Source organism: Vibrio sp. R15-SG3-ISO1B, from assembly GCF_059833835.1.
On record NZ_JCBDGG010000042.1, the window covers coordinates 1 to 50,527 of the forward strand.

The 50,527-nt window shown below is 49.9% G+C and carries 43 protein-coding genes, 1 tRNA gene, 2 pseudogenes and 1 riboswitch; of the genes and pseudogenes, 40 read left to right on the forward strand and 6 right to left on the reverse strand.

Annotation, left to right across the window (positions count from 1 at the left end):
- The 22 genes and pseudogenes from AC6R0S_RS12290 to flhB form a co-directional block, all read left to right on the forward strand.
- Positions 1-93: pseudogene (locus AC6R0S_RS12290) on the forward strand (flagellar protein FlaG); the annotation flags it as partial.
- A gap of 20 nt (positions 94-113) precedes the next feature.
- Positions 114-2,138: a flagellar filament capping protein FliD gene (gene fliD, locus AC6R0S_RS12295; RefSeq protein WP_500638015.1), complete on the forward strand. Its 2,025-nt coding sequence runs from the start codon at positions 114-116 to the stop codon at positions 2,136-2,138.
- Positions 2,122-2,445, forward strand: coding sequence for a flagellar protein FliT (fliT, locus tag AC6R0S_RS12300; RefSeq protein WP_500625991.1), 324 nt, complete (start codon positions 2,122-2,124; stop codon positions 2,443-2,445). Before fliD ends, fliT begins: the two co-directional genes overlap by 17 nt.
- Before the next feature lie 12 nt (positions 2,446-2,457).
- Positions 2,458-2,868 (forward strand): flagellar export chaperone FliS, encoded by a 411-nt coding sequence (gene fliS, locus AC6R0S_RS12305; protein WP_500629280.1) that lies wholly within the window; start codon positions 2,458-2,460, stop codon positions 2,866-2,868.
- Between the two features lie 255 nt (positions 2,869-3,123).
- The gene (locus tag AC6R0S_RS12310; RefSeq protein WP_334555243.1) at positions 3,124-4,590 is read left to right on the forward strand and encodes a sigma-54 dependent transcriptional regulator; all 1,467 of its coding nucleotides are present in this window, start codon (positions 3,124-3,126) and stop codon (positions 4,588-4,590) included.
- Positions 4,591-4,710: 120 nt separating this feature from the next.
- Positions 4,711-5,769: a sensor histidine kinase gene (locus AC6R0S_RS12315; RefSeq protein WP_334555244.1), complete on the forward strand. Its 1,059-nt coding sequence runs from the start codon at positions 4,711-4,713 to the stop codon at positions 5,767-5,769.
- Between the two features lie 2 nt (positions 5,770-5,771).
- Complete coding sequence (locus AC6R0S_RS12320) at positions 5,772-7,178, forward strand: sigma-54-dependent transcriptional regulator (protein ID WP_500638016.1); 1,407 nt, start codon at positions 5,772-5,774, stop codon at positions 7,176-7,178.
- A gap of 96 nt (positions 7,179-7,274) precedes the next feature.
- Complete coding sequence (fliE, locus tag AC6R0S_RS12325; RefSeq protein ID WP_334555246.1) at positions 7,275-7,586, forward strand: flagellar hook-basal body complex protein FliE; 312 nt, start codon at positions 7,275-7,277, stop codon at positions 7,584-7,586.
- Between the two features lie 15 nt (positions 7,587-7,601).
- On the forward strand, positions 7,602-9,344 hold the full coding sequence (fliF, locus tag AC6R0S_RS12330) for a flagellar basal-body MS-ring/collar protein FliF (RefSeq protein WP_500632292.1): 1,743 nt from the start codon (positions 7,602-7,604) through the stop codon (positions 9,342-9,344).
- A complete protein-coding gene (fliG, locus tag AC6R0S_RS12335; RefSeq protein WP_487902636.1) occupies positions 9,337-10,389 on the forward strand; it encodes a flagellar motor switch protein FliG in 1,053 nt (350 codons plus the stop codon). Before fliF ends, fliG begins: the two co-directional genes overlap by 8 nt.
- Before the next feature lie 127 nt (positions 10,390-10,516).
- The gene (fliH, locus tag AC6R0S_RS12340) at positions 10,517-11,320 is read left to right on the forward strand and encodes a flagellar assembly protein FliH (protein WP_500638017.1); all 804 of its coding nucleotides are present in this window, start codon (positions 10,517-10,519) and stop codon (positions 11,318-11,320) included.
- Complete coding sequence (gene fliI / locus AC6R0S_RS12345; protein WP_500625996.1) at positions 11,320-12,642, forward strand: flagellar protein export ATPase FliI; 1,323 nt, start codon at positions 11,320-11,322, stop codon at positions 12,640-12,642. The genes fliH and fliI overlap by 1 nt, the downstream gene beginning before the upstream one ends.
- Positions 12,643-12,648: 6 nt before the next feature.
- The gene (fliJ, locus tag AC6R0S_RS12350; protein ID WP_334555250.1) at positions 12,649-13,089 is read left to right on the forward strand and encodes a flagellar export protein FliJ; all 441 of its coding nucleotides are present in this window, start codon (positions 12,649-12,651) and stop codon (positions 13,087-13,089) included.
- Between the two features lie 127 nt (positions 13,090-13,216).
- Entirely contained in the window at positions 13,217-15,313 is a 2,097-nt protein-coding gene (locus AC6R0S_RS12355; RefSeq protein ID WP_500638018.1) for a flagellar hook-length control protein FliK, read from the forward strand.
- A gap of 37 nt (positions 15,314-15,350) precedes the next feature.
- On the forward strand, positions 15,351-15,848 hold the full coding sequence (gene fliL / locus AC6R0S_RS12360; protein ID WP_500638019.1) for a flagellar basal body-associated protein FliL: 498 nt from the start codon (positions 15,351-15,353) through the stop codon (positions 15,846-15,848).
- A 7-nt stretch (positions 15,849-15,855) separates the two neighbouring features.
- Entirely contained in the window at positions 15,856-16,905 is a 1,050-nt protein-coding gene (fliM, locus tag AC6R0S_RS12365) for a flagellar motor switch protein FliM (RefSeq protein ID WP_334555253.1), read from the forward strand.
- Positions 16,906-16,925: 20 nt separating this feature from the next.
- Positions 16,926-17,336, forward strand: a complete 411-nt coding sequence (gene fliN / locus AC6R0S_RS12370) for a flagellar motor switch protein FliN (protein ID WP_334555254.1) — start codon at positions 16,926-16,928, stop codon at positions 17,334-17,336.
- Positions 17,337-17,339: 3 nt separating this feature from the next.
- Positions 17,340-17,681: a flagellar biosynthetic protein FliO gene (gene fliO, locus AC6R0S_RS12375; RefSeq protein ID WP_500638020.1), complete on the forward strand. Its 342-nt coding sequence runs from the start codon at positions 17,340-17,342 to the stop codon at positions 17,679-17,681.
- A 19-nt stretch (positions 17,682-17,700) separates the two neighbouring features.
- The gene (gene fliP, locus AC6R0S_RS12380) at positions 17,701-18,555 is read left to right on the forward strand and encodes a flagellar type III secretion system pore protein FliP (RefSeq protein ID WP_334555277.1); all 855 of its coding nucleotides are present in this window, start codon (positions 17,701-17,703) and stop codon (positions 18,553-18,555) included.
- A 12-nt stretch (positions 18,556-18,567) separates the two neighbouring features.
- Positions 18,568-18,837 carry a flagellar biosynthesis protein FliQ gene (gene fliQ / locus AC6R0S_RS12385; RefSeq protein WP_500638021.1) on the forward strand — a complete coding sequence of 90 codons (270 nt, stop codon included), beginning with the start codon at positions 18,568-18,570 and terminating at the stop codon, positions 18,835-18,837.
- A gap of 8 nt (positions 18,838-18,845) precedes the next feature.
- Positions 18,846-19,628 carry a flagellar biosynthetic protein FliR gene (gene fliR, locus AC6R0S_RS12390; RefSeq protein ID WP_500638022.1) on the forward strand — a complete coding sequence of 261 codons (783 nt, stop codon included), beginning with the start codon at positions 18,846-18,848 and terminating at the stop codon, positions 19,626-19,628.
- Between the two features lie 9 nt (positions 19,629-19,637).
- On the forward strand, positions 19,638-20,768 hold the full coding sequence (flhB, locus tag AC6R0S_RS12395) for a flagellar biosynthesis protein FlhB (protein ID WP_500638023.1): 1,131 nt from the start codon (positions 19,638-19,640) through the stop codon (positions 20,766-20,768).
- A gap of 3 nt (positions 20,769-20,771) precedes the next feature.
- Here the strand turns inward: flhB and smrB are convergent, their stop codons facing one another.
- Entirely contained in the window at positions 20,772-21,302 is a 531-nt protein-coding gene (gene smrB / locus AC6R0S_RS12400; protein WP_334555259.1) for an endonuclease SmrB, read from the reverse strand.
- Between the two features lie 63 nt (positions 21,303-21,365).
- Between smrB and prmB the strand changes: the two genes are divergently transcribed.
- The 3 genes from prmB (at position 21,366) to AC6R0S_RS12415 (ending at position 24,220) form a co-directional block, all read left to right on the forward strand.
- Entirely contained in the window at positions 21,366-22,298 is a 933-nt protein-coding gene (gene prmB, locus AC6R0S_RS12405; RefSeq protein WP_334555260.1) for a 50S ribosomal protein L3 N(5)-glutamine methyltransferase, read from the forward strand.
- 193 nt (positions 22,299-22,491) lie between these two features.
- Positions 22,492-23,577 carry a chorismate synthase gene (gene aroC, locus AC6R0S_RS12410; RefSeq protein WP_500626000.1) on the forward strand — a complete coding sequence of 362 codons (1,086 nt, stop codon included), beginning with the start codon at positions 22,492-22,494 and terminating at the stop codon, positions 23,575-23,577.
- Between the two features lie 112 nt (positions 23,578-23,689).
- Entirely contained in the window at positions 23,690-24,220 is a 531-nt protein-coding gene (locus AC6R0S_RS12415; protein ID WP_500626001.1) for an elongation factor P hydroxylase, read from the forward strand.
- 122 nt (positions 24,221-24,342) lie between these two features.
- Here the strand turns inward: AC6R0S_RS12415 and AC6R0S_RS12420 are convergent, their stop codons facing one another.
- Positions 24,343-24,897 (reverse strand): LruC domain-containing protein, encoded by a 555-nt coding sequence (locus AC6R0S_RS12420; protein ID WP_500638024.1) that lies wholly within the window; start codon positions 24,895-24,897, stop codon positions 24,343-24,345.
- Between the two features lie 157 nt (positions 24,898-25,054).
- On the opposite strand from AC6R0S_RS12420, the gene AC6R0S_RS12425 reads away from it, so the two are divergent.
- A complete protein-coding gene (locus AC6R0S_RS12425; protein WP_500632283.1) occupies positions 25,055-25,327 on the forward strand; it encodes a YfcL family protein in 273 nt (90 codons plus the stop codon).
- Between the two features lie 62 nt (positions 25,328-25,389).
- Here the strand turns inward: AC6R0S_RS12425 and mnmC are convergent, their stop codons facing one another.
- Positions 25,390-27,405: a bifunctional tRNA (5-methylaminomethyl-2-thiouridine)(34)-methyltransferase MnmC2/FAD-dependent 5-carboxymethylaminomethyl-2-thiouridine(34) oxidoreductase MnmC1 gene (gene mnmC, locus AC6R0S_RS12430; RefSeq protein ID WP_500638025.1), complete on the reverse strand. Its 2,016-nt coding sequence runs from the start codon at positions 27,403-27,405 to the stop codon at positions 25,390-25,392.
- 130 nt (positions 27,406-27,535) lie between these two features.
- Here mnmC and fabB point away from each other — a divergent pair, with 130 nt between their 5' ends.
- The 10 genes from fabB (at position 27,536) to purF (ending at position 41,894) form a co-directional block, all read left to right on the forward strand.
- Positions 27,536-28,747, forward strand: coding sequence for a beta-ketoacyl-ACP synthase I (fabB, locus tag AC6R0S_RS12435; RefSeq protein WP_487902647.1), 1,212 nt, complete (start codon positions 27,536-27,538; stop codon positions 28,745-28,747).
- A 234-nt stretch (positions 28,748-28,981) separates the two neighbouring features.
- Positions 28,982-30,115, forward strand: coding sequence for a 4-phosphoerythronate dehydrogenase (locus tag AC6R0S_RS12440; RefSeq protein ID WP_500638026.1), 1,134 nt, complete (start codon positions 28,982-28,984; stop codon positions 30,113-30,115).
- The gene (locus AC6R0S_RS12445; protein ID WP_334555269.1) at positions 30,112-31,125 is read left to right on the forward strand and encodes an aspartate-semialdehyde dehydrogenase; all 1,014 of its coding nucleotides are present in this window, start codon (positions 30,112-30,114) and stop codon (positions 31,123-31,125) included. The genes AC6R0S_RS12440 and AC6R0S_RS12445 overlap by 4 nt, the downstream gene beginning before the upstream one ends.
- A 203-nt stretch (positions 31,126-31,328) precedes the next feature.
- Positions 31,329-35,957 carry a FimV/HubP family polar landmark protein gene (locus tag AC6R0S_RS12450; protein ID WP_500638027.1) on the forward strand — a complete coding sequence of 1,543 codons (4,629 nt, stop codon included), beginning with the start codon at positions 31,329-31,331 and terminating at the stop codon, positions 35,955-35,957.
- Positions 35,958-36,051: 94 nt separating this feature from the next.
- Positions 36,052-36,846, forward strand: coding sequence for a tRNA pseudouridine(38-40) synthase TruA (gene truA / locus AC6R0S_RS12455; RefSeq protein ID WP_500632278.1), 795 nt, complete (start codon positions 36,052-36,054; stop codon positions 36,844-36,846).
- A 174-nt stretch (positions 36,847-37,020) separates the two neighbouring features.
- A complete protein-coding gene (gene accD, locus AC6R0S_RS12460; protein WP_500638028.1) occupies positions 37,021-37,947 on the forward strand; it encodes an acetyl-CoA carboxylase, carboxyltransferase subunit beta in 927 nt (308 codons plus the stop codon).
- 43 nt (positions 37,948-37,990) lie between these two features.
- Positions 37,991-39,256 carry a bifunctional tetrahydrofolate synthase/dihydrofolate synthase gene (folC, locus tag AC6R0S_RS12465; RefSeq protein ID WP_500638029.1) on the forward strand — a complete coding sequence of 422 codons (1,266 nt, stop codon included), beginning with the start codon at positions 37,991-37,993 and terminating at the stop codon, positions 39,254-39,256.
- On the forward strand, positions 39,257-39,790 hold the full coding sequence (locus AC6R0S_RS12470) for an SPOR domain-containing protein (RefSeq protein ID WP_500632928.1): 534 nt from the start codon (positions 39,257-39,259) through the stop codon (positions 39,788-39,790). It begins immediately after the preceding gene.
- A 62-nt stretch (positions 39,791-39,852) separates the two neighbouring features.
- The gene (locus AC6R0S_RS12475) at positions 39,853-40,344 is read left to right on the forward strand and encodes a CvpA family protein (protein WP_334552740.1); all 492 of its coding nucleotides are present in this window, start codon (positions 39,853-39,855) and stop codon (positions 40,342-40,344) included.
- A 35-nt stretch (positions 40,345-40,379) separates the two neighbouring features.
- Positions 40,380-41,894, forward strand: a complete 1,515-nt coding sequence (gene purF / locus AC6R0S_RS12480; RefSeq protein WP_500626012.1) for an amidophosphoribosyltransferase — start codon at positions 40,380-40,382, stop codon at positions 41,892-41,894.
- Between the two features lie 507 nt (positions 41,895-42,401).
- Here purF and AC6R0S_RS12485 read toward each other — a convergent pair.
- Entirely contained in the window at positions 42,402-43,034 is a 633-nt protein-coding gene (locus tag AC6R0S_RS12485; RefSeq protein ID WP_263837520.1) for a LysE family translocator, read from the reverse strand.
- An 87-nt stretch (positions 43,035-43,121) separates the two neighbouring features.
- Positions 43,122-43,318, reverse strand: a riboswitch (Lysine riboswitch).
- A 702-nt stretch (positions 43,319-44,020) separates the two neighbouring features.
- Between AC6R0S_RS12485 and AC6R0S_RS12490 the strand changes: the two genes are divergently transcribed.
- Entirely contained in the window at positions 44,021-45,589 is a 1,569-nt protein-coding gene (locus AC6R0S_RS12490) for a polysaccharide lyase 6 family protein (protein ID WP_500638030.1), read from the forward strand.
- Positions 45,590-45,730: 141 nt separating this feature from the next.
- Here the strand turns inward: AC6R0S_RS12490 and AC6R0S_RS12495 are convergent.
- A tRNA-Asn gene (locus tag AC6R0S_RS12495) sits at positions 45,731-45,806 on the reverse strand.
- Between the two features lie 544 nt (positions 45,807-46,350).
- On the opposite strand from AC6R0S_RS12495, the gene uvrB reads away from it, so the two are divergent.
- The 3 genes from uvrB (at position 46,351) to luxU (ending at position 50,356) form a co-directional block, all read left to right on the forward strand.
- Complete coding sequence (uvrB, locus tag AC6R0S_RS12500; RefSeq protein ID WP_487903397.1) at positions 46,351-48,381, forward strand: excinuclease ABC subunit UvrB; 2,031 nt, start codon at positions 46,351-46,353, stop codon at positions 48,379-48,381.
- A 251-nt stretch (positions 48,382-48,632) separates the two neighbouring features.
- Positions 48,633-50,012 (forward strand): quorum-sensing sigma-54 dependent transcriptional regulator LuxO, encoded by a 1,380-nt coding sequence (gene luxO, locus AC6R0S_RS12505; RefSeq protein ID WP_334552735.1) that lies wholly within the window; start codon positions 48,633-48,635, stop codon positions 50,010-50,012.
- A complete protein-coding gene (gene luxU, locus AC6R0S_RS12510; protein WP_500632941.1) occupies positions 50,012-50,356 on the forward strand; it encodes a quorum-sensing phosphorelay protein LuxU in 345 nt (114 codons plus the stop codon). The genes luxO and luxU overlap by 1 nt, the downstream gene beginning before the upstream one ends.
- Here luxU and AC6R0S_RS12515 read toward each other — a convergent pair.
- Positions 50,342-50,527, reverse strand: a pseudogene (locus tag AC6R0S_RS12515) (hypothetical protein); the annotation flags it as partial. The gene luxU and the pseudogene AC6R0S_RS12515 sit on opposite strands and share 15 nt — an antisense overlap.

Consider the following 50,527-nt stretch of genomic DNA (forward strand, 5'->3'; position numbering starts at 1 on the left):
CAGATACCCGACGAAGAGATGCTGGTAATATTGCGGCGCCTAAGGGAACAAACGGCTCGATACTCATCGGGCTTAGTAAACCAAACGGTGTGATCGTACTTCGAGGTGATTGAATGAGTTTTGGCCCTATTGGGATGAACACTGGCATGGACATCAATTCCATGGTCAGCAAAATTGTTGATTCGGAGCGTGTGCCTAAGCAGCAACGTATCGACAATGAGCGAGCCGAAATTGAGTCTAGTATCAGTGCCTATGGGCGACTCAGAGAGTCGCTGGATACGATGAGAAGCTTGATGCAAAACTTTCGTACAGAGAAAGCGTTTGCAGCAAGAAAGGTCGATACGACCGATGACTCTGTTGTCTCCGCGACGGCAACCACAGAAGCTATCGCTGGTCGATACGCTATCGATGTGTTGCAGCTTGCCCAAAGTCATAAAATTGCGTCTGATGTTTTGCCAGCAGATGGCAAATTTGGACCGGGCAAGCTGCAGATTTCGATGGGCAACCGAAGTTTTGAGGTCGATGTTCAATCCGGCTCGAAACTGGTCGATATTGTACGTGGTATCAACAACGATAAAGCCAATCCAGGCGTTCGCGCCTCAATCATTAACGACGTAGACGGCCCTCGCCTTATCGTCGCCTCCAATAAATCCGGTGAAGAGAACAGCGTATCGCTGCTTGCAGACGCACAGCCGGGTGATCTACTTAAAAATCTAGAATACAAAACGCTAGAGCAGCGCGTGAAAGATCTCGAACGTGCACGTGCTCAGGCGCAAGAGCTGCTTGTCCCTCTCACTCCAGAAGAGCAAGCGGTTGCCGACAACATCGCGCAAAGAAACATCGAAGCGGCAAAACTTGTCGATCAGGAAATTGCCGATGCCTCAAAGCAAGCGGCCATTCAAGCCGACCCTAACGCCGCCAAAGATGCGTCAGCAGGGAATGAGCTGTCCGATAGTGCAGCAGCAGCGGCGGCCGGCGCGGGTGTTGAGGCGAACAAGTACATCAAACCAGAAGATCGCATTCCAGGTTGGACGGAAACCGCTTCAGGGACTTTGCTCGACTCTTATTGGGAACCAGAGCCTGAGCTCGATGCCAAAGCGCGCGAGAAAGCCGGTGATGTCCCAGGGTGGAGTAACACCGCGTCAGGCACACTGACAGACTCCTACGTGACGCCGAAAGAGGCGCAAGCCAAGCTCGAAGCAGAACAAGCCCGTATTGAGCAGAAGGTGGCCGACGAAAAAGCCGCGCTTCAGCAGCGCGTTGATTCTGGCGAATTGACGGCGGAACAAGCCAAAGAGTTGGAGCGAGCAAAATTACCAAAAGAAGAGCGCGAATATCTAGAGCGTGTCGATGCCGCGCAAAAAGCCCTTGAGGACGCACAACGCTCTTTTGAGTCTTATCGCGGGATGACGCAGGTCCAAGCAGCCCAAGACTCCAAAGTGATGCTTGATGGTGTCGCCCAGTTGTCGAGTGACAACAACATTATCGAAAATGCCATTGAAGGGGTCGATTTAACCTTAAAAGGTCGTACGACGCCCGGAAAACCCGCATCGGAAATCGATATTGAGTATGACCGAGAAGGTGTACGCCAAGATATTGAGCAGTTTGTTGCTGCTTACAATCAGTTCTATCAAGTCTCAAAAGAACTGTCTGGAGTCGATCCCCGTACAGGCATGGCGGGCCCACTATCAGGCGACAGTATCGTCCGCAATGCCGATGCTAGGTTGAAATCTGTCTTCTCATCCGCTATTGAGCCTGCGCCCGATGACCTCAAAACATTAACCGAGTTTGGTATCACCACCACACGTCAGGGTAGTCTTGAGATTAATTACGAGATGCTCGACAGGCAAATCAACAATAACTTCAATAAGCTTGAAGCCTTTTTTGGTGGCACTCAAGGGTTTGCCAAGAAAGTGGAAGATGCCATTCAAGGGTTAACTGGCGCGACAGGCTCGATTCGAACTCGTGAACAGAGCATGATTGAACGCAACTATGGTCTTCGAGATGATCAGGCGGCACTGGATCGCCGCATGGAGAGTTTGGAGCAGCGAACTCACGCCAAATTTTCGGCGATGCAGGACGCGACCGGTAAAATGCAATCACAGTTAGCAGGGATGATGAATGCACTTGGCGGATGATTTTTCGGCGCAACTGGCCACTTTGTGTGATATTGATCAAGCTATTGGCCATCTGCTTTCAATAGATGACATAAATACTGAAGAAATCACCGCACAAGTCGATACAAGGGAACAGATATTGCAGAAGTTACTCTGCATGATCGAACAGTGCCCTGAGTTAGCGCAATTGCCGGCTTGGCAACGCGCCATAGATGACACTGCAGCCATGGTGCAGTTGATGCAACAGAAAACGGCCCTCGCAGGCCAAGCGCTAAAACAGTATCGTCATGGTCAACGTTCGGTTCAGCAGTACAAAAAGTTTTTATAAAAGAGGATAGTTATGCGTGGTTCTTTACAGGCTTACAAGAAGGTATCGGTTGATAGCCAGCTCAGTGCGGCCTCCCCGCATAAGATAGTGCAAATGCTGATGGCTGGAGCTATCGAGCGTCTTATTCAAGGGAAAGCAGCAATGCAAGCTGGCAATGTTCCAGTGAAGGGAGAGCGTTTGGGTAAAGCGTTAGACATCATCATCAGCTTACGCAGCTGCTTATCGATGGATGATGGCGGTGACATTGCACAGAATCTCGATCAACTCTATGAGTTTATGATCACTCAGATCACGGAAGCGAATCATAAAAATGAACCGCAGCCTATTGACGATGTGATTGAGATTATCCGTGAAATCAAATCAGCATGGGATCAAATACCCACTGAGTTTCATAACCTTACCGCAGCAGAAGTGGGCATTTAACCCGCACTTCGGTCAAGAAATGTTAAGTCGAAAGCCTTTCATTAACGCGCTTTTGGCTTAACATCACACCGAGTTATTGCTCGGTTGCCTTTTGCTATTTATCACATAGAATATAAGTCACTACGTAGCCTAGTGGCTTATTTTTGTTGTAGAAGTTTATACATTCTCTGTCGTTACACCTACACTGTAATTGAAAGACGTTAGAACAGATAAAACAGCCACAACGTTTCTGATAAAAGGCAAATATTCTCACCTATGCAAGGTTTAGCAAAAATTCTCGTGATTGAGGATGACGCGCAGGCGCGAATCAATCTGAGTAACATATTGGAGTTTGTAGGAGAACAGTGTGAGGCCATCTCTTCTCGCCAATTAGAAGAGCCCAATTGGTCTGGTTTGTGGGGCGGCTGTATCGTCGGTTCCCTGATTGGAGACTCACTGCCTGCAAGCCTGAGTGAAAAACTGGCCTCTGCCAACCATATCCCTTTACTGATAGCCGGTACGCATTCTTATCCCGTCGATGAGCTGACCAATTATGTTGGCGATCTCGAATACCCATTAAATTACCCGCAACTCAGTGAAGCCTTACGTCACTGCAAAGACTTTCTAGGCCGCAAAGGTGTGAATGTCTCTGCATCGACTCGAAAAAACACCTTGTTCCGAAGTCTGGTTGGCCAGAGCATGGGCATTAAGGAAGTGCGTCACCTAATCGAGCAAGTGTCTGGCACGGAAGCGAATGTGTTGATTCTGGGTGAGTCCGGTACAGGTAAAGAAGTGGTGGCACGCAATATTCATTACCACTCAGCGCGACGCAATGGGCCTTTTGTGCCGATCAACTGCGGCGCTATTCCACCGGACCTGCTGGAAAGCGAACTGTTTGGTCATGAAAAGGGCGCGTTTACCGGCGCGATCACTTCAAGAAAAGGGCGCTTTGAACTGGCAGAAGGCGGTACACTCTTTTTGGATGAAATCGGCGATATGCCGATGCCGATGCAGGTTAAACTGTTGCGGGTTTTGCAAGAGCGCACATTTGAACGTGTTGGTGGCAACACCACGATTCGTGTCAACGTACGAGTGATTGCCGCTACTCACCGGAACCTTGATAATATGATTGTGGATCAATCTTTCCGCGAAGACCTCTACTATCGTCTCAACGTTTTTCCAATCGAAATGCCCGCTCTGCGTGATCGTAAAGAAGACATTCCGTTGCTATTGCAAGAGTTGATGACGCGAATGGAATCGGAAGGATCGCAGCCTATTTGCTTCACGCCTCGTTCTATCAATTCATTGATGGAACATGAGTGGCCTGGCAATGTCCGCGAGCTCGCGAACTTGGTAGAGCGTATGATTATCCTCTATCCCAACAGTTTGGTTGACGTTAACCACTTACCCACCAAGTATCGTTATAGTGACATTCCTGAGTTTCAACCAGAGTACCACTCCACGGAGTCGGTTGAAGAGCAGGAGCGTGATGCCTTGCATGATATTTTCTCTGAAGACTTTAGCTTCGAAGGGAGCGACCCATTTCAAGAGTTTGATAACGCGCCGCAAGATCTGCCGCCCGAAGGCGTCAATCTTAAAGAGATGCTCGCAGAGCTTGAGGTCAACATGATCAATCAAGCCCTTGAAGCGCAAAGTGGTGTTGTGGCACGCGCAGCGGATATGCTAGGCATGCGACGCACCACCTTAGTTGAGAAAATGCGCAAATATAATTTGCAGCGCTAAAGCGACAAAAACTCAACTGTCAAATAATCGACTTTTGTAAGCCTTTGAAAAACATATAAAATAGCCTGGTATGTAATTTGCATTTCAGGCTATTGTTGTATTTACGATAAGAATGTCGACATGACCTCAAACCCACCGACAGAACCCGCGATGCCATTGGGCACGCTCGAAGAGCAAGTAGCACGTTATCAGCAAGTGTTGGATGTGATGCCCGCAGGTGTCATTTTGCTCGATACACAAGGTGTTGTACGAGAAGCCAACCCTGAAGCGCAAAAATTACTTGAAGTCCCGCTGGTGGGGTCGCGTTGGTTTGAAGTGATTCAGCACGCGTTTGCGCCGCGTGAAGACGATGGCCATGAAATTTCTTTGCGCAATGGGCGCAAAGTCCGACTGGCGATTTCCGCCTCGGCGACGGGGCAATTGATTCTCATCACTGACCTTACCGAGACGCGTTTGCTGCAGTCGCGTATCAGTGATTTACAGAGACTCTCTTCGCTCGGACGTATGGTGGCGTCGCTGGCCCATCAGGTGAGAACACCTTTATCGAGTGCCATGTTGTACGCCTCTAATTTGGCGGCGCCGAACCTGCCTCCTGCAACGAAAGACCGCTTTCAATCCAAATTAATGGATCGATTGCATGACTTGGAAAAGCAGGTCAACGACATGTTGCTGTTTGCCAAAGGCGGCGACAACAAAGTCGTTAAACCTTTTTGCATTGGCGAGTTAGTGGATGAGTTCTCCCCCATGGTGGAGACCGCGTTAAAGAACAATCAGATAGACTATCATCTAGAAGTAGAGCAAGAAGAGACCTTACTGCTCGGCAATGCCAATGCGTTAGCGTCAGCCTTGAGTAACTTGGTGATGAATGCGATCCAAATTGCAGGCAAAGAGTCTCAACTCGACGTCTTTTTTAGGCCCGTGAAGGGTGAACTGAAAATCTCGGTTCAAGACAGTGGCCCAGGGGTACCCCCTGAGCTGCAAAGCAAAATCATGGAGCCCTTTTTCACCACACGCTCCCAAGGTACTGGGCTTGGCCTTGCGGTGGTACAGATGGTGTGTCGAGCGCACGATGGGCGTTTAGAGCTCATATCAGAACCGGGTGATGGCGCATGCTTCACCATGTGTATTCCGTTGCAGCGCAACGTGGAACCCAATCAAGATCTAAGCACTGGAGAATAACAATGGCTCAAAGCAAAGTACTGATCGTTGAAGACGATGAAGGTCTACGCGAAGCGTTGGTCGATACGTTAGCGCTGGCGGGGTACGAATGGCTTGAAGCGGACAGCGCCGAAGACGCGTTGGTTAAGCTAAAAAGCCAAGAGGTGGATATCGTTGTTTCTGATGTGCAAATGGCAGGCATGGGCGGTCTCGCCTTGCTAAGAAACATCAAGCAGCACTGGCCTAACTTGCCGGTGCTATTGATGACGGCCTACGCCAATATCGAAGATGCCGTGTCAGCGATGAAAGAGGGCGCCATTGACTACATGGCAAAACCTTTTGCTCCAGAAGTCCTACTTAATATGGTCAGCCGATACGCGCCGATCAAATCGGATGACAATGGCGACGCTGTAGTCGCAGACCAAAAAAGCCTTAAGCTGCTGGCGTTGGCCGATAAAGTGGCGAAAACCGATGCGAGCGTGATGGTGCTTGGCCCAAGCGGTTCGGGCAAAGAGGTGATGTCTCGCTACATACACAATGCGTCATTGCGCAAAGAGGGCCCTTTTGTCGCGATTAACTGCGCCGCGATCCCAGATAATATGCTTGAAGCTACCTTATTTGGTTATGAGAAAGGGGCCTTTACGGGCGCCGTTCAAGCGTGTCCGGGTAAGTTTGAGCAAGCGCAAGGCGGTACGATTTTACTCGACGAAATCAGTGAGATGGACTTGAGCCTACAAGCCAAACTGCTGCGTGTTTTGCAAGAGCGAGAAGTGGAACGTTTGGGGAGTCGCAAAAGCATCAAACTGGACGTGCGCGTACTGGCGACCAGTAACCGCGATCTTAAGCAATACGTCCAAGAAGGGCATTTTCGCGAAGATTTGTACTACCGCCTCAATGTCTTTCCGATTACTTGGCCAGCACTGTGTGACCGACCGGGGGATATTGAACCGCTCGCTAATCACTTGATGCAGCGTCACTGTTCAAAACTTGGGATGCCGGTTCCGCAGTTGGAGCAAAGTGCGATTCATAAATTGCTGACTTACCGTTGGCCTGGCAACGTACGTGAATTGGATAACGTGGTGCAACGTGCCCTGATTCTTAGCGATCAAGGGCAGATTCACGCTGAGCACATTCTGTTAGAAGGGCACGATTGGCATGACGCGTCAGGCTTACAACAAGTCGTTCAAGAGAGTCATGTGATGGCGCCGGAGGTCAAGCCGATTGCTGAAGCGGAGGCATCGCGTCAGCTCTCAGGGGGAAGTGGCTTGGGAGGCGAGCTTCGTGACCAAGAATACGCAATCATTTTGGAGACCATGGCCGAGTGCAAAGGGCGCCGCAAAGAGATGGCCGAGAAGCTGGGTATCAGTCCACGTACCTTGCGCTACAAGTTAGCGAAAATGCGTGATGCGGGGATTGATATTCCTAACTAACGTGCTATTTTTCGTCTCATTCAAACGTGGCATACAGTTTGCAGCGTCAGAGAAACAGCAGAACAAAATGTCAAAGAGTTGACAATCGAGGTACGGATGAAAATTGACGGTTTTCAGGGCGAAATGCAAGCCATGATGTTTGAAGCAAGTAACACCAGACCTGCCGCCACCGGTCATACGGTCGGGGCGGATTTTGGCGACTTACTCAACAATGCCATCAATAACGTCAATCAACTTTCGAAAACCTCGAGCAACTTACAAATGCGCTTTGACCGCGGAGATGAAGATGTCTCTTTGTCAGATGTCATGATTGCCCGCAACAAATCGAGCGTGGCCTTTGATGCGACAATCCAAGTACGAAACAAGTTTGTTGAAGCGTACAAAGAATTGATGAATATGCCAGTTTAATAGTAGGTATCGACGGTGGCAGAACCAACTCAATCCACAGACCTAACCGTAGCGGATGACCATGTCGATAGCACCATGCTATCGACGGATATCGATAGCGGTGGTCAAAACCCCGATCTTGATGAAAAAAGCAGCTCCAAGTTTGATATGGCGGTGGGCGATCTCGACCTGCTGCGTCAAGTGGTGCTGGTTCTGTCGATCTCAATCTGTGTCGCATTGATTGTGATGCTGTTTTTTTGGGTCAAAGAGCCCGATATGCGCCCACTCGGAGCGTACGATACCGAGGAATTGATTCCTGTCTTAGATTACCTTGATCAGCAAAAGCTAGACTACAAACTCGACGGCAACACTATTTTGGTGCCTGCGAGCGATTACAACTCACTCAAACTCAACATGGTCCGCGCGGGGCTCAACACCGAGAAACAGGCGGGTGACGAGATCTTGTTGCAAGACATGGGATTTGGGGTTTCTCAACGTCTCGAGCAAGAGCGCCTTAAGCTCAGCCGTGAACGCCAGCTCTCTAAAGCGATAGAAGAGATGACCCAAATACGCAAAGCGCGTGTGCTGCTTGCGCTGCCTAAGCAAAGTGTGTTTGTGCGTCACAATCAAGAGGCCTCAGCGTCGGTATTTTTGACTTTGCGTACCGGCACCAGCCTTAAGCAAGAAGAGGTCGACTCGATTGTGGATATGGTCGCGAGCGCAGTTCCGGGCATGAAGCCGACCCGCATTACCGTGACGGATCAGCATGGTCGCTTACTGAGCTCTGGCTCGCAAGATCCAGCCTCTGCGGCAAGACGCAAAGAGCATGAGCTAGAGCGTAAACAAGAACAAGCCTTGCGGGACAAAATTGATTCGGTATTGATCCCGATATTAGGCTTTGGTAACTACACCGCTCAGGTCGATATCCAACTTGATTTTAGTGCGGTCGAACAGACGCGTAAGAGCTTTGACCCTAATACACCCGCAACGCGCAGTGAATACACCCTTGAAGATTACAACAATGGTAATGTGGTCGCTGGCGTTCCAGGCGCACTGAGCAACCAACCGCCTGCCGATGCTTCCATTCCTCAAGATGTGGCCCAAATGAAAGATGGGTCGCTACTTGGCCAAGGTTCTGTGCATAAAGAGGCGACGCGCAACTTCGAACTCGATACCACCATCAGTCATGAGCGTCGTCAAACAGGTGTCGTGAATCGCCAAACGGTCGCCGTCGCGATAAAAAATCGTGCTGTGGTCAATCCTGAAACCGGTGAGACGACCTACCAGCCGCTCTCGGATGCTGACTTAAATTCGATTCGACAAGTATTGGTCGGCGCTGTTGGCTTTAACGAAAATCGCGGTGATTTGTTGAATGTGCTGAGTATGCAATTTGCCGAGCCAGAGATGGACATCGTCCAAGATGTGCCACTATGGGAACACCCGAATTTCAACGACTGGGTACGTTGGTTTGCTAGTGCGCTCGTGATTATTGTGGTGGTACTGGTGCTTGTGCGCCCAGCCATGAAGAAACTGCTCAACCCAGCATCGGATGACGATGAACAACTGTATGGCCCAGATGGCTTACCGATTGGCGCCGATGGTGAAACAAGCTTAATTGGGAGTGATTTAGAAGGTGGCGAGCTGTTTGAGTTTGGCTCAAGTATTGACCTTCCAAATCTACACAAAGATGAAGACGTGCTGAAAGCGGTTCGTGCATTGGTTGCGAATGAGCCGGAACTCGCGGCACAAGTTGTGAAGAACTGGATGCAAAATGCCTAACGAAATGGTCCCACAGGGGGGCGGTGAAGAATCAGAAAACACCGTGGATATTGAATCAATACCGGGTGAGGAGCGCGCGGCGATTCTATTGTTGAGTCTCAATGAAGAGGACGCAGCAGGCATTATTCGCCACTTAGAGCCCAAACAAGTACAACGCGTGGGTAGCGCTATGGCGCGCGCGTCGGATTTAAGCCAAGACAAAGTTGGGGCGGTGCACCGCGCTTTTCTTGAAGATATCCAAAAATACACCAACATTGGTATGGGTAGCGAAGACTTCATGCGTAATGCCCTAGTGGCGGCGCTCGGTGAAGACAAAGCGAATAACTTGGTTGACCAAATCCTGCTGGGTACGGGCTCGAAAGGCCTTGATTCCCTCAAGTGGATGGACCCACGTCAAGTGGCCAGCATCATCGTCAACGAACACCCACAGATTCAAACGATTGTCTTGTCTTACCTAGAGCCCGATCAATCGGCGGAGATTTTGTCTCAATTTGCCGAGCGCGATCGTCTCGACCTGATGATGCGTATTGCTAACCTCGAGGAAGTTCAGCCTTCAGCATTGGCCGAGCTAAACGAAATCATGGAGAAGCAGTTTGCGGGTCAAGCAGGGGCGCAAGCCGCCAAGATTGGTGGCCTGAAAGCCGCAGCCGAAATCATGAACTACATGGACAACAACATCGAAGGCGTCTTGATGGAGCAGATGCGCGATCAAGACGAAGATATGGCGACACAAATCCAAGATTTGATGTTCGTGTTCGAGAATTTGATCGAGGTCGACGACCAAGGTATCCAAAAATTGCTGCGTGATGTTCCGCAAGATGCGTTGCAGCGTGCACTCAAAGGTGCCGATGACGCACTGCGCGAGAAGATCTTCAAGAACATGTCCAAGCGTGCAGCTGAGATGATGCGTGATGATCTTGAAGCTATGCCTCCGATCAAGGTGTCGGACGTGGAAACCGCTCAAAAAGAAGTCTTGGCGATCGCTCGTCGCATGGCCGATGCGGGCGAAATTATGCTTGGCGGCGGCGCAGACGAGTTCTTGTAATGGTTTGGGTCATCACCGCTCAACCGAGTGATGACCGCAACGCAAATCAACGCGAAGAGCGATCAGTAATTCAGTGAACGATCAGTAATCCAGTGAACGATCAGTAACTCAGTGAGTAAAAAGTGTTATGGCCGGAGAAAGAAAGCGCGGTTTTTTACGATTGGATGATGAAGAAGTGGTGGTCCAAAAAGCGGAGCGCTGGGGCATGCCTGACTACACGTCACACACTCACAAGCAAGCCAAAGAAACGGCGCTGAATTACGATCCGAGCTGGATGCCTTTGCCCACCGAACCTGAAGAAGAGGCGCCCGTTGAGCTGACCGATGAGCAAATTGAGCACATCAAGCAGCAGGCGTATCAAGATGGATTGCTGCAAGGTCAAGAAGCCGGTTTCAAGCAAGGCTATGAGAAAGGCAAAGAGCAAGGCTTAGCGGAAGGCCATCAAGAAGGGCTCGAAGCGGGCCGTCAAGAAGGTGTCACGGCAGGCGAAGCCTTTATCAAACAACAAGTTGATACCTTCATCAACTTAGCCAACCAATTCGCTCAGCCGCTTGAACTGATGAACGCCCAAGTGGAAAAACAGTTGGTCGATATGGTCCTCATCTTGGTGAAAGAGGTGGTGCATGTCGAAGTTCAAACCAATCCTCAAGTCATTCTAGACACCATCAAACAGTCGGTGGAATCTCTGCCTATTTCCGGTCACGCGATTACCTTAAAACTTCACCCCGACGATGTCGCTATTATCCGTTCTGCCTATGGCGAAGACGAATTGAACCTGCGTAATTGGAACTTGATGAGTGAGCCTGCTCTCAATCGGGGCGATGTTCAAATTGAAGCGGGGGAGTCGAGTGTCAACTATCGCCTTGAAGATAGGATTCGCAGCGTGATCCAAAGCTTTTGTGGTGTCAATCGCCATCAAGGTGGTGAGTGATGCTCGAGCTCGCTCAGCGTCTTGGCCAGTACAAAACCCACGGGTTAACGTGTCGCCCAGTGGCGTCCGGTAAGTTGATTCGCGTGGTGGGATTAACGCTCGAAGCGACCGGGTGCCGGGCTCCGATTGGCAGTTTGTGTACCGTGGAAACCATGCACGGTGAAATGGAAGCCGAAGTGGTCGGCTTTTCTGGCGACAACCTTTTTTTGATGCCGAGTGAGCAGATCACCGGCGTGCTGCCCGGGGCGAAAGTGACGCCGCTGACCAGTGATGCAGGCCTGCCTGTTGGTATGGAGCTTCTTGGTCGAGTGATTGACGGCGTAGGCAACCCACTCGATGGTCTTGGCCCGATTTATACCGAGAAAAAAGCCTCGTTTAATGTGGAACCGATTAATCCGCTGGCACGTAAACCGATCACGGAGCCGCTGGATGTCGGCATTAAAGCGATCAATGGCTTATTGACAGTGGGCAAAGGCCAACGTATTGGTCTGTTCGCCGGTTCTGGTGTCGGTAAATCGGTGACACTCGGTATGATGACTCGAGGCACAACTGCGCAAGTGGTGGTGGTCGGCTTGATCGGTGAACGTGGCCGAGAAGTGAAAGAGTTTATCGAAGAAATTTTGGGTGTGGATGGTCGCCAGCGCTCTGTGGTGGTCGCAGCGCCCGCCGATGCCTCGCCGTTGATGCGTTTGAAAGGGTGCCAGACCGCCCTGACCATTGCGGAATATTTTCGCGATCAAGGGCTCGATGTGCTGCTTTTAATGGACTCCTTAACTCGTTTTGCTCAAGCGCAACGTGAAATTGCGCTATCGGTTGGCGAACCGCCGGCAACCAAAGGTTACCCGCCTTCGGTCTTTGCCAAATTACCCGCTTTGGTAGAGCGAGCCGGTAACGGTGGCCCCGATCAGGGCTCCATTACCGCATTTTTTACCGTACTGACCGAAGGGGATGACCTGCAGGACCCGATAGCAGACGCATCGCGAGCCATTCTCGATGGTCACGTTGTGCTCTCGCGAGAAATGGCCGATGCGGGTCATTATCCAGCGATTGATGTCGAAAAATCGGTCAGTCGTGTCATGCCACAGATCACCACCGATGAGCATATTTTGATGTCCAAAGCAGTGAGACAAATCCTTTCGATTTGTCGCAAGAATCAAGATCTGGTCTCTATTGGTGCTTACAAACCGGGTACCGATGCAGCGATTGATGGCGCGTTTACTATCAAGCCGAAACTCGATGGTTATCTACAGCAAGGAATGAAAGAGAGCGTGCCGTACGATATGTGCGTAAATATGCTCAAGAACTTGCTGCAAGGAGAGTGATAGTCGATGGATAACGCGTTGGCATTCTTGCTAGAGCAGGCGAAAGAACAGGAAAATCAGGCGGTCATGGCGCTTACACAGGCTCGCGGTGAGCTAGAAGGCTATTACCGACAGCTCAAACAGATTGAACAATACCGCCTAGATTACTGCCAGCAACTGGTTGAACGAGGTCAGCAAGGGTTAACGGCTAGCCAATATACCCACTTAAACCGCTTTTTAACCACGCTCGATGAGACCCTCGCCAAACAGCAGAAAGCCGAGCACCATTTTAAGAGTCAGGTAGAAAGCTGTGAGCAGCACTGGCTGGAGCGTCGCAAACAGCGACGTTCGTATGAATGGCTGATGGAGAAAAAACGCAGTGAAAAAGCGCGTGAACAAGAGCATCGCGAGCAAAAGCTGATGGATGAGTTTGCCACCTTGCAATATTCACGGCGGAAGCCGAACTGATCGCTCATTATCATCGTAAAAACGTCGTATTAGCTTCCAACTATGGCGTGATTTTTGCTGATATCCTAGCTAACCCCTGTTCCGTCTCTGCGCTGTTTCGAGATGATTAACTGTGAGTAGCTCAACTATGAATATCAATTTATCGTCTGTTTCTGACAGCGGAAAAGCCGCTAAGGTCGCGCCAAGCACGGGTGAGGCCAGCACTGAGAAAAACAGTGGAGAAGGCTTTTTTTCTAAACTCGCTGCGCTGATTAAAGGTGAAGGTGGAAAAGGCGACGGCTCCGGTGATGGGGTAAAAGCGCAAGGCAAAGTCCCTGTAGAGAAAGCACCCGCAGAAAAAGCCCCCACAGAGCAAGCAAGCGCGAGTGAGGCGTCTAAGTCAACGTCTAACGGCGATAAGTCGACATCGACCGCCAATCAATCTACCGACGAGTTACTCGAGGCCGAATCGGTAGGTTCGAAAGCCGACGGTGCAAAAGGCGAAAGCGATCGCGCAGCCTCAGCTAAGGTGTTGGCTGCGACGGATGATAGCGAGGCCTCCCTACCGAAAGACCAAGCGGCGAAAATTGTGTCCGACAATGACCAAGTATTGCAGCGTCTGGATGAATCTAATCGTGCCCTCAAGGCAAAAGACGGCAAGAACTTGCCTCATGAAGCCAATGCCGCCAAGCTCGATCCTGCAACGGATACGCCTAAAGTGTCTGTTGAAGGGCAAGTGTCTGTTCAAGCCGCCGCCATCTCCGCTCAAGGCGATGAAAAGACCCAACCAGAATCCTTTGTGCGCTCAAATGAGAGTGAAGTGGTGAGAGTGCACGGCGAAACCCTGCACGCAAATAGCCAGGCTAGAGATGAAGGTCAAGATGCAAATGCAGTGCAAGCCGCCGCGGGCTCGGCCACTGTCAGCGATGGCGAATCGCTTGCTGTAAGCGAGGTATCTGAGCAGGCGAAAGCGGAATCGGCGAAAAAGTACCTTAATGTGGAGTCTCCACTTGTGGATAGCGAACAAGATGGTGCTTCGCCGCAGGTTGCCGCTGCAGTGACCGCGAGTGTGGCGGCAAAAGCGGGACAAGAACCCACATCAACCGATGCACTGCCTGTAGATAAGGCGACTCAACACCGTTTCAACACCGGGCAACATCAAGCCGATGCGACCGCAGCCCAAAACGCACTGAATGCCAGCGCCATGACGGTAGGCACCGAATTTAGCGAAGCTGACGTTGATACGAACAGAGCAGAGCAAGCGGCCAATGTCTCTGCTGCCTCCTTGACTGCAGAGCCCCAAACCGTATCGGCCGATACTGTTACGGATACCGAAACGCCAACGCAAGCAACAGCCATCCCATGGGCCGTACAAGGTGAGGCGGTGGTCAAAGAGGAGGTCAATCTGGCCCGAGATCCGCAAGTGAAATCTCAGCAAGCGGTGCTCGCGCACTCAGTACAACAAGCGATGCATCAAACGCAGTCAGTGACACCTACGCCGCTGCAACAGGCTGCCACTTCGCCTATTCCTAACGCTGCCGCGCAAGCGATCCCCACATCGCCTATACCCACCGACCTAAGCGCCAGCGCGATGCCGAATGTGGCGGCGAACCCGCCACTGCAAGAGCAGGCACTGTTAAAATCGGCGTTGGGAGCGAAAGTCGCGGTGGGCGCCGCCCAAAGTGGGGAGAGCAAAGAGGCGGCATCGGGAGAGCATTTTGCTCAGCAGTTGGCCGCCGCGAGTGGGCAGCAGCTTGGCACTCAACCTAATGGCATGCGTGCAGAGCAAGCCAATCCTGCGCAAGTTCCTTTGCAGCTCAGCCGTGATGTGGCTGCGGATCAAGTGGCAGAGCGCGTACAGATGATGATGTCGAAAAACTTGAAAAACATCGACATTCGCCTTGATCCCCCTGAGCTAGGCCGCTTACAAATTCGCATGAACATGAATGGTGACGGCGCCACTGTCCACTTTACCGTCGCCAACCAAGGTGCGCGCGATATTATCGAGCAATCGATGCCAAGACTGCGTGAAATGCTCGCTCAGCAAGGGGTTCAGCTGGGAGACACCTCCGTTCAGCAACAGGCCTCTGGCCAGCAGCAAGGACGCTATGCAACAGGCAGTGGGCAAGGAAATGGTCAAGGGAGCAGCAATCACGCCTTTGGCGGTGAAGAAAACCTTGAACCAGACACCAATCTTGATTTGAATGTAGCAACAAAGCGTGATGGAATCAGTTATTACGCTTAAACTGTTAGAAAAACTAGGATTTAGAGACCGTTAAGTTATGGCAGACGAAGATATCACCGCAGAAGCTCCCAAAGGGAAAGGCAAATTACTGATCATAGTGGCCGTTGTTGTTGTCTTGCTGCTTGGCGGTGGTGGTGCCGCGTTCTTTTTGATGGGTTCAGATGAGCCTTCCGGTGAACAGGCTGCAACGCAACAGCAAGTGGTGACGCCCGCCGAGCCTGTCTCTTATGTCAATATTCCTCAGCCGTTTTTGTTTAACGTGACGGGCGATAAACGTGACCGCATGGTGCAGATCAAAGTGCAGTTGATGGTGCGTGGCAGCGACAATGAAAACCTGGCCCGCTATCACTCGCCACTGATCGAGAGTTCCCTGCTGAGCACGTTTGCTTCGGCAACGGTGGACCAACTACGCAGCGTCAACGGACGCGTGGAGTTGCGCGACAAAGCGACGGATGACATCAAGGCCAGTTTGACCAGAGCTGTAGGTCAGCCTGTGATTGAACGAGTGCTATTTACTGATTTTGTAATGCAATAGGTGACGCGTGACTGATCTATTAAGCCAAGATGAGATCGATGCGCTGCTTCACGGCGTCGATGACGTCGATGAGATAGAAGAAGAGAGTAACGAGCAAGACGCGAGTGCCGTCGATTTTGACTTTTCCTCTCAAGACCGCATTGTTCGTGGTCGGATGCCAACCCTCGAGCTGATTAACGAACGCTTTGCTCGTCATATGCGTATCAGCCTGTTCAACATGCTGCGTAAAACCGCTGAAGTCTCGATCAACGGCGTGCAGATGATGAAGTTCGGCGAGTATCAAAATACACTTTACGTACCGACCAGTCTAAATATGGTGCGCTTTCGACCTCTAAAAGGTACGGCGCTGATCACCATGGAAGCACGCTTAGTGTTCATTTTGGTGGAGAACTTCTTTGGCGGTGATGGCCGTTTTCACGCGCGGATTGAAGGGCGTGAATTTACCCCGACCGAGCGTCGAATTGTTCAATTGTTGCTCAAAATCGTCTTTGAAGATTACAAAGAAGCATGGTCGCCTGTGATGGGGGTCGAGTTTGAGTATCTCGATTCCGAAGTGAACCCGAGCATGGCGAACATTGTCAGCCCGACAGAAGTGATCGTTGTGAGCTCGTTTCATATCGAAGTGGATGGCGGGGGCGGCGATTTCCATGTCGTGATGCCATACTCAATGGTAGAGCCGATCCGTGAGCTGCTCGATGCCGGTGTTCAATCGGATAAGATGGAAACTGACGTGCGTTGGAGCACGGCGCTACGCGAAGAGATCATGGATGTCCCAGTGAACTTTCGCGTTAACTTGCTCGAGCAAGATATTTCCCTGCGCGACCTGATGGAGCTGCGCCCTGGCGATATTATCCCGATCCATATGCCAGAGCACGCCACCATGTTTGTGGAAGAGTTACCGACCTATCGGGTCAAAATGGGCCGCTCAGGGGAAAACCTTGCGGTGCAAATATCGGAAAAAATTAAGCGTCCCGATGTAGTGAAAACCGATATTGCCTTCTTGGGCAAGGATGTCATCTCCGAGTTAGAAGATGACGAAGGCGACATTGAAGATTAATTGAAGAGTAGGAATTAGGTATGGAACCAAGTGACGATCAGAAACTGGCGGATGAATGGGCGGCAGCCCTAGGAGAAGATCCCAACGCGCCAGAGATCGATGTGGATGAAGTGATGTCAGCGCAACTGGATGAGTTAGAAGATACCTCCTCACCCATTTCCGATGACGAGCGCCGTAAGCTCGATACCATCTTGGATATTCCGGTCACCATCTCTATGGAAGTGGGCCGCTCGCAGATCAGCATTCGTAACCTACTGCAACTCAACCAAGGTTCAGTGGTCGAACTTGAGCGCTTGGCCGGGGAGTCACTCGATGTATTGGTCAACGGCACCTTGATTGCCCACGGTGAAGTGGTGGTGGTCAATGACAAGTTTGGTATCCGTTTGACTGACGTTATCAGCCAAACTGAGCGTATTAAGAAGCTTCGTTAAGCCATGGGGCCTGCAACCGATAGCCAGTTAGACATAGCGACCACCTTTGGGTCGCTTTTGTTCGTTGTCGCTTTTATTTTGTTTTTGGCTTGGCTACTCAAGCGAATGCGCGTTCCCGCTATTGGCAATCAGCCGGGGTTGAACGTAGTACGCCAAATCGCGGTGGGTACCAAAGAGCGTATCGTGATTGTTCAAGCCGGAGAAGAGCAGTTCTTAGTCGGCGTGACGGCTCAGTCTATCCAGTTGATTGCGAAGTTGGATAAGCCACTTTCTCAGGAGGAGTTAGCCACCAGTCCGTTTGCAAGCCAACTGACTCAGCTATTGAAAAAGAATGATAAATCGTAGTCGAACTTTTTGGGTCTGGATGACCTTGCTATGGTCTCTTCTCTCTACGGCGGTGGTCGCACAGGAGGAGTTAGCGACATCGGTACCGAGTAATGCGGCGGGCGCATCGTCTGTGACTGTCTCGGCGATGGAGCGTGAACAAGGCGCTTCCGGTAGCAGCGCACAAACGTTGTCGACCGGTAGCTTGACCGGCGGTGGCGGCGGTATCCCTGCCTTTACCATGACCACCAACCCTGACGGCACAGAAGACTATTCCGTCAATCTACAGATTCTCGCTTTGATGACCATGCTGGGCTTTTTGCCCGCCATGGTCATTTTGATGACCTCATTTACCCGCATCGTTGTCGTGATGTCTATTTTGCGTCAAGCGATGGGTTTGCAGCAGACGCCGTCGAATCAAGTGATCATTGGCATCGCTATCTTTCTGACCTTTTTCATCATGTCGCCAGTACTGAGTAAAATTAACGACGACGCGATTCAACCCTACATCAATGAACAAATCACGGCACGTGACGCCTTCGATTTGGCGCAAGTGCCAATGAAAGATTTCATGCTCAAACAGACGCGTGTTAAAGATCTGGAAACCTTTGTCAACATTTCGGGCTCCGACGCAACCGCTCCAGAAGAGGTGTCGATGGCGGTGCTGATCCCGGCGTTCATTACTTCTGAGCTCAAGACGGCGTTTCAAATCGGCTTTATGCTCTTTTTGCCTTTCCTCATCATTGACCTAGTGGTCGCTTCTGTCTTGATGGCCATGGGTATGATGATGCTCTCGCCCATGATCGTCTCGCTGCCATTCAAACTGATGCTGTTTGTGCTGGTGGATGGTTGGAACCTGATTTTGTCGACCTTGGCCGGCAGTTTTGCGTTGTAGCGGGAGGAGACCATGACGCCAGAAGTTTTTGTCGAAATGTTTCGCGGCGCACTGTGGATGGTGCTGGTCATGGTATGCGCCATCATCATCCCAAGCTTGCTGATTGGTCTTGTGGTGGCGATTTTCCAAGCCGCAACGTCGATTAACGAACAAACGTTGAGTTTCTTGCCACGTTTGATTGTCACATTGCTAGCGTTAATGCTGTTTGCTCACTGGATGACACAAATGCTCATGGAGTATTTCTTTGCCATGGTTGAGCGGCTGCCTCAGGTTCTCTACTAGGAGCGGGTATGGAATATCCCGCCAGCGTCGTCCTCGACTGGATTGCCAACTACTTTTGGCCCTACACGCGCATTGCCGCTATGTTGATGGTGATGTCGGTGACCGGCGCGCGGTTTGTCTCCACTCGTGTGCGACTCTATTTGGGTTTGGCCATCACCTTTGCCGTTATGCCCGCTATTCCCGCCGTCCCCGATAACATAGAGTTGCTCTCATTCGCCGGTTTTATGACGTTACTTGAGCAGGTCATCATCGGCGTGGCGATGGGTACCGTCACCCAATTTATGATTCAAACCTTCGTCATTCTCGGCCAAATCTTAGGTATGCAGTCGAGCTTGGGTTTTGCGTCTATGGTAGACCCTGCCAATGGACAGAATACGCCGCTGCTTGGTCAACTGTTCATGTTTTTAGCAACGCTTTTCTTTCTGGCGACGGATGGCCACTTAAAGATGATCATGCTGGTGGTGATGAGTTTTCAATCTCTACCCATAGGCTCAGGGTCGCTGACGAATGCCGATTTTCAAGAGTTGGCGAGCTGGCTGGGGATCATGTTTAACGTTGCACTGAGTATGTCGCTATCTGGCATTATTGCGCTACTGACCATCAACCTGTCGTTTGGTGTTATGACGCGTGCGGCGCCGCAGTTGAATATCTTCTCGCTCGGTTTTGCTTTTGCGCTGATGGTGGGTTTGCTGCTCTGTTGGTACATTATCGCCGGCCTGTATAGCCACTATGAGCTATTCTGGTTACAAGGTGAAGCGCAAGTGTGCCGCTTCATCCGGTTGGATTGTTAAGGGAGCGCGATGGCAGAATCCGACGGTCAAGAACGCACCGAAGACGCCACGCCCAGGCGCTTGCAACAGGCTCGAGAGAAAGGGCAGGTTGCAAGGTCTAAAGAACTGGCGTCGGTCTCCGTCCTTGTGGTGGGCGCGATTGCTTTAATGTGGTTTGGTGAAGGGTTGGCACGTGGCTTGTTTAAAGTAATGCGCCGCTTGTTCACTTTGTCGCGTGAGGAAGTGTTTGATCAAGTCAAACTGTTCGACATCGCCCTCGGGTCGTTAGGCAGTTTGATATTGCCATTATTGCTGATTCTGGTGACGCTGTTTGTTGCCGCGCTGATTGGCGCAGCGGGTGTTGGTGGTATCAGCTTTTCAGCAGAAGCCGCGACGCCCAAATGGTCAAAAATGAACCCGCTGAGTGGTTTTAAGCGCATGTTCGGTCTGCAAAGCTGGGTCGAGCTGCTGAAATCCATTCTTAAAGTGGCGCTGGTGACCGGTGTGGCGATCTTTCTTATCAACTCAGCGCAGCAGGATTTGTTTCAGCTGAGTATGGACGTTTACCCGCAAAACATCTTCCATGCGCTCGATATCTTACTCAACTTTGTGCTCTTGATTAGCTGCTCACTGTTGGTGGTGGTCGCCATCGATATTCCGTTCCAAATCTGGCAGCACGCCAACCAATTGAAAATGACCAAGCAAGAGGTCAAAGACGAGTACAAAGAGACTGAAGGTAAACCTGAGGTAAAAGGCCGTATTCGTATGCTACAACGGGAAGCGGCTCAGCGGAGAATGATGGCAGAAGTGCCGCAAGCGGATGTGATTGTTACCAACCCAGAGCACTTTTCCGTGGCGCTCAGGTACAAGCAAGATAAAGATCGCGCGCCGATTGTGGTTGCGAAAGGGACCGATCACATGGCGCTTAAAATTCGAGAAGTGGCGCGAGAGCATGATATCTACGTGATCCCCGCTCCGCCATTGGCACGGGCGCTGTATCATTCAACAGAGTTGGAGCAAGAGATCCCAGATGGGCTGTTTACCGCAGTGGCTCAAGTGTTGGCGTATGTGTTTCAGCTCAAGCAGTATCGCAAACGTGGCGGTCAAAGGCCGCAGCTCAAGGCATCCGAACTCCCGATCCCGCCAGATTTGCGCCAGTAACGATTACTTTTCCGGGATCGAGAGTAAAACCAGCAACGCGCCATCGCCACCAAACTCAAGTGGTGCTTGGTGAAACGCCATCACATCAGGGTGCTGGGCCAGCCATAGCGGCGTTTTTTGCTTCAGGATGTGTTTGCCGATGCCATGCTGAACACAGGCACAGGCAATTTCATTTTTGATGCAATAGGCAATCATCGCGCCGAGTTCACGCTTGGCCTCCAGTTGCGTCATGCCGTGCATATCCAAAAAGACATCAGGCACATACACGCCACGGCGTAATCGCTTGACCTCATACTGTGACACGTCGTCGCGGGCGTAGCGCGTTGGTCCTTCTTCATTGAGGAGCGGTACAAACTCGTCAGAGAAGTAAAACTCCGAGTCGCTCGCTTCACGTGCGCTGCGTGTGATTTCTTTCTGCTTAGTGTTTCTTTTTGGCTGTTGGACTATGGTATCCTGTCGCAACTTTTTTACGCCTTGTACTGCATCCCTGAAGAGGGCGAAATCGTCATCAATATCGGTGTCTTTTTTGTTCATGGGTGATTTCAATAGGTATGATTAATGCTATTGGCAGTATTGTAGCGCTTTTCGGAGGCAATTTTGGATAAGATTTTTGTAGAAGAAGCGGTATCGGAACTGCATACCCTTCAAGATATGATTCGCTGGACGGTCAGCCGTTTCAACGCCGCTCACCTATTTTACGGTCACGGCACTGACAATGCTTGGGATGAAGCCGTTCAGTTGATCCTACCCACACTCTATCTTCCGATTGATGTGCCTCCCCATGTTCTCAACTCTCGTTTGACCAGCAGTGAGCGCCTGCGCGTCGTCGAGCGTGTGGTGAAACGCATCAATGAGCGCACGCCTACCGCCTATCTGACGAATCGTGCCTGGTTCTGTGGTTTGGAATTCTTTGTCGATGAACGTGTCTTGGTGCCACGCTCTCCGATTGGTGAGCTGATTCAAGCTCAGTTCGAACCTTGGCTAATCGAAGAGCCGACGCGCATTATGGATATGTGTACCGGCAGTGGTTGTATCGCTATTGCTTGTGCGTACGCCTTCCCAGAGGCGGAAGTGGACGCTATTGATATTTCATCCGACGCGCTGCAAGTGGCGGAACAGAACGTTCAAGATCACGGCATGGAGCAACAAGTCTTCCCAATTCGCTCGGATCTGTTCCGCGATTTACCGAAAGAGCGTTACAACTTAATTGTCACGAATCCACCGTATGTGGATCAAGAAGACATGGACAGCTTGCCGCAAGAGTTCACCCATGAACCTGAACTCGGCTTAGCGGCGGGCAGTGATGGTCTCAAGCTGGTGCGTCGTATTCTTGCCAATGCCCCCGATTACCTGACCGATAAGGGTATTTTGATTTGTGAAGTGGGCAACTCCATGGTGCACATGATGGAGCAATATCCAGACATCCCATTCACTTGGCTAGAGTTCGAAAATGGCGGGCATGGTGTCTTCTTGTTGACTCGTGACCAACTGGTCGCTTGCGCCGATGAATTCAAGTTGTACAAAGACTGATTTGTTGCCAACTGTGCACGCCTAAACGCCGAGCTTTTGCTCGGCGTTTTGCTCTCTAGCGTTTTCGCGGCTAGGTGAACAAAAATAGTTCTAGCGTAGGGCTTTACATCAAACCGTAATAAAGACACTATGAAAAAACGAACAATTGACGTGTAAAGCCTAATTGACAAGGCTGAAATAATACGAGGAAGTAATGGCAGGAAACAGTATCGGACAACATTTCCGAGTGACCACATTCGGAGAAAGTCACGGTATCGCACTAGGATGTATCGTTGACGGATGTCCTCCAGGTTTAGAGCTATCAGAAGCAGATATTCAAACGGATCTCGACCGTCGTCGTCCAGGCACTTCTCGCTATACCACTGCACGCCGCGAACCTGATGAAGTAAAAATTCTTTCCGGTGTGTTTGAAGGGAAAACGACCGGGACTTCGATCGGTTTACTGATTGAAAATACCGACCAACGCTCAAAAGACTACTCAGAGATCAAAGACAAGTTCCGTCCCGGTCATGCTGACTACACCTACCATCAAAAGTATGGGGTGCGTGATTACCGAGGCGGTGGTCGTTCGTCTGCACGTGAAACAGCGATGCGCGTTGCGGCGGGCGCGATTGCAAAGAAATACCTTAAGCAAGAGTTTGGTGTCGAAATTCGCGCTTACCTATCGCAGATGGGCGATGTCGCCATTGAGAAAGTCGATTGGGATGAGATCGAGAACAACCCATTTTTCTGCCCGGATGTGGATAAGGTCGAGCAGCTCGATCAATTGATCCGAGATTTGAAAAAACAAGGCGACTCTATCGGTGCCAAATTGCAAGTGGTCGCCACTGGCGTACCCGTTGGACTTGGCGAGCCAGTGTTTGATCGTTTAGACGCCGACATTGCGCATGCACTGATGAGCATCAATGCGGTAAAAGGCGTCGAAATCGGCGATGGTTTTGATGTGGTAAGCCAAAAAGGCAGCCAGCATCGTGATACCCTCACGCCAAGCGGTTTTGGTAGCAATCATGCTGGTGGCATTTTAGGCGGTATCTCGACCGGGCAAGACATTGTCGCGAATATCGCGCTCAAACCAACGTCGAGCATTACCGTACCGGGTGAAACCATCACCAAGCAAGGGGAGTCGACAGAGCTGATTACCAAAGGTCGCCATGACCCTTGTGTTGGCATTCGCGCAGTGCCGATTGCTGAAGCCATGCTGGCGATTGTGTTGCTGGATCACTTGCTGCGTCATCGCGGTCAAAACCACGGTGTCACGACGCAAACCCCGAAAATTTAATCGTACAAACGGCTTCGCAAGGAAGCCGTTTTCTTTTCGCTGTAGCGCGTCTTAACGCTGGCTGCGGAGTCGGGTACAATGGCGCGCATCGTTACTTTGAACTTCCACATAGATGACCCACGATTATCGCGATTTGATTGCACTCTTCAATCAGACCTTTTTTGAGCAGTATCAGACCCGTCTTGAACTTGGCGGTGATGAGCCTATCTATCTTCCCGCGGATGACTCTACTCCTTACCATCGCATCGTGTTTGCACGAGGTTTCTATGCGTCTGCACTGCATGAAATCGCCCATTGGTGTGTGGCAGGCCCTGAGCGCCGTTTACTGGAAGATTTTGGTTATTGGTATCACCCCGATGGCCGCGATGAACAGGTTCAAGCGCAGTTTGAACAAGTGGAGATACGTCCGCAGGCGTACGAGTGGATCCTATCGGTCAGCGCTGGCTTTGCATTTAGTGTCAGTTGCGACAATCTCAATGGCGACGTTGAACCTGACCGCCTCGGGTTCATGCAAAAAGTCCATCAAGAAGTGATGTCCATTTTAGCGACGGGGTTGCCGCCGCGTGTGCTGGCATTGTCTGAGGCATTACGTGCCTTCTACCAAACCCCGCCACTTAAACCTGACGCCTTTATCGTCAAATAGAGCTTGGAATCAGCCACACCGCCGCCTCCTCCGCCACAAGCAGAGAGGCCAAGGGAGGTGAGCAATAGTGCGCCTGTAAAGTAAGGGTTGAAGTGTGTAGGCTGTCTCATCGGGCGTCTCTTTTAGTCGATGTAAATTCGGCTGGGTACTGCGAGTGTGTACCAGTTGGTGGCGGTGGTGCCGTTATCATCTTGGGCGAATTCATCAAAACTTGGGTAGGCGTTGAGAATATCGACCTGCTCCAGTGGGTGGGCCCAGTTTGTGGGGATTTCAATCGCCCAAGGTAGCCCGTTGCTGGTGTGAAAGTAAGTGTCACCGGACGAGGCGTCGACGCCATTTGCTCGGTAGCGGGGATCAAACTTGACCGTCGGTGCTTGATTCTTTAGGTGGATCTCTAAGCTACGGCCAGGGTGAGAGCCGGACAATTGATGGCCAATATCACCATGGTAATGGCCGGGGGCGGCAAAGATGAATGGGTCATAGGGAAAATCGGGCATCTGCGCTAAGCTCGGCGCGTTGAGCAGGGTAACGTGCAGGGTCCAAGTGGGGCGGTAGCTAGTGCCACACTGCTCCTGAGTGGGACATTGCGCAAAAGGCACCTCAGCACGCGCGCTGTGATGTGCTACGGCGAGGGATAAGGCGACGAGAACGTTGACGGACAATCGGGACATCTTCATAGCAATTCCTTGGTTGTTTGCGGTGCATAACTCCCTATTGCAACCGATATGCCAGAGGACAACCCCTTGTGAACACAAGCATTTGCCTTGGGTTTCTCAATGTGAGAAGCTTTGGCCTCTTTTTGAGAATCTAACTGATTTTAGGTAGCTACAAAGAATGATCACGGAATACGAAGAAGCGTTGCTTGCGCTAATTGATGCGCGTATTGAGACAGCATCGGAAGATGAGTTGTTTGCAGGTGGCTACCTGCGTGGGCACATTTCTCTCTCCGCCGCGGCGTGTGAAGAAGAGGGGATCGTCGATCTTGACGTGTTCAAGCACCGCATTCAAGCCAGTTTAGATGAGGCGCGCAGCGAGTTGTCACCTGCTGATCGCACCATAGTGAATGACCTATGGGCCGAGTTAGCTGACCAAGCCTTACGTGCCTAAGTCTTAGGAGCCTGAGTCTTAAGAGCCTAAGTCAGCTAATCGGGCCTTGTGACTAAAGCCTATTACAACTCAGTAATAGGCTTCCCTTTTCTTAATTTTCTTACCCACATCCGACTCGGGTGACAGGCGTCGAGGATGTCGACAGGCAGTGGCATCGGATCACCACACATCTGTGAAGCAAGTGTTTCCGCCAGCAACGGTGCGCTGCTCAATCCACGCGAACCTAGCCCCAACATGCAATATAGATTCGGATAACTTGGTACCGGCAGCACCTCATCCTCTTGCTGTGTTGCTAATGTTTTGTATTGTTCCACCGTCGCGCTCTGCACGCCCACCGCACCGATAAACGGCAGATGGTCGCGGCTCACGCAGCGAATGCCTTGGCGAGATTGGTTGTCACTGATATCGACATCCTGAGTCCAATCTTGGTTGGGGAGGCAGCGCTTGAGTTTTTCACCATTATCGATTTGCGCAGCAGGATCAAACTCTGTATCAAGGCGCGTGCGATCGTAGCTGGCGCCAATACAATGCTGCTGGTTATTTGGGTTCACCGGCGTCATGTAGCCATCGTAACAAAGTACGTTGCGCAGGCTGCTTAATCGCTCAGTGGTCGGGATATGACTTACTTGTCCTTTCACTCGTCCAAGTGGCAGAGTGGAGGTCTGCGTAAGGTCGGTAAACTGATGCCCATTGGCGACCACCACCGCATCAAAGGTGCGGGACTCCTGTTGGCTGCATACCGTCCAAGTGCCCTCTGAGTGCGCTTTTAGTTCGGTGACCTTGTGCTCAAAGCGCACCTCGAAAAGGGGGTGTGCCGATAAATCGTCAATCAATCCTTGGCTCAACTCTGCCGGGCAGAGCCAGCCGCCCAATGGATAATGCACGCTAGGCATAGCCAACGGTAAACCGACGGTTTGCGCCGTCTGCGCTGGGTCCAATGGCGCAACCAGTTGAGCATCAAAGCCCACTTGATTCAGTTTGCTCAGTTTGGTGTGTGATTTTTCATCCCACATTAATTGAGTGACGCCGCACCAGTCGTGGTCGAAATGAAAGCGTTCGCTGGCTTGCTCGACAAATTGACGGGCAAAGAGAAAAGCAGGGGCGAAAAAGCGTGACACGCCGCTGTGGGTGCCATTGAGCAGTGGGTACACCGCGCCTTGTCGATTGCCAGAGGCGCCCATTGCTGCGGCTTTATCTTGGCAATAGAGCGTGACGCGTTTCCCGCGTCGAATCAGTGCCGTGGCTAAAGTTGCGCTGGCAATGCCACCACCAACAATGGCGATCGACTCTGCGTCTGCGCTATTTGGCCGCGCAAATAGGGGGGAGAGGTTGCTGTAAGGTGTGCGTTCACTCAACTCACCCGCAATCATCTCTCTTTTGGTGCCAAAGCCTTTGACTTTTTTCATCGCAAAGCCCGCTTCAATCAGCCCTCTACGGACAAAACCGGCGGCAGTAAAGGTGGCGCAGTGACAGCCTTGTTTGGCGAGTCTCGCCATGCCGTCAAACAGCGTTTGATTCCACATTTCTGGGTTTTTACTCGGAGCAAATCCGTCGAGAAACCAGGTGTCAACGAAACCTTGCTCAGGCACTGGAACCAGAGGGAGGCAATCTTTAATGTCACCAAACCAGAGATCTAACGTCACGGCACCGTCATCTAGCACAATACGGTGACACTCAGGCACTGCAATCGGATAGTGCTTTTGCAGCTTTTGCGCGTAGCTGGCCAGCTCAGGCCACGCGAGGTGCGCTTTGGCCAAGTCTTCTTTGCTTAGGGGGTACTTCTCAAAACTGACAAAATGCAGCTCTTTAAGTGGCGCATCAGGATGGCGCTGTCTAAATTCATCAAACCATTGCCACAACGCAAGGAAGTTAAGCCCTGTGCCAAAACCGGTTTCTGCCACCACAAAACGGCGTTGGTCATATTCCTGCCATCTTTGCGGAAGATGATTTTGGGTCAGGAAAACATAACGGGTTTCTTCAAGACCATTGACGTTGGAGAAGTAGACGTCGTCAAATTGGTCGGAAACTGGTGTGCCAGCTTCATTCCAGCCAAGCTGGGCGTGCGAAATAGTGGTCATAGAGAGTCAGAGTTCTTTCTATTTAGACATTAAAAGTGTGAAGATTGTACGGATTTATGGGAAAGCTGACCACTTTTGCAGGGCAACTTCGTTATTATCTAGCGGAAATTTAATTTATAGGATTGTCATAATGAAACGTGTCGTAATCACCGGTATGGGTATTGTTTCGAGTATCGGTAACAACGCCGAAGAAGTGTTAGCGTCTCTAAAAGCAGGAAAATCTGGTATCACTGCCTCTGAGCAGTTTAAAGAACACGGTCTACGTTCGCAGGTTTGGGGTGATCTAAAAATCAACCCAGCAGAGCACATCGATCGTAAACAGATGCGCTTTATGGGTGATGCGGCTGCGTATGCTTACCTATCAATGGAACAAGCGATCGAAGACGCAGGCCTGACTCCAGAGTTGGTCTCTAACGATCGTACCGGTATTGTGGCAGGTTCAGGTGGCGCATCTGCGCTTAATCAAACGGTGGCGACTGACACCATGCGTGCCAAAGGCGTGAAACGTGTTGGCCCATACATGGTGCCTCGCACTATGTCATCGACGGTTTCTGCGTGTCTTGCGACACCGTTTAAAATCCGCGGCGTGAACTATTCAATGAGCTCGGCGTGTGCGACTTCTGCGCACTGTATTGGTCACGCGATGGAGCTGATTCAACTGGGTAAACAAGACATCGTTTTTGCTGGTGGTGGTGAAGAGCTCGATTGGTCTCAAACCATGATGTTTGATGCGATGGGCGCTCTGTCGACTAAGTACAACGAGACACCAGAAAAAGCGTCTCGTACCTACGATGCGGACCGTGATGGTTTCGTTATCTCTGGTGGTGGCGGTATGTTAGTCATTGAAGAGCTTGAGCACGCGCTTGCGCGCGGCGCGAAAATTTACGGCGAAATTGTTGGCTACGGCGCAACGTCTGACGGCTACGATATGGTGGCGCCATCAGGTGAAGGTGCGGTGCGTTGTATGAAGATGGCGATGCAAGCTGTCGATAGCATTGATTACGTCAACACGCACGGCACCTCTACACCGGTTGGTGATGTGAAAGAGCTGGGTGCGATTCAAGAGCTGTTTGGTCAAAACAGCCCAGCAATATCAGCAACGAAAGCGATGACAGGTCACGCATTGGGCGCTGCAGGCGTGCATGAAGCCATCTACTCAACTTTGATGCTGACTCACAACTTTATTGCCCCAAGTGTGAACATCGAAAATCTCGACGAAGCGGCTCAAGGCCTTGATATCGTGACTCAAGCGCGTGACGCTGAGTTGAACACTGTGATGTCAAACAGCTTCGGCTTTGGTGGAACGAACGCGACGTTGGTGATTAAAAAGTACCAAGCTTAATCGCTCGCGCTGGTTCGCCAGACACCCGTTTCCAGGACTGGTGGTGAAGAGTTTTACTCACCGCTGAACAGACGCAGACTCTGACCCATGGAGAGCGGGTTAGGATCCTTTTGTTCTGGATAATTGCCCGGCCATGCGCCGGGCTTTTTTACGTCAGGCGGGGCGTGCTACTCGACACCGAGCCTGCTTTTCTGCACAATCGCTCCAACGCCCTTTAATCAAAGACAGCACACCATGAAAATTCTAATCGATGAAAACATGCCTTACGCCGAAGGGCTATTTAGCCAACTGGGTGAGGTGGTGTTGAAATCAGGCCGACAAATCACTGCGCAAGACCTTATCGATGTGGATGCGCTGATGATTCGCTCCGTCACCAAAGTGAACGCAGAGCTTATCGCCAACGCCAATAAACTGAAATTTGTCGGCACCGCAACGGCGGGGATGGACCATGTCGACCAAGCACTATTGCGTGAACGAGGTATCTTCTTTACCGCCGCTCCCGGATGCAACAAAGTCGGCGTTGCTGAATATGTGGTGAGTGTGATGATGGTGCTAGCGCAGCAACACGGTTTCTCGGTGTTTGATAAAACCGTTGGCATTATTGGTGCTGGTCAGGTGGGCAGCTACTTACAAGCGTGTTTGGAAGGGATCGGCATTCAAGTGCTCATCAATGATCCACCAAAACAAGCGCAAGGCGACATGCGTTCGTTTACTCCGCTGGATACCTTGCTCGAGCAAGCGGATATTATCACCATCCATACGCCGATTACGAAAGAGGGTGAGTATCCTACCCATCACCTTATCGATGAAGCGGTACTCAACCGTTTACGCGGCGACCAAATCTTGGTCAATGCGGCGCGGGGTCCCATCGTGGACAACAGTGCACTTAAGGCGCGGCTTGCGCGTCAAGATGGCTTTATTGCAGCACTGGACGTGTTTGAATTTGAACCTGAGGTTGATATGGAGTTGCTGCCTCTGCTAGCATTCGCGACCCCACATGTGGCCGGGTATGGGCTTGAAGGGAAAGCTCGTGGCACGACGATGATCTTTAATGCCTTTTGTGAGTTTTTAAATCAAGAGTTGAGCGCGAACGCCAGTGATCTGTTGCCGATCGCGCCGGTTCCTCGTCTTGAGCTTAATCGAGCGTGGGATGAGGCGACGCTACACACGATCACACAGCTCGTCTATGATGTGCGTAAAGATGATGCACTGTTTCGCCGAGAAATCGGTCAGCCCGGCGCCTTTGACGCCATGCGTAAAAATTACTGGGATAGACGCGAATACAGTGCCATCACGCTAGTGGGGACGGCTGATTGTCAGTTGTCACCCCTAGCCAAACTAGGTTTTCAGGTTGAGGTAAATCAATGAGCCAGCAATACAATGTTGCCATTTTGGGCGCGACAGGCGCCGTCGGTGAGACGATTTTAGACGTTTTACAAGAACGTAAATTTCCCGTGGGTGATCTCTACCTACTTGCCAGTGAGCGTAGTGAAGGCAAAAGCTACCGTTTTAATGGCAAGACGATCAAAGTAGAGAATGTTGAGAATTTTGACTGGTCTCAAGTTCATATTGCGCTGTTTTCTGCTGGGGGCGATTTGTCGGCGAAATGGGCACCCATCGCTGCAGAGGAAGGCGTTGTCGTGATCGACAATACGTCACATTTCCGCTACGAATATGACATTCCTCTTGTGGTGCCTGAGGTCAATCCAGAAGCGATTGCGGAATTTCGTAACCGCAACATCATCGCTAACCCAAATTGCTCGACCATTCAGATGCTGGTGGCGCTCAAGCCAATTCATGATGCCGTCGGAATCGAGCGCATCAATGTCTCGACTTACCAATCAGTGTCAGGAGCAGGCAAAGCCGGTATTGATGAGCTGGCAGGGCAAACGGCCAAGTTGCTCAATGGGCTACCTGCTGAAACCAACCAGTTCTCTCAGCAGATCGCGTTCAACTGTATTCCACAGATCGATCAGATGATGGAAAACGGCTACACCAAAGAAGAGATGAAGATGGTGTGGGAAACGCAAAAAATCTTCAATGATCCATCCATTACAGTGAACCCGACCTGCGTTCGCGTTCCGGTGTTTTATGGCCATGCTGAAGCGGTCCACGTAGAAACTCGCGCGCCGATTGACGCAAGCGAAGTCGTGCAGATGCTGGAGCAAACCGAAGGGGTTGAAGTATTCCATGGCGAGGATTTTCCGACCCAAGTTCGCGATGCTGGCGGCAAAGATCACGTCATGGTCGGACGAATCCGCAATGACATTAGCCACCACAGTGGCGTCAATTTGTGGGTGGTGGCCGACAACGTCCGCAAAGGCGCGGCGACCAACGCGGTACAAATCGCCGAAGTGTTGATTCGCGATTACTACTGAGTACTGAGTGTCCGCTTCGCTTTTAAGAGCCTCGCCCTAGTGCGAGGCTTTTTTAATCAAAGTAAGAAAATTAGTGTGAGATTCATGCGATTATGGCGTAGGACACACATTTTTTGGCTCTCAGCCTATAGTTTTACTGCGTTTATCCGATATATTTAACAGATCAACGTTTTCAAACTATTAAGCACATAGCTGAGCCTTTTATGCTTCATATTTTTAAGCGCCTGCTTTTGCCCTTGGCATTGGTGGCCGTGACTCAGACATCCATCGTTAGTGCAGAAAGCATTCGCCTAAAGGGTCCAAATGGCGAAATTCAGTCTTCTCCACAGTTTGCACAGCCGCTTGCGCGTCGCTCTGGACTAGCGAATGAACCGTCACGCTTCTACGGGCCGACTGGCGAACAAGAGACCTTATGGAGCATCGCTTCGCAACTGAGACCCTCTAATCAAGTCTCTGTGCAGCAAACCCTCTACGCTATTTATCAGATCAATCCCCAAGCTTTCGACAACCAAAATATCCATGAACTGATCCCAGGCAGCAATCTTCGTATCCCTTCATTAGCGCAAATCCAGAGTGCTACCACTGAACAAGCGGTCAATGTGATGGCGGCGCATCAAGCGCGCTTAACTCCGACTCAACCCGTCTCCCCAGCGCCTCAGCCTCAACGGGCAACCCCTGCGGTCACGGCGCCAGTCGACGCTCCGGTCGTTGAGTCTACAACGCCAGACATGATGGCCAAACCGGCGCAAGATGTGCCGAGTGCACCTGAAAGTCGCCCACAAGACAGTGCCTCACAAAACAGCGATTTGAAAGACATTGCCAATCAAGAGCGCCAAGGTGAAGTCTCGACGCTAGAAAATCAGCTCAAAACCTCCGAAACAGAGTTGATGGCGTTGGAGGAGAAAAACCACAAATTGCGCCTGATGCTTGCACAGGTTCAGTCGGAAGTGGACGTACTCAAAGACTCCTTGGGCGATGAATCTCGCATTCGCAACGAAGTTGAAAAACTGCTGGAAGCCGAACGTCTCAAGCTGGCGGAAGAGCAAAAAATGGCGCCAAGCCAATGGGATAAGTTGCTATCGAACACTTGGGCAGTGGCCGCAATGGCGGTGGTTCCTGGTTTGATCATTGGTTTGTTGGTCATGTTGTTACTCGGGCGCCGTTCTAAATCTGAGCCTCAAGCAGAAAACACACCGGAAGCGACGCCAACGGTTGCACCTGTTGTCCCCGATACGCTCAATGAAGATATTGGTGATGATCTTCTGCTCGATGATGACTTGTTTGGCGAGTCAGATGACGGTGAAGCGCTGTTCTCCGATGAATCGGAAGAGCAAAGTGATGAAGCGGATGTGTTTGCCGACCTTGATGACAGCGATTTAGACTTCAACCTCGAGGGAGAAGAGGGTGAGGACCCATTCGCCGGTATCGGCGATGACGGCGATCTGGATGAAACCCTTGCCGATGAAGTGGACAGTGCCAACGGTATCAGCGTCAAAGGGGACGATAAAGCGCTCAGCTTGGAAGAGATGGAACGTGCGCTTGATGATGTCGTGATGGACGAAGATGAAGATGACAGTTTCGACCTCTCGGATGGGGGTGACTTTAGTCAAGATGACATTGACTCGTTGCTCGCCGGTGACAGCGATGACGATCCGCTAGAAAGTAGCGAACTCGATCAATCCATGTTGGATGACTTGTTTGAGCAGAACAAAGAGAGTGATGAAGGCGATGTTGACTTCGATGAGTTGCTTGATGAAGCGGAAAATGCGTTTGACTTGAGTGATGAGGCCGATGACGAACTGACACAAACCTCAATTGCATCCGATGATGATATTGATGCGCTGTTCGCAGAAGCGGAGGCGCAAGCTAACTTAGAGGAACTCGAGTCTAACTCGGTCGATGACGCCGCTCTGCTTGACGAAATGCTAGAGTCAGACTTCCAGCTCGATGATGACGAAGAGGATGACTTCGACGACTTGATTGGCGCTGATATTGAGGAGAGCGTTGAGCCTGAGAGCACCGAGTTACTTGACGAGTTGCTGGAGGTCGATGAAGAGAACCCGTTTGAGGATTCACAATCTCTACTCGACAGTGAACTCGATGAGCTGATTGGTGCCGATGAGTTAATTGCCCCTCTTGATACGGGCACGGATTTGCTGGATGAACTGGTAGGGCAAGATGGCGAAGAGGATCTCAACGATGACGCCACTGACTTGTTCGAAGAGCTGCTTGATATTGAGCAGAGTAGTGAAGAGAGCCTAGAAGCCATTGCTGACGACGTGTTGCCTAGCGAGAGCGTGAGTGAAGATGTCGATACCTTGCTTGACCAAGCGCAAGCAGAGGAACAGGCTTTACCAGAACCAGAACCAGAACCAGAACCAGAACCAGAACCAGAACCAGAACCAGAACCAGAACCAGAGAAAGGTTTTTCTAGCGAAGAGTTCATCGACGATATGATGAGTGTTGCCCCGCAAGGTGACCCATTGCTCGACGAACAACAACAAGACCCTGATTTATCTACGTTAGCGCTTGACGAGCAGGACGAGTCTGAACTCATCCCTGCAGAGCCAGAGCCAGAGCCAGAGCCAGAGCCAGAGCCAGAGCCAGAGCCAGAGCCAGAGCCAGAGCCAGAGCCAGAGCCAGAGCCAGAGCCAGAGCCAGAGCCAGAGCCAGAGCCAGAGCCAGAGCCAGAGCCAGAGCCAGAGCCAGAGCCAGAAGAAGATGAAGACGACTGGTTAAGCGCCGCTATCGACGAAGTGGAAAATCCTGACTATGACTCAGAGACGCCGCTCGATAGTGACGAGTTGTTGCCGCAAAGCGGCAGTGAGGAAACGCCAGCAGAGCCAGCTACGCAGAGTGATGATGACCAAAGTGATGATGCTGACGATGATGATTGGCTGACGTCTGCCATTGAAGAGGTTGAGCAGCCACACGTTAAAGAGAGCCCATTAGAAGAGAGCCCATTAGAAGAGAGTCCGGTTAAGGAAGAGTTAGCGACTGAGCCAGAACCAACACAACCTGTAGAGGATGAGAGTACACCTGCCGTTGATGCTGGATGGGACCAGGGCATTGATCAACCAGCTTCTAACACACAGGAGAGTGAAGCGGTAGAAGCACCGGAATCGGATGAGAAGGAATCATCAGACGAGCTGGAGCTTGCGCCATCATCAGCCCCTGAAGTCGCTGCGAATGAGTTTGGTGTTCCGCAAGATGAAGATTGGCTGGTGGAAGACCCAACGCCAGAGATACAAACCGATGCGGATACATCGGACAGTGCAGATCCACTGTCGCAATCTGTCAGTGATATCTCTGACGTCGATGATTTGGAACTTCCAGAACGTACTGAAGAAGATGCCCTCGCGGATGTGGCCAATGAGCCTGCAACATCAGAGCCAGAGAAATCAGTCAGTGACGATGAGACTCACGATTTTGATGATTTAGAGCTTCCAGAATACAGTGAAGACGATGCGCTTGCGGATATGGCCAACGAGCCTGCCGAACCAGAGCCAGAGAGATCAGTCAGTGACGATGAGACTCTTGATTTTGATGATTTAGAGCTTCCAGAATACAGTGAAGACGATGCGCTTGCGGATATGGCCAACGAGCCTGCCACATCAGAGCCAGAGACATCAGTCAGTGACGATGAGACGCTCGATTTTGATGATTTAGAGCTTCCAGAGTACAGTGAAGAAGATGCGCTTGCGGATATGGCCAACGAGCCTGCCACACCAGAGCCAGAGAAATCAGTCAGTGACGATGAGCCTTTCGACTTCGATGCTCTCGAGCTTCCCGAATACAACGAAGACGATGCTCTGGCGGATTTGGGCGATGAGCCATTCATTGATCTTGAAGAGAAGGCGCTAGCGTCGAGTGCAGACTCTCCTCAAGAGGAGCAAGCGACGGAATCAGTCGATACCGATGAGCTTGAGCTGCCTGAATATAATGAGGATGACGCACTGGCAGATATGGCTTCAGAGCCGATGTCTGATGACCAAGGCGAGCCTGTTGGGCAGGAACTGACCGAGTTTGATGAGCTGGAATTGCCTGAATATGGTGAAGACGAAGCGCTGGCTGACATGCCGACCACAGATGGGGACGCAGAGAGTGCCGATGAGGTCAATTTCAATTTAGACGATTTGGAGACGCCTGAACTGTCGGAAATTCCTTCCGAACGCCGCGCTGATATCGACGTCGCTGAGGCAATGGCTGCACAAGAGTTTGATGAGCAGGCGTTTGATGAGTTGCTTGCAGACAGCGAGGATGCCACACCTAGCTTCTCATTTGACAGCCCGATCGATGCCACAACGTCTGACAGTGCCGGTATGGATATTGACGCTATGCTCGAGATGGGCGGCGAAGATTGGAACGGCTTTACGCTCTCTCCCGAGCAGCAGGCACAGATTTCGGATGACATTCCTGAAGAAGAGCGTGGGGTTTGGGATCAAGATAATGCTTTAGAGCAACCTGAGGTCAGCGATGAAGATTGGAGCATTCAAGACAGCGCCGACGATTTCAGCCCACAGCAAAATCAGTTTAGAACCATTGATGAACTGATGGCAGAAGTGGAGATGGAAGAGCAGCAAGAGTTGGATGACGAGCTCAAGTTGGATGTTGGCCTGAATGATTTCCCTGATGTGATCGGTGACATTGGTGATGAGATTGATGTCGATTCAAACGCAGAGGCGGCAGGAAAACTTGATCTCGCCAAGATTTACGTTGAGATGAATGACGCGCAAGGGGCCATCAAACTGCTCGAAGAGGCGATTGTTGATGGCAGTGACGAGATTCGTCGAGAAGCCAAACGTCTGATTGACAAAATCAACCGCGGATAGGCGAGTTAGAGTGAGGTAAGAGGGCTGCGGCCCTCTTATTTTTTATCCCTATTAAAGGTATACTGCCCGGCCCATTTTTAAAGAGATTCTGCAGATGAGAATAGCGTTAGGTATCGAATATAACGGTACTCAATACTATGGCTGGCAACGCCAAAAAGAGGTGAAAAGTGTTCAGGAAGCGCTCGAGAAAGCGTTGAGTGTTGTCGCCAATCACCCCGTTGAAGTGCAATGTGCTGGCAGGACAGATGCAGGCGTACATGGCACAGGCCAAGTGGTTCACTTTGATACCACGGCAGAAAGAAAAATGGTGGCGTGGACTATGGGCGTGAACGCCAATTTGCCATCGGATGTCTGTGTTCGCTGGGCGAAAGAGGTACCGGAGTCGTTTCATGCTCGTTTCTCTGCGACCGCGCGACGCTACCGCTATATTATCTTCAATAGCCCTCTCAGACCCGGGATCCTCTCGTCAGGCGTGAGCCACTACCACGGTGAACTGGATGAAGCATTGATGCACCAAGCTGGGCAGTATTTGCTCGGCGAAAACGACTTTACCTCATTTCGAGCGGTGCAATGCCAATCTCGTAGCCCTTGGCGCAATGTGATGCACCTGCATGTGTCTCGTCACGGCCAATATGTCGTGATTGATATTAAGGCTAATGCCTTTGTGCATCATATGGTGCGTAATATTACCGGCAGCCTTATCTGCGTTGGACGCGGGGAACAAAAGCCCGAGTGGATAGAGTGGTTGCTTGGCGTGAAAGACAGAAAATTGGCGGGCGCCACAGCGAAAGCAGAGGGGTTATACTTGGTGGATGTGGATTATCCGGATGAGTATCAGTTGCCACGCGTACCGATCGGACCTCTGTTTTTGCCAGATAATCTGAACTAATTCGTGATAAATTGTCGAATCAATCAGGACGTTAGGGCGTGAGACAGAGAGCCAGAAAATAGGTACAACCAGTTTTTTGTCTACACTTGGCATTTAATATGCTTTAATCCTCACGCGTAAATTCAGAATTTGAATCCCTGTATTGAACGGGGATCGAGAGAGAAAAGGTCTTCCATGAGTTGGCTTGAAAAGATTTTAGAAAAGAGCAATATCGGCACATCGAGAAAAGCGTCAATCCCTGAAGGGGTATGGACCAAGTGTACATCGTGTGAACAAGTGCTTTATCACGCTGAACTAGAGCGAAATCTAGAGGTTTGTCCTAAATGTGATCACCACATGCGCATGTCGTCGCGTCGTCGTCTTGAAACATTTTTGGATGAAGGCAATCGTACTGAGTTAGCCACTGAGCTTGAGCCACAAGACAAGCTCAAGTTCCGCGATTCGAAGAAATACAAAGACCGTATTTCTGCTGCGCAAAAGAGCAGTGGTGAAAAAGACGCGCTCATCGTTATGCAAGGCGAGCTGTTGGGTCTACCTGTGGTCGCGTGTGCGTTTGAGTTCTCCTTTATGGGAGGCTCGATGGGTTCAGTCGTTGGCGCTCGTTTCGTACGTGCGGTTGAAGCGGCGATGGAAAACAACTGTGGCTTAGTCTGTTTCTCGGCCAGTGGTGGTGCGCGAATGCAAGAAGCGCTAATGTCCCTGATGCAGATGGCAAAAACCAGTGCAGCGTTAGAGCGACTATCGCAAAAAGGCTTGCCGTTCATCTCAGTGATGACGGACCCAACCATGGGCGGTGTATCGGCGAGCTTAGCGATGCTAGGTGATGTCAATATTGGTGAACCCAAAGCACTGATTGGTTTTGCAGGTCGCCGTGTGATTGAACAAACCGTTCGTGAAGATCTTCCAGAAGGCTTCCAGCGCAGTGAGTTCCTATTGGAACACGGGGCTATCGATATGATTGTTGATCGCCGTGAAATGCGTCAACGCATCGGCAGTTTGTTGGCCAAAATGACCAATCAACCGTCGCCATTGGTGGTTTCTGTGAATGATGCGCCAAATGAACTTGCATATGAAGTACCAGAAGCGGACGAAAAAGGGTAAAGTAACACACTAACAAACCACCACAATTTATGGTTTCAGTTAGATGAGTCAAACCCAAATTCCACAAGCCACATCCCCTCTTACGATGTGGCTTGATTATTTAGCCAACATCCACACCTCAGCGATCGATCTCGGGCTAGACCGAGTCCAAGCCGTCGCACAACAAGCCAACTTAACCAAACCCGCTCCGACAGTCATTACCGTTGCTGGTACCAACGGCAAAGGTTCTACCTGCGCTTTGATGGAAGCGATTTTGCTCGACGCAGGGTATAAAGTCGGTGTCTACTCTTCTCCTCATTTAATTCGATACAACGAGCGCGTGCGCATCAATGGCGTCGATTTAGCCGACGAGAAGCATTGCCAAGCCTTCGATTTCATTGAACAGCAGCGCGGGGATATCAGCCTAAGCTTTTTTGAGTTTGGCACGCTTGCGGCGTTACGCCTGTTTCAAACCGAGCAAGTGGATGTTGTCTTGCTTGAAGTCGGTTTGGGCGGGCGTTTAGACGCCACTAATGTCGTCGATCATGACGTATCCGTGATTACCAGTTTAGCCATCGACCACGTCGATTGGCTGGGCGATGACATTAACGTGATTGGTTTTGAGAAAGCCGGCATCTTTCGCGCAGGCAAACCAGCGATTTGCGGTCAGCCGAAAGCGCCATCAACCGTGGCAGCACACGCCGACGATATTCAGGCTGAGCTCTTTCAAGTGGGGATTCAATACCACTATGAGCAACAATCAGAGACACAATGGCGCTGGCAACTTGGTACTTTTGAATTAAACGAGCTACCCATTCCCGGACTGCCACTGCAGAACGCGGCGACGGCCTTAACGGCGCTGGCAAACGCCAATCTGGATATCACAGATATCAATATCGTCAACGGCCTTGAAAACGCCACCTTGCCAGGGCGCATGCAAATTCTGCACACTTCGCCAGTGATACTTTTGGATGTCGCGCACAATCCACATTCAGCGCAATACTTGGTTGAACGTGTAGCAAAGCAATACCCAAAACGTGTGATTCATACTGTGGTGGGCATGCTGCATGATAAAGACATCAAGGCGACGCTGGCTATCTTGAGCGAGCTTTCTTCGCATTGGTATCCAGCTTCACTGCATGGCCCTCGCGCCGCGCACGCTAATGAACTGGCAAGTCATTTACCAGCCGCGACTCAAACCTTTGATTCTCCGGTGCTGGCTTTTGAAGCCGCGATGACAAAGGCGGGCCAAGACGATGTGATACTGGTTGTTGGCTCATTTCATACCGTTGGGGAAGTGTTGGCGCATTGGCAAACACAAGGAGATTAAATGGCGAGCAAATTTCAAAACCGCTTAGTCGGTACCATCATCTTAGTGGCGATTGGCGTCATCGTATTGCCCGATGTGCTCGATGGCAAGAAAAGCCACTATCAGGAAGAGATCGCCAGTATTCCGCTAAAACCGGAGCTTGAAAGCGATCTGGAATCGTTTGAGATTCTCGAGCCGGTGGATGACTCGAAAGCGCTGCCCGATACGCCTGTCGCGGTCGTCACTCAAGAGGAGAGTGCAGAAGAGGCGCCACTCGAGGTGATCGTTAAAGCCATCCCTGAACGCAATGAGTATCAAGACAGTGCATGGATCATCCAACTGATGGCGTTAAAAAACGCAGAGAATGCGCAGAGCGTCGTGGATGATTTGCAAAAGCGCGGATACCAAGCACACACCAAATTAGAGAATGGTTTTACCCGAGTAATTATTGGTCCTGATGTGTCGAAGAGTAAACTCGAACGCCAAGTGATTGAACTGGAAAAGATCACTGGCTCAAAAGGTCGATTGCTTAAATTTAAACCACTAAATCCATAAGAAAACGTTTGCGTCAGCGTTTTTTCTGTTAAAATGCGCGCCAACTTAAGATGTAGAACAACATGAACTGGTTAGATATTGTCATTTTAAGTGTGATCGGCCTCTCAGCGCTGATCAGTTTAATTCGTGGCTTCGCGAAAGAAGCACTGTCTCTTGTTATCTGGTTTGGCGCCTTTTTTATTGCCAGTCAGTACTACGCGAAATTGGCGATGTATTTCACCAATATCGAAGATGACATGATCCGAAACGGATCCGCGATCGCTGCTCTGTTTATTGCAACTCTGATTGTCGGTGCTATCGTCAATTATGTGATTGCTCAATTAGTGCAGAAGACAGGTTTGTCTGGAACGGATAGAGTCCTTGGTATCGTGTTTGGCGGTTTACGAGGTGTTCTTATAGTGTCAGCGGCACTATTCTTCATGGATGCGTTTACGTCGTTTCCAGACTCACAGTGGTGGAAAGGGTCGCAGTTGGTACCGGAATTCAGCCGCATCATCGCACCTTTTTTTGAACACCTACAAGCAACATCTAGTTTCTTATCTGGGGCGTTATAGCGCTCCAGCCATTGTCGAAAATCGAGGGTTAAGACATGTGTGGTATTGTTGGAATCGTGGGCACAACGCCTGTAAACCAGTCTATCTATGACGCATTGACGGTATTGCAGCATCGTGGCCAAGATGCCGCGGGTATTTGTACCATAGATAGCAATCGTTTTCGTCTTAGAAAGGCGAACGGTTTAGTAAAGGATGTGTTTGAAGCCAAACACATGCAAAGACTTCAAGGTACAGTGGGTATCGGCCATGTTCGCTACCCAACAGCAGGAAGCTCAAGCGCGTCTGAAGCGCAACCTTTCTACGTGAACTCACCATTTGGTATCACACTAGCTCACAACGGTAACCTCACAAACGCACACGAAATTCGCGAAAAGTTGTTCGAGAAAGATCGTCGTCACATCAACACCACCTCTGATTCAGAAGTGTTGCTTAACGTGTTGGCTCATGAGATTGATACTGTCAAAGGTAACGTTACCTCTGAAGATGTGTTCCGTGCTGTCACCAATGTGCATCGCGCGATTCGTGGTGCTTACGCGGTGACGGCTATGATCATCGGTCACGGCATGATTGCGTTCCGCGATCCTAACGGTATTCGCCCACTGTGTTTAGGTAAACGCGAGGTTGAAGGTCGCACCGAGTACATGGTTGCCTCTGAATCAGTAGCCCTAGATGCGGTCGGTTTTGACTTTATGCGCGATGTCGCGCCAGGTGAAGCAATCTATGCGACGTTTGATGGTCAACTGCATACTAAGCAGTGTGCGGACAACCCTCGACTCAACCCATGTATTTTCGAATTTGTTTACTTTGCACGTCCCGACTCCTTTATCGATAAGATTTCGGTTTACAGCGCACGTGTAGAGATGGGTAAGAAACTGGGCGACCGAATCCGTGACGAATTTGCTGATTTGGACATTGATGTGGTTATTCCGATTCCAGAGACCTCGTGTGACATCGCTCTACAAATCGCTCAAGCGATTGAAAAGCCTTACCGCCAAGGTTTTGTGAAAAACCGCTATGTTGGCCGCACGTTCATCATGCCGGGTCAGCAGCAGCGTAAGAAGTCAGTACGTCGTAAACTCAACGCGATTCGTTCAGAGTTTAAAGACAAGAATGTCTTGTTGGTTGATGATTCTATCGTACGTGGTACTACGTCAGAGCAGATCATCGAAATGGCCCGCGATTCAGGTGCGAAGAAAGTGTACATGGTCTCTGCTGCGCCAGAGATTCGCTTCCCGAACGTGTACGGCATTGACATGCCAAGCGCCAATGAGCTTATCGCCCATGGCCGAGACAACGAAGCGATCTGTAAGCAAATTGGTGCCGATGAGCTCATTTTCCAGACGTTGGAAGACCTTACGGACGCCGTTGGCCTAGGCAACACAGACATCTCTCAGTTCGAAACGTCGGTATTTAGCGGTGAATACGTAACCGGCGACATCAATCAGCAGTACTTAGACTTTCTTGAGTCTTTGCGCAGCGATGATGCAAAAACGCAACGAGAGATTCAGCAAGAGCTTGCTAACCTAGAGTTGCATAACGAAGGTGCGTAACCTCCACGCCCTCTACGTAAACGTATTTAATGGTCATCCAACGGATGACCATTTTTTATTGCGCCATCCGGCTGCTGTCAGATGACAATAACGTGCGATTACTTTTTGGGTTTAAAGCCGTAATTAGCTGAACACGCGTTATCTCATTTCTGCCCCAAACCGCCTTATTGCTATTACTCAGCAACGAGTTACGCTGCGGAGTTTGTGATACGTGAAGTTATGGCAGACACCAGAACAGCGCTGCACGGAATCTCCCATTTCCAATCAAAAACGATGCCCTTACCCAGAAAATATCACCTGAGTTGTTATGCAAATTCACAACCGGACAGAAGTTTATTGGAGTAGCATCCCATAGTGTTGCTTTCAGGAACTCCTTCGTACCCAAAAACGTAAAAGGCCACCGTTTGTAGCGGTGGCCTGTTTGCTCTGAACTAGAAGGAAACGCGCATCATGTAAATGTCTAATTCACTATTGCGGTACACGCTCATTCTCCTTGAGTAGATATTTTTAGTTTGTTGATACTGCTAACTTTACACCCAGACCAGCAAACATTGTTCCGACAGCACGATCTAACCAGATGCTGAGTTTTTTACTGCTTCTAACTCGTTCAGAAATCTTGTCTGCCGCAAGAACATATGCAGCTTCCACAACGATAGCAACCGCAATAACAAGTAACCCGAGATAGAACAACTGGAATGATACAGAGCCTGCGTCTTCACGAACAAACTGTGGTAGAAACGCCATAAAGAAAATAGCTACTTTAGGGTTTAGAATGTCGATTAGTACCCCTTGCTTAAATGCTTCAAATGCTGTTTCTTTGCTCTGATTTGAGCCATCGGCATTTAACTCAAATCCAGATGATCTAAATGACTGATAAGCAAGATATATCAGATAAGCCGCACCAACATACTTAACAATGCTAAATGCTAGTGCAGAAGAGACTAAAATAGCAGATAAGCCAATGGAAGCAGCAAACACATGGAAAAGCGCTCCGGTACATACACCAATAGCCGATGCTAAGCCTACCTTTTTTCCATTGCTAATTGTCTTCGTCAGGATGTACAGCAGATCAGGCCCCGGAGCGACATTTAGAGCAAAAGCGGTGGTTAGAAACAATAACCAAAAGTTAAAATCAGACATTCTTACCTCAATATATATTATGGAGGCTACTAGAACAGCGATGCAGGATGCAAAGCTTTGGGGGGACACATATAAACTGGCTCACCATCCATCTGTAGCGCTCCATAGAAAACGTGTTTTTGTCATCCTAACGAGTTTACTATGGCAGTGCTGTACCTATTCGATACAACCCCAGCACTACGGGGTGACGCCCGTGGCACTTCGGCATTGACTCCTTTCACTCAGGGTCAATGGTTGTCAACCTAAACTGAGCTACTGATAGGTAATGCGCCTCTACATTGCTGCACTGATTTTCGCCAATACAGCTTTGCAAATGAAGATAAACTATAAGGTAGAATGATTGCAAATATTTTTTGCGTCGCTTAAACCTCCCAACGGAGCTCTGGGAAAATCAATTCGGGCCGAACGAGATTCTGCATACTTTGCGGCGAATTCTGCATATAGAGAATCTAACAATGTAGATCGCAGGTGGAAGATTATGTCCAATTCCGCGCAGACAGACCATCGCTGACAACGGTGGTCTTTGACGTTTTGGGGTACGAAAAGTTATCCGTAATAACCTAAATTAGCAGTGTTCCAGCTAGCAGAAAGAATTACCAACTCATTCATGCTCTGTATCTTTCCCAAAATCTCGATCAATATTTCGTTATTGTAAGTGCACTAATATTACAAATTATCCTTAATTTGCAGAGTCTCTCATATGCTCTAGTTTGAAAATTCTACTAAGAGTTAAGGTGATCTCAGATAAAATGATTTAAAAAACAATAAGTTAAAATAAAATTTAAGAGAGCTACTGACCTGAACCAAGCCCCTTTACAACCATTAAATGGCATGGTCTATTTGTATTATTAAATTATTTGAACTTATCCACAGTTTAACAAAGCCGACGCGATTCAGACCACATTCCAAGGGCGAATCGGTTTTCTCGCCCTCTTGTGTGTTGCTAACCTTGCCTCATACTCAAATACCCTACGAAAGAGATACTAATGAAAAAGTCACCAATTGCATTTATTTTAGGTTCATTACTATTCGCAAGCGCGTCAACGAGCCACGCAAGCACAGAACAAGTTACCCAACCGACAGCGGTTATGGTTGATCAAGGTGTTGCTGTGGCTTCTGCACAAGAGGTGCTGGAGCTGCGTGAGAGCATCAACAACGCGCAAGATGGCGACGTTATTAGCATCAAACCAGGTCGCTATGCCGATTTAGGTCGTGTGACTTTATCAGCGAACAACGTCAAGATTGTCGCTCAAGAGCCTGGAACTGCCATTTTTAACGGTTCAACTCAGTTCTTGATTAAGGGTGACAATAACCTAATTGAGAGCTTAGTCTTCACTGATGGGGGCGCAACGCTAAGCACTGAAAGTCATGATGCAAACATCATGGGCGTGTTTGGTATCTTTGGTAAAAACAACACCTTAAATAACTCTGTTATCTACAAGTTCAACGATTACGAATACGTAGCGGATGAGAAAGGAAAATACCCTAACATCCGTTGGATCACGGTTGGCGGCGAAAACAACAAGATTACCAACAATACTTTTGAAGGTAAGTACAAGCGCGGCGCGATGCTTGTTGTGGCAACATCAGACAAGTTAGAGAAAACTCTGATCGAAGGTAACATCTTTAAAGACCTGACGGCTTTAGATATGGAGCTGATCGAAAACTCTAACCCGAAAATGGTGAGAACCAACCGTAACGACAGACAAGCGATCCGCGTGGGTGACAGCCACAACTCACTGTTTGATTCACAAAGTATTATCCGCAATAACTACTTCGACAATATCAGTGGTTATGTCGGTAAAAACGGCTCTGGCGAGATCGAGCTTATCTCTGTGAAAGCGAGTGGCATCACTTTTGATGGCAACACAATCAAAAACAGTACTTCGATGATTTCTTTACGTCATGGCCATAATAATGTTGTGACAAACAACGTGATCTTACCGGGTAACACGGCTAACTCAGGCGGTATCCGTATCTATGATGAGAACCACATAATTGAAAACAACTATATCGAAGGTACATTAGGTAAAGGTACTTACCGTGGCGCTCTTGTGCTGAACACAGGCATCATCGATGTAGCGAATGGCGAAGTGCTAAGTAAAGATTCAAAGGACGGCAAAACACTGCAAAAGCAGTGGACACCAAAAGACGTTGTGGTTAAGAACAATACGTTAGTGAACAACACACAAGGTATTTTTGCGAGTAATGCAATTCACCGCGTAAGTTTAACTAACGATGAACGTGTTGAAACTATCTTCCCAGCTGTTGATACGCTATTTGAAAACAACCTATCTATTGCAACTGAAGATGGTACAAACGCCTTCCGACAATTTGAGGGTGAAAAATTCCAGATGGTTGGCTCTAAGTTTGTTAACAATATCTTCTATGGTCAAATCGAAGGCTTAGACCAGTTGCCTGAAGGTGTTTCTACAGACGCACCAGCGATGGAGCGCGACGAGCAAGGTCTATTGAAAGCGGTGGGTACAGTAGGTGCGTCTAACCTAACCGTACTGAATGAAGAAATGGTTGGTTCAACTATCGTTATCAACTAATCGATTTCAATAATTTAATCTGGTTCGTTCAGCCATCTATTCGCTGAACGGGCCGGCCATCCGGCTGTGACATATTCACTGTTCACAACGCTCTGAACGTAAAAAAGCCCAACTTATTTCTAAGCTGGGCTTTCTTGAATTTGGCTCCCCCTGCGGGACTCGAACCTGCGACATACGGATTAACAGTCCGCCGTTCTACCAACTGAACTAAGGGGGAATTGCTCTAAAGCGAGCGGAATATTAGCAGTACCAGAAAATCTGTCAAGTTTCCTTCTGCGTAAAAACGCAAAAATTAATCATAAAAAAAGCTTTACTTTTCTGTAGCCCTTGCGGCATTTGGGCTCTATTTACTTATCCACCAAAATTGTGGATAAGTGTGTGTATGAGATCTGATCAAGTAAAATTTCGGTCAAAATTAATGCCTTTACTCTAATTTGTAACGTGAAGAGTTTGGGTTACAACACCTTGTTCTATCAGATGATAATCGAGAAAATGCCTGAGAAACGGCGAGATCTTAGCCTGTGCATAACAAAAAGAGAATGTAACAAATTAGCTTGAAATGTGAGTAAGCTGTGGAGTAAAAGAGAGGGGGTTTAGGAGTAGATTTCCTTTAGGGGGAGGAATATTAACAGGAATGAATATGATGATCTAGAGTAAATTCTACAGATAAGAAAAATCGGTAATTTATTTTTCTCTCGCCTATTGAGTCTGTATATCTATACAGCCAAAATAGACGAAATTGTCTCACGGTGTACATGCGTATGAATAAAGTATTTGATCTGGTCTCAGACTATCAGCCATCAGGGGATCAGCCAACCGCGATCAAGCAGTTACTCGAGGGCCTTGATGCAGGGCTTGCCCATCAAACACTGCTCGGTGTTACGGGCTCTGGCAAGACGTTCACACTGGCGAATGTGATTGCTCAAGCACAAAGGCCAGCCATTCTACTTGCACCGAATAAAACACTGGCTGCGCAGCTATACGGAGAGATGAAGTCGTTTTTTCCTAATAATGCTGTTGAGTATTTCGTCTCTTACTACGACTACTATCAGCCTGAAGCCTACGTACCCACCACCGACACCTTTATTGAAAAGGACGCCTCGGTTAACTCGCACATAGAGCAAATGCGCCTGTCGGCCACCAAAGCGCTACTTGAGCGTAAAGATGCCATCATCGTCGCGTCGGTGTCTGCGATCTATGGTTTGGGCGATCCTGAATCCTATTTGCAAATGATGTTGCACATCCGTCGCGGCGATGTGATGGACCAACGTGACATCCTACGTCGTTTGGCCGAATTGCAATACAGCCGCAATGACGTTGCGTTCGAGCGCGGCCAATTTCGAGTGCGTGGAGAGGTGATCGACATCTTCCCGGCTGAATCGGATCAAGATGCGGTACGGATTGAGATGTTTGATGATGAGATAGATTGCATCAGCGTGTTTGACCCGCTCACGGGTGTGGTGAAACAGCGAGACCTACCGCGATTTACCATTTATCCCAAAACGCACTACGTTACCCCTCGAGATCGTATTTTAGATGCGATAGAAAAAATCAAGGTAGAGTTGGAAGGGCGTAAGAAAACGTTGCTGGAAAACAACAAATTGCTTGAAGAGCAGAGGATCTCCCAGCGTACTCAGTTTGATATAGAGATGATGAACGAGTTGGGTTTTTGCTCGGGGATTGAAAACTACTCCCGCTACCTCAGTGGTCGAAATGAGGGAGAGCCGCCGCCGACCTTGTTTGACTATCTACCGCACGATGGCTTGTTGGTGATTGATGAATCGCACGTTACAGTTCCGCAAATCGGCGCGATGTTCAAAGGGGATCGCTCACGAAAAGAGACCTTAGTGGAGTTTGGTTTTCGTCTGCCTTCGGCGCTCGATAATCGTCCGTTGAAGTTTGAAGAGTTTGAATCATTGGCACCGCAAACCATTTTTGTTTCAGCGACGCCAGGTAATTATGAGCTAGAGAAATCGGATGGGGAGATCGCCGATCAGGTCGTTAGGCCGACGGGTTTGCTTGACCCACAACTTGAAGTGCGCCCCGTGGCGACTCAGGTGGATGATTTACTGTCAGAAATTCGTATTCGAGCGGCGAAAGATGAACGTGTGTTAGTCACGACGCTGACCAAGCGAATGGCGGAGGATCTCACTGAGTACTTGACCGAGCATGACGTCAAAGTGCGTTATTTACACTCAGACATCGATACGGTGGAGCGGGTCGAGATCATTCGCGATCTGAGACTTGGCGAGTTTGACGTCCTAGTGGGTATTAACCTTTTGCGAGAAGGGCTCGATATGCCGGAGGTCTCTCTCGTAGCGATTTTAGACGCCGATAAAGAAGGCTTCTTGCGTTCAGAGCGCTCCTTGATTCAGACCATAGGCCGCGCGGCGCGAAACATTGAGGGTCGAGCGATTCTGTACGCGGACACCATCACCAAGTCGATGAAGAAAGCGATGGACGAGACGAATCGACGTCGCGAGAAACAGCAAGCTTACAACGAGAAAATGGGCATAGAGCCACAAGCATTAAAACGTAATATCAAAGATATTATGGAGCTAGGTGATATCACGAAGTCGAAGCGTCAGAAGAATCAAAACGCCGTGCCTTTGTCCAAAGTCGCCGAGTTGTCTCAATCCTATGGCAATATGAGCCCACAAGAGTTAGAGAAAGCGATCAGTCAGCTCGAAGCGCAAATGTATCGTCATGCGCAAGAGTTGGAATTTGAGCTTGCTGCTGAGAAGCGTGACCAAATTGACAAGCTGAGGCAGCAATTTATTGCCAACAGCTAATCCCAGATCACAAGACAAAAAAAAGCCAACAGAAATCAGTTCTATTGGCTATTCTTGTGAATACTTTGTTCACTAACAACGTCAGTTGGCTAGGTGACCCATGAGGGTCACAGTGTTTATTGCATCTAGCGTGCCAACTTTTAAAGCGTGATTTTCATTCAATTACGTGCTTTTTAGGTGATAAATTTGCAAAATGCAATGCGCAATGCAATCATTTAGTCGAATGCAAAATAAAAATAGACGGCTAGGCAATGAATACTCAAAAATCCAAATACCTACTCATGGTAGAAGATACGGCGTCCGTTGCGGCGCTCTATCGCTCGTATCTCACGCCGCTGGGGATAGACATCAATATCGTCGGCACTGGGCGTGATGCGATTGAGAGCCTCAATTTTCGCACACCGGATCTCATCCTACTCGACTTAAGACTTCCCGATATGACGGGGATGGACGTATTAACCGCGGTGAAAGCGAAAGATCCGGATGTCCCTGTTATCTTTATGACTGCCCACGGCTCGATTGATAGCGCGGTAGAAGCGATGCGTCTTGGCGCGCAAGATTTCATGATTAAGCCGTGTGAAGCCGATCGCCTGCGCGTAACCGTGAACAACGCGATTCGTAAAGCCACTAAGTTGAAAAACGAAGCCGATAACCCGGGGAATCAAAGTTATCAAGGGTTCATCGGCAGTAGCCAAACCATGCAAGCGGTCTATCGCACCATAGACTCTGCCGCAACCAGTAAAGCGAGTATTTTTATCACTGGTGAGAGTGGCACAGGTAAAGAAGTGTGCGCCGAGGCTATTCATGCCACCAGTAAACGTGGCGATAAGCCCTTTATTGCGATCAACTGTGCGGCGATTCCTAAGGATTTGATTGAGAGTGAGCTGTTTGGCCACGTGAAAGGGGCGTTTACGGGCGCATCAACCGACAGGCAGGGCGCCGCAGAGCTGGCCGATGGAGGAACACTCTTTTTGGACGAGCTGTGCGAGATGGATCTAGACTTGCAAACCAAATTGCTGCGTTTTATCCAGACCGGTACTTTCCAGAAAGTCGGGTCGTCTAAAATGAAAAGCGTGGACGTGCGTTTTGTGTGTGCAACTAACCGCGACCCTTGGAAAGAAGTGGAAGAGGGGCGTTTTCGGGAAGATTTGTACTATCGCCTGTATGTGATCCCATTGCATCTCCCGCCACTGCGTGAGCGTGGCGAAGATATTATAGAGATTGCCTACTCGCTGCTGGGTTTCATGTCCAATGAAGAAGGGAAAGACTTTGTTCGTCTGGCACCGGATGTGGTCGAACGTTTTAAACGTTATGAGTGGCCGGGCAATGTGCGTCAGCTGCAAAACGTGTTACGGAACGTCGTTGTGCTTAATAATGGCCGCGAGATCACCTTAGACATGTTGCCGCCGCCGCTAAACCAACCGGCGACCAATGAAATCCGAGTCTCTTTACCGCAACCGGAGACGATTTCAGTGCATGAGATTTTTCCGTTATGGTTGACTGAGAAAAACGCCATTGAGCAGGCGATCGCCGCATGTGATGGCAATATCCCGAAAGCCGCAGGGTATTTGGATGTCAGCCCGTCAACGCTCTATCGAAAATTACAAGCGTGGAACGCTAAGGAAAGCTAATGGAACCTGTTTTGAATCAGGCTAAAGTCGATAAGTTGGCCGATGAAATCGGCCAAGAGAACGTCCCCGTGCTATTAGACATCTTTTTAGGGGAACTGAGCAGTTACATTGAGCATCTCTCCGATGACGGTGCAACGGACGTGTTAGAGTACCTTAAAGAGATCAGCCACGCGTTGAAAAGTAGCGCCGCCAGTTTTGGCGCCGATGCCCTGTGTCATCTCTCTACGCAAATAGATACCAAAGCCAAAACCGGGGCGGAGTTGGACGTAGAGCAATCAAAGCATGCCATGATTACTTTGTTGCACGAGACCAAGCAAAGTTACCACTCGTTATTGGTCAACTAAATGTTCAATGGCGCGCTGTAATTTCACCCGGTCGTGACGCCAGTCGCGATTGGGTGAGGCAAGGGGCGTCGTCACACAGTTCCACTCGCTGAGCTCAGGGTGAGGCGTATCACCGAGCACCACATCAATCCTACGCCCTTGGCATGCGCGTTCACACCATTCGAGTTTTTC

Bases quoted from the DNA above. Each gene is read 5' to 3' on its own strand.
- fliD (WP_500638015.1), top strand. From the start codon at position 114: ATGAGTTTTGGCCCTATTGGGATGAACACTGGCATGGACATCAATTCC.
- fliT (WP_500625991.1), top strand. From the start codon at position 2,122: ATGCACTTGGCGGATGATTTTTCGGCGCAACTGGCCACTTTGTGTGAT.
- fliS (WP_500629280.1), top strand. From the start codon at position 2,458: ATGCGTGGTTCTTTACAGGCTTACAAGAAGGTATCGGTTGATAGCCAG.
- AC6R0S_RS12310 (WP_334555243.1), top strand. From the start codon at position 3,124: ATGCAAGGTTTAGCAAAAATTCTCGTGATTGAGGATGACGCGCAGGCG.
- AC6R0S_RS12315 (WP_334555244.1), top strand. From the start codon at position 4,711: ATGACCTCAAACCCACCGACAGAACCCGCGATGCCATTGGGCACGCTC.
- AC6R0S_RS12320 (WP_500638016.1), top strand. From the start codon at position 5,772: ATGGCTCAAAGCAAAGTACTGATCGTTGAAGACGATGAAGGTCTACGC.
- fliE (WP_334555246.1), top strand. From the start codon at position 7,275: ATGAAAATTGACGGTTTTCAGGGCGAAATGCAAGCCATGATGTTTGAA.
- fliG (WP_487902636.1), top strand. From the start codon at position 9,337: ATGCCTAACGAAATGGTCCCACAGGGGGGCGGTGAAGAATCAGAAAAC.
- fliH (WP_500638017.1), top strand. From the start codon at position 10,517: ATGGCCGGAGAAAGAAAGCGCGGTTTTTTACGATTGGATGATGAAGAA.
- fliI (WP_500625996.1), top strand. From the start codon at position 11,320: ATGCTCGAGCTCGCTCAGCGTCTTGGCCAGTACAAAACCCACGGGTTA.
- fliJ (WP_334555250.1), top strand. From the start codon at position 12,649: ATGGATAACGCGTTGGCATTCTTGCTAGAGCAGGCGAAAGAACAGGAA.
- AC6R0S_RS12355 (WP_500638018.1), top strand. From the start codon at position 13,217: ATGAATATCAATTTATCGTCTGTTTCTGACAGCGGAAAAGCCGCTAAG.
- fliL (WP_500638019.1), top strand. From the start codon at position 15,351: ATGGCAGACGAAGATATCACCGCAGAAGCTCCCAAAGGGAAAGGCAAA.
- fliN (WP_334555254.1), top strand. From the start codon at position 16,926: ATGGAACCAAGTGACGATCAGAAACTGGCGGATGAATGGGCGGCAGCC.
- fliO (WP_500638020.1), top strand. From the start codon at position 17,340: ATGGGGCCTGCAACCGATAGCCAGTTAGACATAGCGACCACCTTTGGG.
- fliP (WP_334555277.1), top strand. From the start codon at position 17,701: ATGACCTTGCTATGGTCTCTTCTCTCTACGGCGGTGGTCGCACAGGAG.
- fliQ (WP_500638021.1), top strand. From the start codon at position 18,568: ATGACGCCAGAAGTTTTTGTCGAAATGTTTCGCGGCGCACTGTGGATG.
- fliR (WP_500638022.1), top strand. From the start codon at position 18,846: ATGGAATATCCCGCCAGCGTCGTCCTCGACTGGATTGCCAACTACTTT.
- flhB (WP_500638023.1), top strand. From the start codon at position 19,638: ATGGCAGAATCCGACGGTCAAGAACGCACCGAAGACGCCACGCCCAGG.
- smrB (WP_334555259.1), bottom strand. From the start codon at position 21,302: ATGAACAAAAAAGACACCGATATTGATGACGATTTCGCCCTCTTCAGG.
- aroC (WP_500626000.1), top strand. From the start codon at position 22,492: ATGGCAGGAAACAGTATCGGACAACATTTCCGAGTGACCACATTCGGA.
- AC6R0S_RS12415 (WP_500626001.1), top strand. From the start codon at position 23,690: ATGACCCACGATTATCGCGATTTGATTGCACTCTTCAATCAGACCTTT.
- AC6R0S_RS12420 (WP_500638024.1), bottom strand. From the start codon at position 24,897: ATGAAGATGTCCCGATTGTCCGTCAACGTTCTCGTCGCCTTATCCCTC.
- AC6R0S_RS12425 (WP_500632283.1), top strand. From the start codon at position 25,055: ATGATCACGGAATACGAAGAAGCGTTGCTTGCGCTAATTGATGCGCGT.
- mnmC (WP_500638025.1), bottom strand. From the start codon at position 27,405: ATGACCACTATTTCGCACGCCCAGCTTGGCTGGAATGAAGCTGGCACA.
- fabB (WP_487902647.1), top strand. From the start codon at position 27,536: ATGAAACGTGTCGTAATCACCGGTATGGGTATTGTTTCGAGTATCGGT.
- AC6R0S_RS12440 (WP_500638026.1), top strand. From the start codon at position 28,982: ATGAAAATTCTAATCGATGAAAACATGCCTTACGCCGAAGGGCTATTT.
- AC6R0S_RS12445 (WP_334555269.1), top strand. From the start codon at position 30,112: ATGAGCCAGCAATACAATGTTGCCATTTTGGGCGCGACAGGCGCCGTC.
- AC6R0S_RS12450 (WP_500638027.1), top strand. From the start codon at position 31,329: ATGCTTCATATTTTTAAGCGCCTGCTTTTGCCCTTGGCATTGGTGGCC.
- truA (WP_500632278.1), top strand. From the start codon at position 36,052: ATGAGAATAGCGTTAGGTATCGAATATAACGGTACTCAATACTATGGC.
- accD (WP_500638028.1), top strand. From the start codon at position 37,021: ATGAGTTGGCTTGAAAAGATTTTAGAAAAGAGCAATATCGGCACATCG.
- folC (WP_500638029.1), top strand. From the start codon at position 37,991: ATGAGTCAAACCCAAATTCCACAAGCCACATCCCCTCTTACGATGTGG.
- AC6R0S_RS12470 (WP_500632928.1), top strand. From the start codon at position 39,257: ATGGCGAGCAAATTTCAAAACCGCTTAGTCGGTACCATCATCTTAGTG.
- AC6R0S_RS12475 (WP_334552740.1), top strand. From the start codon at position 39,853: ATGAACTGGTTAGATATTGTCATTTTAAGTGTGATCGGCCTCTCAGCG.
- purF (WP_500626012.1), top strand. From the start codon at position 40,380: ATGTGTGGTATTGTTGGAATCGTGGGCACAACGCCTGTAAACCAGTCT.
- AC6R0S_RS12485 (WP_263837520.1), bottom strand. From the start codon at position 43,034: ATGTCTGATTTTAACTTTTGGTTATTGTTTCTAACCACCGCTTTTGCT.
- AC6R0S_RS12490 (WP_500638030.1), top strand. From the start codon at position 44,021: ATGAAAAAGTCACCAATTGCATTTATTTTAGGTTCATTACTATTCGCA.
- uvrB (WP_487903397.1), top strand. From the start codon at position 46,351: ATGAATAAAGTATTTGATCTGGTCTCAGACTATCAGCCATCAGGGGAT.
- luxO (WP_334552735.1), top strand. From the start codon at position 48,633: ATGAATACTCAAAAATCCAAATACCTACTCATGGTAGAAGATACGGCG.
- luxU (WP_500632941.1), top strand. From the start codon at position 50,012: ATGGAACCTGTTTTGAATCAGGCTAAAGTCGATAAGTTGGCCGATGAA.